Consider the following 57,061-nt stretch of genomic DNA (forward strand, 5'->3'; position numbering starts at 1 on the left):
GATGTTTCGTACAGATACGACCGCCAATCGCGAAGTTCAAGTTAGAATCGTACGCGTACGATAAACTTTCTGTTAACCAAGAATTTGCCCCGGTCTGGCTGGGCTCCCGTCTGGCTGGGCCCCCGGTCTGGCTGGGCAAAGTGGCGAGAAAGTATGGAAAAGAAGGAGATGTCGTTCAGCCGTTGACCGGTGTTTCGGTCAGCGGGGGCACGTTCTGCGTGCTAAGCGCGGCCATTTGGAAATCGCACATCCGCTTCACGAAGGCATACGGGTCGCCGAAGGGATAGAAAGGGAAGGTGATCAGCAGCGAGATCGTGCCGTGGCCCACCGCCCACAGCATGGTGGCGATGGCGCGCGGGTCGCCCTGCAGCTTGCCAGCGGCGACACAGGCTTCGACCCTGGTGATCAGCGCCTTCATCGCCGGGTTGGCCTCGTGCATCTCTTGAAAACTCCGGCCTTCCGGGGGCCTGGTCTTTTCGGTCATGAAGACAGTGCGATATTCATTGGGATTGCCGAGCCCGAACGCGGCGTATTCGGTCATCACCGCCCGCAAGGCTTCGATCGGATCATCTGACGAGTGCTCCTCGATGCGGCGGGCCAGCGTCTCGAAGGCGTCTTCGGCCAATGCGAAAAGGATGTCCTGCTTGTCGGCGAAATAGGAATAGACCGACATCGGCGCGTAGCCGACCCGCTTGGCCAGTTTGCGGATCGTCAGGCCTTCATAGCCTTCTTCCTGGACAAGCTTATGAGCGGCCTCGACCAGCTCGGAGCGCAGTTCGGCCTTCTGTTTTTCGCGGCGTTTCTGGACGCTCGGCGGCAAATCCGTGCCTTTCGGTGGTGTCTGGGTTGGTTGGTGTCTGGCTAAATTATATACGCTGTACGGAAACGGACAAGGGCACGGGAAGTTCCCAAGCGGAACGGGGTCAGATCGCGCCGACGCCGCCGTCGACGGCCAGCGCATGACCGGTCATGAAGGAGTTGGCCGGGTCGGCGGCGAACAGGATGGCGGTGACGACTTCTTCCACTTCGGCAACCCGCTTCATCGGCACGCCTCGCGTCAGTTCAGCCAGCGCCTCGGCCTCCGGCGCGCCGGAGACGCGCACGAAGCTGTCCACCATCGCCGTTCGGGTGTGGGCCGGGCAGATGGCGTTGATGCGCAGGCCCTTGCTGGCATATTCGACCGCCGCCGAGCGAGTCAGGCCAACGACGCCGTGCTTGGCGGCGGCATAGACCGACAGCTTCGGCGCGCCGGACAGGCCGGCGGCCGAAGCGATGTTGACGATGGCGCCGCCTTTGCCGGATGTCTTGAACTGCCGCTCCATCTGCGGGATTTGGTGCTTCATGGCATAGAAGACGCCGAGCAGGTCGATCTCCAGCACACGGCGCGCCTCGTCGGAGGGGACCTGCGGCAGACGCACAAAGCTCTGGACAATGCCAGCATTGTTGACGGCGATATCCAGCCTGCCGAATTTTTCGATCGCCAGCCCGACCAGATCCTCGGACAGTTTCTCGTCGGCTACGTTGCCGGCCAGGATCGCCGTTTCGGACGGCAACATGCCGGCAAGGTCGGCGAGCGCCTTTTCGTCGATGTCCGACAGCACCAGCCGCGCGCCTTCGGAGGCGAAGCCTTTCGCAGCACTGCTGCCGAGGCCGCCGGCGGCTCCGGTGATCAGCACTGTTGCTCCATCAAAGCGGCCCATCATGTCCCCCCATCATGCCTGTCTGTCGATCAGTCTGGCTGCGAGGTGCGAAAGCAGCTTCACCGCCTCGCCATAGGTTCTGGCCTTTTCGGGATTGGAGGCGTTGCCGTCCAGCGCGCGCTTGTAGACACCCTGGCAGATCGCCGCCAGGCGAAAGAAGGAGAAGGCGAGGAAGAACGTCCAGTTGCCGATGCCGGTGAGCCCGCGCCGCCGGCAATAGGCGGCGACATAGTCTTCCTCGGAAGGCAGGCCGAGCGCGGCACGGTCGACGCCGCCGAGGCCGCGAAAGCCCGAAGCATGCGGCAGCCGCCATTGCATGCACTGATAGGCGATGTCGGCAAAGGGGTGGCCTGAGGTCGACAACTCCCAGTCGAGCACCGCGATGACCCGTGGCCGGTCCGGTGCGAAGATCAGATTGTCCAGCCGGTAGTCGCCATGGACAAGCGATATCAGGCCGTCGTCCGCGGGCATGTGCATTTCCAGCCATGCGATCAGTTGGTCCATGTCGGCAATGCCGCCGGTTTCCGAAGCCCGGTACTGGCTGGTCCAGCGCGCCAGCTGCCGCTCGAAATAATTGCCCGGCCGGCCGAAATCCGAGAGGCCCACGGCGTCGACGTCGACATCGTGCAGGGCCGCGAGCGTGGCGTTCATGGCGTCGTAGATCGCGGCGCGCTCGCCATTGTCGCGGGCTTCTGGCAGCGCCGGATCCCAGAAAATGCGGCCGTCGAGGAAATCCATGACATAGAACATGCGGCCGATCGGCGACTCTTCCGCCGACAGATGCAGCATTTCGGGCACCGGCACGGCGGTGGCGGCAAGCGCTTTCATCACGCGGAATTCGCGGTCCACCTGATGCGCCGATTTCAGCAATTGCCCGGGCGGCTTGGCACGCAGCACGTAGCGGCCGCTGGCCGCCGTCAGGAGATAGGTCGGGTTCGACTGGCCGGATTTGAATTTTTCGATTGAAGCGAGCCCGGAAAAGCCCGGGATTTCCGCCTCGAGGTAAGGCGCGAGCGCTGCCTGGTCGAGCGCGTTCGGGTCGTTCATGCGGTCTCGGGCTGGCGTTCGATCAGCGTCAGCGTCAGCCAGCGGGCGGTCAGCGCCGGTTTCTTCGAACCCTCGATCTCGATCGTCACGTCGTGCGCCGTCTGCACCCAGCCCGACGGCCTGACCTTGACGTCGGCCAGCACGAAACGGGTGCGGATGCGCGCACCGGTCTTCACCGGCGCCAGGAAGCGCAGCGAATCGAAGCCGTGGTTGACGCCCATCTTGCCGTTTTCCAGCGGCGGCATGGTCTCGAAGGTCATTGCCGACAGCAGCGACAGCGACAGGAAGCCATGCGCGATGGTGCCGCCGAACGGCGTCTCGCGCTTGGCCCGCTCGGGGTCGCAGTGAATGAACTGGTGGTCGTCGGTGGCGTCGGCGAACTGGTCGATCATGCGCTGCGTCACCACCCGCCACGGCGAGACACCAACCTCCTTGCCGACACTGGCCAGAAGCACATCGAGACTGATCGGTTCCACGCTCATGTCCTCCAGTTCACCTCCGACTTCTACGGCCGGAAAATGTCATTCTTGAATAAGGTCAGTCCTTGAACAAGGTCAAACCATGCTGCACCGACTGCCCGCCGTCGATCGGCAGGATGGCGCCGGTGACATAGCTGCCCGCACGGCTGCACAAATAGAGCGTTGCGCCGGCAATGTCATCCGCTGCGCCGATGCGGCCGATCGGAACATGGCTGCCGACATGCCTGGCCTGCTCATCCGTGCCGGTGGCAAAGGCCGTCATCCGGCTTTGGAAGGGGCCGGGGGCAAAAGCGTTGACGGTGATGCGGCGAGCGGCGAATTCGAGCGCGAGCGTGCGTGTCAGATGATGCACCGCAGCCTTGGACGCGGTGTAGGAATAGGCGTCGTCGGCCAGCGGCTGCGTGCCCATCACCGAACCCAGATTGATCACGCGGGCCGGATCGGCGTCGCTGGCGGCCGCCTCGAGCAGCGGCAGTAATTCGCGCGTCAGGTGGAAGACAGCGGTGACATTGACACCGAACACCTTGGCCCATGCCGAATAGGGAAAGCTCTCGAGCGGCGCACCCCAGGAAACACCGGCATTGTTGATCAAAATATCGAGTCTATCGGTCCGCGCCTTGACCTCGGCGACGAGCGCGGCGATGCCAGCCTCGCTGGAGACGTCGCCGGCAAAGCCCTCGGCGCGGCCTGGCGCGCCCAGCCCGTTCACTTCGGCGGCGACCTTGATGCAGTCCTCGCCCTTGCGCGACGAGATCATTACGCTGGCGCCGGCCCTGACCAGGGCGGTTGCCGCCATGCGGCCGATGCCGGTCGCGGCGCCCGTAACCAGCGCGGTCTTCCCGGCCACCGAAAACAGCTCGTCCAGATAGGCCATTCCAATCCTCCGCGCCTCGCCTGGGCAAAGAGTTCGCGTTGACAAGGCTATCCGAAGTACAGTCATCCTTGCCACTGACAAAATGCCAGGCCTGCATGAAGGGTTAGCGACCGATGACGGAGATGAATCTCGGCATGACCGAGCGGCTGAAGCCGATCCACGCGCGTGTCGCATCCATGGTGCGCGACGAAATCATGCCGCTCGACAAGGAGTTTTTGGGTGAGGTGGGCAAGGAAGGCGACCGCTGGGTCTATACGGCGCGCCAGAGCGAGATCCTCGAAGGGCTGAAGAAGTCGGCACGGGAGCGTGGCCTGTGGAACTTCTGGCTGACCGGCTCGGAACGCGGTTACGGCCTCTCAACCGTCGAATACGCTTATCTCGCCGAGGAAATGGGCAAGGCACATCTTGGCGCCGAGACCTTCAACTGCTCCGCGCCCGACACCGGCAATATGGAGGTGCTGGAGCGCTATGGCTCGGCCGACCACAAGAAAACATGGCTCGAACCGCTTCTGGATGGGAAAATCCGCTCGGCCTATCTGATGACCGAGCCGGATGTCGCGTCATCCGACGCCACCAACATTGCGATGCGCTGCGAGCGGCAAGGCGACTGCTATGTCCTCAACGGCGAAAAATGGTGGGCGTCGGGCGCCGGCGACCCGCGCTGCGCCATCTACATCGTCATGGTGCGGACGGGGGGCGACGCAGAACCGCAGCACCGCCGCCATTCGATGATCCTGGTCCCTGCCGACACCAAGGGAGTGACCAAGGTGCGGGCCATGCAGGTCTATGGCGACGATGACGCGCCGCATGGCCACATGCACCTTCGCTTCGACAATGTCCGGGTCCCGGCCTCGAACATGATCCTCGGCGAGGGCAGGGGATTCGAGATCGCGCAAGGGCGGCTCGGGCCCGGCCGCATCCATCACTGCATGCGCGCCATAGGCCAGGCCGAGATGGCGCTGGAACTGCTGTGCCAGCGTTCGGTGCGCCGCGAGGCCTTCGGCCAACCCCTGGCCAAACTCGGGGCCAATTTCGACATCATCGCCGAATGCCGCATGGAGATCGAGATGGCGCGGCTGCTCTGCCTCAAGGCGGCGTGGATGATCGACCAGGGCGACGCGCGTGCCGCTGCCCCCTGGATCAGCCAGATCAAGGTCATCGCACCACGCGTCGCCCTCAAGGTCACCGACGAGGCGGTGCAGATGTTCGGCGCGCAAGGCATCAGCCAGGACACGCCGCTGGCGCGCTCGTGGACACATCTGAGGACATTGCGCCTTGCCGACGGGCCTGACGCCGTGCATCGCCGGCAGGTGGCGCGGACGGAGCTGAGGAAATACACGCAGGAGAAGGTCTGAGCGGCAGCCCGGTCCGCCGCGCTTTGGACCTTCTGTCAACAACCACGGAGTGTCACCGATGACCATTCCCTCCGAAATGAAGGCGTTGCTCCTGGTCGGCGACGGCTACACCAAGACGCCGAGCGGCAGTGCGCTCGAGGCGATGGAGCCCTATCTCGAGCCGGGCAGCATCGCGGTGCCGGTGCCCGGACCGAGCCAGGTGCTGATCAAGGTCAGCCTGGCGTCGATCAACCCGTCCGATGTCGCCTTCATCAAGGGCCAGTACGGCCAGCCGCGCGCCAAGGGCCGGCCGGCCGGCTTCGAGGGTGTCGGCACCGTCGTCGCCAGCGGTGACGAGCCCTATCCCCAAAGCCTCGTCGGCAAGCGCGTCGCCTTCGCCACTGGCCTCAGCAACTGGGGGTCGTGGGCCGAATTCGCCGTCGCCGAGGCGGCGGCCTGCATTCCGCTGCTCGACACGGTGCGCGACGAGGATGGCGCGGCGATGATCGTCAATCCGCTCACCGCGATCGCCATGTTCGACATCGTCAAGCAGGAAGGCGAAAAGGCGTTCGTGATGACCGCCGGCGCCAGCCAGCTCTGCAAGCTGATCATCGGCCTGGCCAGGGAGGAAGGGTTCCGGCCAATCGTCACGGTACGCCGCGACGACCAGATCGCGCTGCTGAAAGAGATCGGCGCTGCCCATGTGCTCAATGAGAAGGCGCCGGATTTCGACGCTACGCTGCGTGAGGTGATGAAGGCCGAACAGCCGCGCATCTTCCTCGATGCGGTCACCGGACCGCTGGCCACGGCCATCTTCAATGCGATGCCGAAGCGTGCGCGCTGGATCATCTATGGCCGACTCGATCCTGAAGCCACGGTAATCCGCGAGCCCGGCCAACTGATCTTCCAGCACAAACATATCGAAGGTTTCTGGCTGAGCGAATGGATGCGTCAATCCAAGGAGCGGCGGGGTCCGGCGATCGTGGAAGCGCAGCAGCGTTTTTCCGACGGGCGCTGGGCAACCGACGTGACGGCCGTCGTGCCGTTCGCCGAGGCGATGACGCGGGTACCGGCCGAACTGGCCAAGCCCAACGGCAAGGTGTTCATCCGGCCTTGATGCCGTTCGAAGGGTATCAGAGCCCTGAATACGAGGCTTTCAAGAGGCCCCTTGAAGGTCAGGGTGCCCCGGCATTTCACCACTCGCGGTGGCCCGCCGGGCTACGGCCGCGTCTTTCAGCCCCCTATGCCACGCCGCTTTGTCCGTGATATGCCGCCGCCATCGAATGCCGGGACAGTGCTGGACCGAGCCTGTCCCGGGTGTTGTGGGGTGTCTTTGATGACGATGTCCAAGCCGGTTTTCGACCGTTTGGGACTTGGCCTGTGGATCGGGGCGTTCCTGATCGTTCTTGCCTTGGTTCTGTGGTCTCCCCACACGCGGACGGTCTGGCAAGCCTATATAGACGGCAGTGAGGCGCTGCTGGCCCGCCGGCCGCTCTACAATCTCCAATCCGAGATGGGCTATCTCTACGCGCCGGCTTTTGCCACGCTTTATGTTCCATTGGTAAAGCTCGGTCCGCATCTCGGCGGCCTGCTGTGGCATATTATCGGCTTCGCGGTGCTGACCTTCGCCGCGATGCGGCAGGTGCGCAAGCTCGGCGGCGGGGAATTGCCGTGGCTGCTTTCCTTCGGGCTGTTCCTTGCCCTGCCGATGGCGCTGGGGGCGATCCGCAACGGTCAGGCGACGATCCTTCTGACCGGCGCCTGCTGGCTTCTCACCCTGTCGGCACTCGAAGGTCGGCGCGCCGAAACCTTCTTCTGGGCTTCGGTCGCCATCATCGCCAAGCCGACCGCGGTCATCATGTTGCTGTTGGTGGGTGCCCTGCGTTTCCGGCTGATACCGGTGCTGGTGCTGGCGGTGCTGTTCGTGCTCGCTTTGCCCTACGCCTTTGCTCCCGCCAGCTATCTCAACGACCAGTATCGTGTTTTTGCAGAAATGCTGACCTCGATGGCCGTCGACAATGCCAACCATTTCGTTCCCACCGATTTCACGGCGCCGTTTACCAAAATGGGGCTGCCTCTCCCGGAATTCGGTGCCACGATCGTGCGCATCGTCATGGCCCTGTTCACGCTTTGCGCGGTCGTCTGGTTCGACCGCAAGCTCGAACGCGGAACGGCCGGTCTCGCCATCTTCCTGACGGCGACGTTCTACATGTGCGTCTTCAACCCGCGCGTCGAGCCCAACACCTATGCCATGATCGCGGTGCCCGCCGGTCTCGCTGTTGCCTTGTTGTGGCGCGAGGAGCGAGGTGGCGTGCTGGCTTCGGTGCTGTCCTTGATGCTGTTCCTGACCGGATTGACGGGGGTCGAGCGCCATATCCAGGATTTGACATACCCCTGGTTCAGGCCGGTCGCGGTCACCGTCATCGCCGGTTCCCTGATCTGGTGGTTCTGGGCGAAAGCAGGCGACAAGGGGGCGCGAGACACGACGATGCGAGACAAGGTGATGAATGAAAGGCCCGTCGCAAATGGCTGAGTCGCGGCCCGTTCTCGATATCGTCGCGCCGTTCTTCAACGAGGCGCCATCGGCATCGGCCTTTGCCGCACTGCTCGACAAGCTCGAAGCCGAAGTGTCGCGGCGTTTCGGCATGGCCCTCCACAAGATCCTGGTCGACGATGGCAGCCGCGACGATGGCGCCGAGCGCTTCTCGCGGGCGCTCTCGGGGTCCTGGGAGATCGTGCGGCTTAGCCGCAATTTCGGCAAGGAGGTCGCGGTGCTCGCCGGCCTCGACCAGTCGCGCGGCGACATGGCGCTGGTCATGGACGCCGATCTCCAGCATTCGATGGACACCAGCCTGAAGATGATCGCCGAACTGGTGGAAAATCCAGATATCGATGTCGTCTACGCGCAGAACGACCGCCGCGAGGCCAGCTGGCGGCGCAGCCAGCTGGCGCGGCTTTTCTACAGCCTGATCAACTCGAGCCAGCGTTTCGACATTCCCGAGAATGCTGGCGATTTTCGCGTCATGCGCGGTGCCGTGGTGCGCGCGCTGACCAGCCTGCGCGACAAGCGGCGCTTCAACAAGGGTCTGTTCGCCTGGGCCGGTTTCCGCCAGAAAGCCATACAATATTCGCCGGAGAACCGCGCCACGGGCACGTCGAAATGGAGCCGGCTCAACCTGATCGCCTTCTCGCTGGAAGGTTTTACTTCCTTTTCCGTCATCCCATTGCGCATCATCAGCCTAAGCGGAATGCTGGCGGCGTTGGCGGGCCTCGCTTACGGAGCCAAAGTGTTCTTCGAGGTGATGTTCTACGGCATCGCCGTCCCCGGGTATCCCAGCCTCATGGTCGCCGTCGTCCTGCTCGGTGGCCTCAACCTCACCTTGCTCGGCCTGATCGGCGAATATGTCTGGGTCACGCTCTCGGAAAGCAAGGACCGCCCGGTCTATATCGTGCGTGATGTCGTGCGCGGCGATGTTTTGGACCGGCCGCCAGGCGCACCCGGCGCATGACGCGACGCATCCGCCTGATCGCCGACGACTACGGCCTGGCGCCTGGGGTCTCCGCAGCGATTCTCGAGCTGCTCGACCGTGGCCGCTTGACCGGCACCGGCTGCATGACCGGCTTTCCGGAATGGCCGGATGCGGCGGCGCGCATAAAGCCGCTGTGCGGCCGCGCGGCGGTCGGGCTGCACCTGACCCTCACCGACCAGCCGGCCGTCACCGGCCGGTCTAGCCTGGCGCCGGGAGGCCGACTGCCACCGCTGCGTTCACTGGCGCTGCCGGTCCTGCGCGGCGGCATTGACGCGCGAGACGTCCATGCCGAGCTCGACGCGCAATACAACCGCTTCGTCGAGGCGCTTGGCCGCCAGCCTGACTTCATCGACGGACACCAGCACGTGCATTTCCTGCCCATCGTGCGCACGTGGCTGCGGGGGCATTTCTCCGACGCTGGCGGCAAGCCGGCGCTGCGCGGTGCGCCGGCGCTAGGCCATGCCGCCGTGGCGCCGAAAGTCGCGGCAATCGCAGCCTTGGCCACTGGCTTCAACCGGTCGATGGCGCGCGCCGGCTTCAGCATTTTCAAGCCGCTCGCCGGCATCTATGACTGGCGGCAACCCGAACGGTTCGCGCCGGCTCTACAGGCAGCCGTCGAGGCGCTGCCTGAACGAGGCCTGTTCATGTGCCATCCCGGCCATGTCGACGAGACGCTGCGGGCGCGCGACCCGATGCAAGGCGTGCGGGAAGTGGAATTCACCGTCCTGGCCTCGGACGCGTTCGGCGCCAGCCTCGCCCGCGCCGGTGTCGAGATCATGGACGGCAAGGGATGAGCGGCGCCGAACAGCCCCGCCGCTCGACCCGCAGCAAGATCGTTCGCTTTGCCATTGTCGGGTTGGCGAACACGGCTATCGACCTGGCCGGCTTTTTCCTGTTGCTCAAGCTGCATTTGCCGCCATTGCCGGCCAACGTCATCTCATGGTCGATCGCCGTCGTCTTCTCTTTCGTGGCGAATGGTTTCTGGTCGTTCGAGCGCAACCAGGCCATCCGTCTGCATGATGCCTTCCTGCGTTTCGTCTCGCTCGGAGCGCTGATTTCGCTCGGTGTCTCCAGCCTGTCGATCGAACTCTTCGCCGGCATTGCCGGTGTGTGGCCGGCAAAGATCGGCGGTGTCATTGTGGCGGCGGTGCTGAATTTCCTCGCCGCGCGCTGGTCGATCGAGGGCCGGCTGCTGAAGTAGCAGCGCACTCTTCCTTTGCAAAATTGGGCGCAAAACAGCCATTCCGCGTCCCGACCTTACCCTATTCCGCGGGCTCCATATTTGTGTAGGCGGCTTCCTCGAGTTCGCGCTTGAGGCGCGTCTCCTCATGGGTCTTGGGGGTGACGAAGCGGCCAAGCAGGAGATAGGCGACCGGCGTCAGGAACAGTGTCGAGATGGTGGCCAGCCCCAGCCCGCCGACGATCACCCAGCCGAGCGCCACGCGTGCCTCGGCACCCGCGCCCGCCGCGAGCACCAGCGGCAGGCCGCCGAGGATGGTGCAGATCATCGTCATCATCACCGGCCGCAGCCGGATCGTCGAGGCCTGCTCGATCGCCTCGCGGACACCAAGCCCACGGTCGCGCAGCTGGTTCGCGAACTCGACGATCAGGATGCCGTTCTTGGCCATGACGCCAACCAGGAGCACCAGGCCGATCTGGCTGTAGGCGTTGAGGCTGGTGCCTGACAGCAACTGCGCGAAGATGGCGCAGGCCAGCCCGAGCGGCACCGTTGCCATGATGATGACGGCGCTGACGAAGCTTTCGAACTGGGCGGCCAGCACCAGAAGGATGATGACCAGCGCGAAGCCGAAGATGGTGACCATGGCGCTGTTGGTTTCACCCAGCGTCGCGGCCTCGGCCAGCGGCAGGATGCGGCTGCCCCGCGGCAGCAGCGGCGTGGCGATTGCCTCGGCTTGGCTCAGCGCATCGCCAAGCGCGAAATCGCCGGAAAGGTTGGAGGTGATGGCCACCGATGGCTGCTGCTGCTCGCGCGACAGCGATGGCGGCACCGCGCGCTCGGTAAGAGTGGCGATGGTCAACATCGGCACGAAGCGGCCGTCGCCTGTCTTCAGGAAGACATTTTCTAGATCGGTCGGATCGTTGATCGGATTGGTGGTCGAGACCAGCTTCACGCCATAGCTGCGGTCGGCGATGTAGACGTCGACGACATCATTGCCGTCGAGCATTGCCTGCATGGTGTTGGCGAGGCCGGTAATGTCGATGCCAAGGTCCGAGGCGCGCTCGCGGTCGATGGCGACGGCCAGTTGCGGCTGCGTCGGGTCGATCGACAGGCGCGGCGTCTGAAAGCGCGGGTCTTTCTGCATCTCGGCGATGATCTTGACCGCCGCCTCGCCGAGCGCCTTGCGATTGTTGCCGACCAGCGCGAATTGCAGGCCGTTGCCGGCGCCGCGAATGCCGAGGCTGTTGGGCTGTACCGGGAAGATGCGCACGCTCGGCACCTGCCTGGTCAGTTGGCTGATCTCGGCCATGATCTCCTGCTGGCTGCGGCTGCGCTCGTTCCAGGGCGCCAGCGTCATCACCATGAAGCCGGAATTGTAAGAGCCGTTCTGCCCGGCATTCTCGAAAGTCGAGCGGATTTCGCCGGAATCGCGCATCGGCTGGATCAGCTTCTCGATCTTCTGCATCTGCTGCGTCGTGTAATCGAGGCTGACGCCTTGCGGGGCATTGATGCGCAACAGCACGGCCGCGCGGTCCTCGGTCGGCGTCAGTTCCTGGCGGATGGTGCCGAACAGGGTGAAGGCGGTACCGGCAAACAGTACCGCGACCAGAACCACGATCCACGGCGCATCGAGGCAAGCGTGCAGGGTCCGCTTGTAAGCTGCATTCAATGCGCCGCCGATACGCGCGCCGATGCCGCGGCCGCCCTCGTGGTGGAGCGAGGCGCCGGTCAGCATGCGCGAGGCGAGCATCGGGCAAAGCGTGAGCGCCACCACGCACGACAGAAGCACCGACATCGCAAGCACGAAGCCGAATTCGCGGAACAGGCCGCCGGTCTGTCCGGGCAGGAAGGAGATCGGCACGAAGACGGCGACCAGCGTCAGCGTCGTGGCGACGACGGCGAAGAACACTTCCTGGGCGCCGAGCACGGCGGCCGCGCGCGGCCCCATGCCTTCATTGCGCCGCCGCACGATGTTTTCCAGGACCACGATGGCATCGTCCACCACCAGTCCGGTCGCCAGCACCATGGCGAGCAGCGTCAGGATGTTGACGGAGAAGCCGGCCAGATAGATGGCGGCGATGGTGCCGATCATGGCGACTGGCATCGACAGGCCCGGGATCAACGTGGCGCGCCAGTCGAGCAGGAACATGTAGATGACGATCAGCACCATCGTTACCGACAGGCCGAGGGCGATCTCGACCTCGTGGACCGCGCCCTTGACGAAGACGGCATCGTCGCTGGTGATCTTGATCGCCATACCCTTGGGCAGGTTCTCCTGCAGCTTGGCGACGGCGGCCTGGACACCGGTCGAAATATCCAGCGTGTTCGATTCCGCCTGGCGGATGATGCCGATGCCGATGCCGGTCTTGCCATCGGAGCGCAGCGTGGTCTGGCCGACATCGGGCCCGAGCGTGACGGTGGCGACGTCGCGGATGCGGGTCGTGCCGCCGATGACGATGTTTTCGAATTCCTCGGGCGTGGTCACGTCGGCCGTGGTGCGCACGATCAGGTCCTGGTTGGTCGTGGTGATCGAACCGGCCGGGGAATCGAAGGCGACGGAAGCCAGGGCTTTCCTGAGATCGGCAACCGTGAAGCCGAGGCTGGCGAGCTTGTTCTGGTCGACGTCGATGCGGAATATCTTGTCGCGGTCGCCGTAGACCTGAACGTCGGCGACGCCGGGCACGGCGGCCAGTTCGTCCTCGATTTGGTCCTGGACCACGACGGTCATGTCCTGGATCGACATGTTGTCGGAGGTCACCGCCAGCCGCATCACCGCGTCGGAATTGGCGTCGGCCTTGACGATGCGCGGGGGATCGGCGGTGTCCGGGATCTGGTTGGCGACGCGGCCGACTGCATCGCGCACGTCGGAGGCGGCGACATTGAGGTCGACGCCGTCGTTGAATTCGATGGTGACGCGGCTTGAGCCGAAGGAAGAGGAAGACGAGATCGACTTGACGCCGGAGACGCGGGCGACGGCGCCCTCGATCGTGTCGGTCAACTCGCGGTCGACGGTTTCGGCGGCGGCGCCCTCGAAGGTGGTCGAGACCGTCACCACGGCACGGTCGACGTCGGGCAATTCGCGGATCTCGACGCCGTAGAAGGCCGCGAGGCCGGCTACCGCGATAAGGACGTTGAGCACGAAGGCCATGACCGGCCTTCGGATGAACAGGGCGGTGAAGCCGGTATCGCTGGCGGCGTTGACGGGTGCGGTCATGAGCCTTCGGCGGTGTTGGCTGCGCGCTGGTCCTGGCCGGCGATGCGGACTTCGCCGCCCTCGCTGACGCTCTGCGTGCCTTCGGTCACGACCATGTCGCCGCTGTCGATCTCGGCGTCGATAAGCACGGTCTCGGTGTTGCGCTGGATGATGCGCACCGGCACGCGTCTGGCCTTACCCCCCTCGACCTGCCAGACATAGGCACCGTCCGAGCCCCACAGGATCGCCAGCGGGCTGACGGCCGGATAGGTCTCGCCGTGGAATTTCATGGTGATGGAGAACGACATGCCGGCGCGCAGCGAATCCGCGGGATTGGCGATCTTGGCCTTGACCAGCAGCGTGCGGCTCTTCTCGTCGATGTGATTGTCGATGGCCGATACCGTACCGGTATAGGCGTTGCTGGGGTTGGCGATCGGTGTCGCCGTCAGTTGCGCGCCGACCTTGACGGCGGCTGCGAAACGCTCGGGCACCTGGAAATCGACGAGGATCGACGAGCGGTCGTCGAGCGTGGCGATCGCCGACTGGTTGGTGACATAGTTGCCGGCCGAGATCGGCAGGATGCCGACGGTGCCTGATATCGGTGCCAGGACAGACCGACGTTGCAATGCGAGCTCCGCATCCTGAAGCGCCAGCTTGGCGCCTGCCAGAACCACCTCGGCGTCGGCAACGGCGACCGGCGTCGCGGCATTGGAAGCACGCAGCGATTTCACGCGATCGAGCTTGGATTGCGCGTCCTGCAAGGCGAGCTTGGCCCGGTCCTGAGAGATGATCTCGGTCTCGGAATCGAGCGTGGCGATGATCCGTCCCTTGTCGACATGACTGCCGGACTCGACCAGCAGTTCGGCAAGGCGGCCGGAGCTGTAGGGATTGACGGTCACCGAGGCGTTGGCGCGGCCGGTGCCTATCGCCCGCAGGCGGTCGTTGATAACAGCCGAGGCGGCCGGCGATGCGACGATGGTGGCGATCTGGACGCCGCGGCGCCCCGACTGCCGGGAGCCAGCCGCCGTTTCTTTCGCCGTCGCGCCATGGGTCCAGTCCATGCCCCAGTGCGCCAGCACTTCGGGAGCGCCGGGGTAGAAGCGCGCCCACGCGGCCGCGGCGACGACCACGACGACAAACCCAAGGACAATCTGTTTCCAGCGCGACATCGACACTCCAGCGGCAAACAATCGTCTGCCGGTTCCAGGTGAAAGCGGATGCAGCGACGACAAGGGCTGGGGGGCAAAACCGGCCACCCCCACTCCCGATATCATCGGTTTATGGCAATTATCACGCAATCGTGCACATTAAATCTCGGTAACGTGATGTCCGCGCGCTTGATCAGGGGCGGATGCGCTTGCCCGGAGCCCGCTTAACGCAGCCCTTCCATTTCCCGAATACGCCGAGCGCCGTCGGCCTCGAGCTGCCTCGTAACGGCGCCGATCAGCGTTTCGGCGACGACGAAAAGTGCCGCCGAGGAATCCCATGCGGACGGCACCGCGGTCCGTCCGGCGATGACATGGCGGGCAAACCTGGCAATCGGCGACAGCCACTGGTCGGTGAACAGCACGATCTGGACGCCGCGCTGATGCGCCTTCTCGGCGAAGCGGACGAGGCTGTCCTGGTAGCGCCTGATGTCGAAGATCACCAGCACGTCGCGCTTGCTCATGTCGATCAGCCGGTCGCGCCACATGCTCTCCTGTCCGGCGAGGTGGAAGACATCGGGCTGGATGACGGCGAGGTGGGCGGCCATGTAACGCGCCAGCGGGTCGGTGAAGCGGCCGCCGATGAGGAATGTCTTGCCACGCCGTTCGGCGAGCCGGGCGGCGATGTCGGCAAGCTGCTTGTCGGAGAGGTGGCGGAAGGTCTCGCGCATATTGTCGAGCGTCGCCTCCAGCATCGGTGAGGCCGTGCCGCCGCCGGGCGAGGGCGGGTTGAGCGTGCGGATCGCCGGCGACTGCAGTTGCGCCGCCAGTTCGTCCTGCAGGCTCGACTGGAATTCCGGATAGTTCTGGAATCCGAGCCGGGCCACGAAGCGCAGGATGGTCGGCGAGGAGACGCCGGCGGCGGTCGAGAATTCGGCGACCGTCTTCAGGCCGATCATCGGATAGCTGGCAATCAGCGTCTGCGCCGCGCGCCGTTCGCCGGCCGGCATCGTGCCGATGCGGTCGGCGATCAGTTCGGCAATGCTGGAAATCATCTTTTCCCCCACCCGTTGGCTTGGCCTTAGAGATCGCATTTGACAAAGCCGGACAAACTGTATGAAATCATCCATAGGGACGCAATGAGGCAAAATACGTAACATACGATACAGCGCTCCCCGGGGACGGCAGGACTATGGAGACAGCGCGGCCCGCCAGCCATGCATCGTCCGATTCCGTGAGGGTGACGAACCCGCGCGGAGCGAGTCCCTTCGTGCTTACCTGCGACCACGCTTCCAATTTCCTGCCCGCCGAATTCGGCACGCTCGGCCTTGCCGTCGAGGACCTGTCCCGCCACATCGCCTGGGATCCCGGCGCGCTGCCGGTGGCGATGCGTATGGCGCAGGCGCTCGATGCGACGCTGGTCGAGACCCGCATCTCGCGTCTGGTCGTCGACTGCAACCGGCCGCTCGACGCGCCGGACCTGGTGCCGCCGGTCAGCGAGACGACGGCCATACCGGGAAATACCGGCCTGACGGAAAAGCAGCGCGCGGCGCGGGTCGCCCTGTCGTGGCAGCCATTTCACGGCGCGATAGAGCACATCATCGAGGAACGGCTGGCGCGTGGTCAGGAGACGCGGCTGGTTTCCGTCCATTCCTTCACGCCGGTCTACAAGGGCTACGACCGGCCGTGGCATATCGGCATCATCCATGACGACGACCGCCGGCTGGCGTCGCCGCTGATAGCGGCGCTCAAGCGGCTTGCCGGCATCACCGTCGGCGTCAACGAACCCTATTCGCCTGCCGATCGCGTCTATTTCACGCTGGAACGGCATGCGCGCTCGCGCGGGCTCCCTTGCGCGATGATCGAAATCCGCAACGATGAAATCTCCGGCGAGACCGGGCAGCGGAAATGGGCGGATCTGCTCACAGGCATTTTTTCAGATCTGGAACCACAGGAGGCCAGGGGTTCTAGATCAATCGCAGTCGGAAAGTCAGTTCAATCGGCCAGCTAAGAATAGGGGAACTCTGACATGACAACACCTGATCACTCCGACAAGTCGGAGGACACAAAAATCCTCCACAACATGGGCTACGCCCAGGAATTGGCTCGCCGCATGAGCGGCTTCTCCAACTTCGCCATTTCCTTCTCGATCATCTGCATTCTGGCGGGCGGCATTACGTCTTTCCCGCTGGCCATGGCCACCGGCAGCGGTTTCGAGGCGACCATCGGCTGGGTAATCGGCGGCGTCTTTGCGCTCGTGGTCGCGGCTTCGCTCGGCCAGATTGGGTCAGCTTATCCGACAGCCGGCGGCCTCTATCACTGGTCGTCGATCCTCGGCGGACGCGGCTGGGGCTGGGCCACGGCCTGGATCAACCTGCTCGGCCTGATCTTCGTTGTCGCTTCGGTGAATGTCGGCGTCTACCTGCTGTTTCAGGGGCTGGTCGCGGGTCCGATCTTTGGTTGGGACACATCGGCATGGGGTTTCTGGCAGCAGACCGCGGCAGTCGTCTTGATTACCGTCACCCAGGGTCTCTTCAATCATCTCGGCATCAAGACGACGACGATGTTGACCGACTTTTCCGGCTACCTCATCCTCGTTGTCGCGGTCGTGCTGACGTTGACCTTCCTGATCTGGGGGGCGCATGGCTTCGATCTTGCGCGGTTGACGACTTTCGTCAACACGACCGGCGATGCCGGCGGTGGCTATGTCCCGACGGCCCGCACCGCACTTGTGGCCTTCCTCATCGGCCTTCTCTACCCGCTTTATACCATCACGGGCTTCGACGCCTCGGCTCATACCGCCGAGGAAACGCACAATGCCCGCGTCGCTGTGCCGAGAGGCATGATCCACTCGGTCCTGTGGTCTCTCGTCTTCGGCTTCGTCATGGCAGTCTCCTTTGTCCTTGCCAGCCCCGATCTCGTGGCGACGGCCAAGGACGGCGGCAATGCCTGGTTCAACCTGTTCAACAACCTGCCGGCGCCAACCTGGCTAAAGGCTTTGCTCGGCGTTGCCATCGTGCTGTCGAATTATCTGTGCGCGCTGGCCGGACTCACTTCGACCTCACGCATGATCTTTGCCTTTTCGCGTGACGGAGGTTTGCCGGGGTCATCTTTGTGGAAGCAGGTTTCGCCAACCTGGCGCACGCCCGTCCCGGCCATCTGGCTCGGCGTCGTGCTGTCGATTGCCGCCACGCTTTATTCGCCGGCTTTCGCGGCGCTCGCTGCTGGTTGCGCTCTCTTCCTTTACGTCTCTTACGCCATGCCGATCGCAGCCGGACTTCTCGCGGAAGGAAAGAGCTGGACCGAATTCGGGCCATTCCGGCTCGGCATCTGGTCAAAGCCATTCGCCATCATCACCGTGCTTGGTGTTCTGGTGTTGATGTATGCCGGCATCCAGCCGCCCTTCGACATCCTGATCAACTATGCCATCGGCTTGATCGTTCTGCTCGTCGTTTTGTGGTTCGCCGTTGAAAACCGCCGCTTCCAGGGACCGCCTATCGGCGAGGCGGCAATCGCTAAGCGCAGGGCGACCATCGCGGCGGCAGAAAAGGCCGTCGGCGAATCCGCCTGAACAGCAATCAAACCGTGGCGGGTTCGCTCGCCACGGTTTCATTCTCCTTCAATATTACATGCCCGAAACGACCAAGTACTGGAGTGCCAAAGGAATGGCTGGAAATTTCTCGTTCGATCAGTTGAAGAAAGCGGTCTCCGGCGGCGAGATCGACACGGTTCTGGCCTGCATCGTCGACATGCAGGGGCGGTTGGCGGGAAAGCGTTTCCTGGCGCAGTACTTCGTCGATTCCGCCCATGACGAAACGCATGGCTGCAACTATCTGCTCGCCGCCGACATCGATATGGAGCCGGTGCCCGGCTACAAGGCGGCAAGCTGGTCGAAGGGCTATGGCGATTTCGTCATGAAGCCGGACCTCGCCACGCTGCGGCGCATTCCATGGCTGGAAAAGACCGCGCTGGTGATCTGCGACGTGCTCGATCACCACACCCATGACGACCTGCCGCATTCGCCGCGCGCCATCCTGAAAAAGCAGGTCAAGCGGCTGACCGAACGCGGCTATATCGGCTACTTCGCTTCCGAGCTCGAATTCTACCTGTTCAACGAGACCTACGATTCCGCCCGCAAGAAGCACTGGCAGGGTCTTGATACCGCTTCGCCCTATATCGGCGACTATCAGATCGGCATCACCACCAAGGAAGAAGGCGTCATGCGCCGGCTTCGCAACGAAATGGAAGCGGCCGGCATTCCGATCGAGAACTCCAAGGGTGAGTGGGGTCCGGGCCAGGAAGAGATCAATGTGCGCTATGCCGAGGCGCTCGACATGGCCGACCGCCACGTCATCCTCAAGAACGGCGCCAAGGAGATTGCCGAGTCCGAGGGCAAGGCGATCTCCTTCATGTCGAAATACAATTACGGGCTCGCCGGCAACTCCAGCCACATCCACAATTCGCTGTGGAGCGCCGACGGCAAGATGCCTTTGTTCTTCGACAAGAAGGCTGACTGGACGTTGTCGGCGCTCGGCCAGCAATGGGCGGCGGGACAGCTGAAATACGCCAAGGAGTTCACCTGGTTCCTGGCGCCCTACATCAACTCCTACAAGCGCTTCCAGGCCGGTACCTTCGCGCCGACCAAGATCATGTGGAGCGAGGACAACCGCACCGCCGGCTTCCGCCTGTGCGGCGAGGGCACCAAGGGCATCCGCATGGAATGCCGCATCGGTGGCGCTGACCTGAACCCCTATCTTGCCTTCGCAGCGCTGATCGCCGCCGGCCTTGCCGGTATCGACGAGAAGCTCGAACTGCAGAAGCCGTTCGTCGGCGACGCCTACCAAGCCTCACGCCTGCCGGAGATCCCGAAGACACTGCGTGACGCCACCGAGACGCTGGCCAAGTCGAAGATGCTGAAAGAGGCGCTCGGCGAGGATGTGCTCGAGCATTATGTCCACACCGCCAAGTGGGAGCAGTTCGAATACGACCGCCGCATTACGGATTGGGAACTGCACAGGGGGTTCGAGCGATATTAAGGTAGCCTGCGAACGTTGACGCCGCCCCTCACCCCCCTCTCCCCGTTAAGAACGGGGAGAGGGGACGCCAGCGCTGGAGCGTTTCCCTTCTCCCTGTAACTATACGGGGAGAAGGTGCGGGCAGGCGGATGAGGGGCAGCGCCGAGCCAAGCGATTTTTCGATTGTTGCAGAAGTGCGAGGACTTACAAAATGACCGAAACGGTCAAAATCATATCCCCTATCGACGGCTCGATCTATGCCGAGCGGCCGATCGCGACCGATCAGGCGGTCAATGCCGCGGTCGAGCGCGCCAGGGCAGCGCAAGAGAAATGGGCGCTGGTACCGATCGTCGAGCGCGGCAAGTACATGCTGGCGATGCTCGAAGCGCTGGTCGCGATATCAGACGAGATCGTGCCTGAGATTGCCTGGCAGATGGGGCGGCCGGTGCGCTATGGCGGCGAGTTCGGCGGCGTCAAGGAACGCACCAATTACATGGTCGAGATCGCGGAGGCGGCGCTCAAATCCGTGCCGGCTTCCAATCCGAAGGATGGCTTCCGCCGTTATGTGAAGAAGGATCCGCTCGGCGTGGTCATGGTGATCGCGCCGTGGAACTATCCTTATCTGACCGCCGTCAACACCATCGTGCCGGCGCTGATGGCCGGCAACGCCGTCATCCTCAAGCATGCGGCGCAGACGCTGCTGGTCGGCGAACGCTTCCAACAGGCCTTCGACAAGGCCGGCCTGCCCAAGGGCGTATTCCAGAATGTCGTGCTCAACCATGCCCAGACCGAGAAACTGCTCGGCTCGGGCAAGATCGACCATGTCAACTTCACCGGCTCGGTCGGCGGCGGCCGCGCCATCGAAAAGGCGGCGGCCGGCACCTTCATGACGCTCGGCCTCGAGCTTGGCGGCAAGGATCCGGCCTATGTACTGCCCGATGCCAAGATGGACCATGCGGTCGCCAATCTGGTCGACGGCGCCTTCTACAATTCCGGCCAGTGCTGCTGCGGCATCGAACGCGTCTATGTGCACGAGAAAGTCTATGACGAGTTCGTCGAAGGCTTCATCGCCGAGACGAAGAACTATGTCGTGGGCAATCCGCTGGAACAGGCGACGACGATGGGGCCGATGGCGCAGGCGCGTTTTGCCGACCTGATCCGCGAGCAGAAGGCCGAGGCGCTGCGCAAGGGCGCCAAGGCGCACATCAACATGAAGGTGGCTAACGACAAAGCCGGCTCGCCCTATCTGGCACCGGAAGTGCTGACGGAAGTCGACCATCAGATGAGCGTCATGCGCGAGGAAAGTTTTGGGCCGATCGTCGGCATCATGAAAGTACGCAACGACGAGGAGGCGATCGCGCTGATGAATGACAGCCCCTACGGCCTGACCGCCTCGATCTGGACGCGCGACACCGAGCACGCCATCGCCATCGGCGACCGTGTAGAGACCGGCACCGTGTTCATGAACCGCTGCGACTATCTCGATCCGGCGCTGGTCTGGACCGGCGTCAAGGACACCGGCAAGGGCGTTGCCCTTTCGGCGCTCGGCTACGACAATCTCACTCGCCCGAAATCCTTCCACCTGCGCGAAGCCATCTGATTTTCGAAAGACAAAAAATGTCCAAGCTGATCTCCAAATGGAACTATCCCACCACCGTCCGCTTCGGCGCTGGACGCATCAAGGAATTGCCCGAGGTCCTGGCGGCCACCGGCATCAAGCGGCCGCTCTTCGTCACCGATCCGGGTCTGGCCAAGCTGCCGGTCGTCGCTTCGACGCTGAAGATCCTCGACGACGCCAAGGTGCCCTACGGCGTCTTCTCGGAGGTGAGGCCGAACCCGGTCGAGTCCAACCTCACCGCCGGCATTGCGGTGTTCAAGAAGGGCAAGCATGACGGCGTCATCGCCTTCGGCGGCGGCTCGGCGCTCGACCTCGGCAAATTGATCGCCTTCCAGGCAGGCCAGACGCGGCCGGTGTGGGATTTCGAGGATGTCGGCGACTGGTGGACGCGCGCCAATTCCGACGCCATCGCCCCGATCATCGCCGTGCCGACCACGGCCGGCACCGGGTCGGAAGTCGGCCGTGCCGGCGTCATCACCAATGAGGAGACGCACACCAAGAAGGTCATCTTCCATCCGAAGCTGCTGCCGGCGATCGTGATCGCCGATCCGGAGCTGTCGGTTGGCATGCCGGGCTTCATCACCGCCGGCACCGGTATGGATGCGCTCGCCCACTGCCTCGAGGCCTATTGCGCGCCGGGCTACCATCCGATGGCCGACGGCATCGCGGTGGAAGGCATTCGCCTGGTATTCGAGAACCTGCCGAAGGCCTATGCCAACGGCAAGGACCTCGTCGCGCGCGCCCATATGATGAGCGCGGCCGCCATGGGTGCCACCGCTTTCCAGAAGGGACTGGGCGCCATCCACTCGCTGTCACACCCGGTCGGCGCGCTCTACGACACCCATCACGGCATGACCAATGCGGTGTTCATGCCTTATGTGCTCGCCTTCAATCGCGACTCGATCGAGGAGCGTATTGCCCGGCTCGCCGCCTATTGCGGCATCAAGGGCGGCTTTGACGGCTTTGCAAAGGCGATCATCAAGCTGCGCAAGGAGTTGAAGGTGCCGCATGCGCTGCCCGGCCTGATCAAGGGGCTCGACATGGACAAGAAGCGCAAGGCGCTGATCGCCGACATGGCGGTGGTCGATCCGACGGCTGGCGGTAACCCGGTGAAGCTGACCAAGAAGGCGGCGCTGACCTTGCTGGAAAACGCGATCGCGGGCACGATCTGAGACGTTTTCCGCACGGGAAATTGATCTGAAAAGGGGCTACGAAAACAAGGGGGAGGATGACGGGCAAGGCAGAAACTAGTTAGCCGGAAAAAGAATCGCGAGGCGATTGCTACATCAGGTTAAAAAGAGTTTACTTTTTCGTACTGCGAGCAGCCGCTTTCATAAAGCTTTCATCTGGCTGTCACATGAAAACGATACCGCATCGCAGGCGTCCAACGGCGTCAGTTCAACGGAGAGAACACATGTTCAAATTCACGGGGAAGGTGCTTTCCCTTTCGGCCGCGACGCTTTTTGCGTCGACGGTGATTTCGTCCTCGGCTTCGATGGACGATCTCGTCAAGGCCGCGAAGGCAGAAGGCCAGCTCACGACCATCGCCCTGCCGCATGACTGGTGCGGCTACGGCGACGTCATCGCCGGCTTCAAGGCGAAGTATCCGGAGATTACCATCAACGAACTCAACCCCGATGCCGGCTCCGGCGACGAGGTCGAGGCGATCAAGGCGAACAAGGACAATAAGGGCCCGCAGGCGCCTGACGTCATCGACGTCGGCCTGTCCTTCGGTCCGTCCGCCAAGAAGGACGGTCTGATCCAGGCCTACAAGGTATCGACCTGGGACTCGATCCCCGACAGCGCCAAGGATGCCGACGGCTTCTGGACGGGCGACTACTACGGCGTGCTCTCCTTCCAGGTGAACAAGGACCTGGTGAAGACGTCGCCGACGGACTGGGCAGACCTGCTGAAGCCGGAATTCGCAAACTCGGTCGCTCTTGCCGGTGATCCGCGCGCTTCGAACCAGGCCATCCAGGCGGTGTATGCCGCTGGCTTGTCGACGGGTGCGGCGGCTGGTGAAGCTGCCGGCACCGCTGGCCTCGACTTCTTCAAGAAGCTCAACGCCGCCGGCAATTTCGTCCCGGTCATCGGCAAGGCCGCGACGCTGGCCCAAGGCCAGACCCCGATCCTCGTCACCTGGGACTACAACGCGCTCGCCGGCCGCGACACGCTGAAGGGCAACCCGCCCGTCGACGTTGTCGTGCCGAAGACAGGTGTCGTCGCCGGTGTCTACGTACAGGCGATCAGCGCCTACGCGCCGCATCCGAATGCGGCCAAGCTCTGGCTGGAATACCTGTATTCCGACGAAGGCCAGATCGCCTGGTTGAAGGGCTATTGCCACCCGATCCGTTTCAATGATCTCGCCAAGAACGGCAAGATCCCGGCGGACGTGCTGGCCAAGCTGCCGCCGGCTGAGTCCTATGCGGCCGCGGTGTTCCCGACGCTCGACGAGCAGGGTAAGGCCAAGGAAGCCATCACCAAGAACTGGGACGCCGTTGTCGGCGCCAACGTCAAGTAACAGTTGAGATCCACCGGGCGGCTTCACGGCCGCCCGGTTCTTTCTCTCGAAGACGGTAGCCGGCGCATGACCGATATCTCTATGTCCGACCACGCTGTTACCGGCAAGACCGCGCCTCCCGCCGAGGCGCGCAGCATGAGATTGCCGACGCAATGGCTCGGCGTTGCGCCCTTCTTCATCTTCGCCATCATGTTCCTGATCTTGCCCACGCTCTACCTGATGCTGGGCGCATTCCAGAACGATGCTGGTGAATTCACAATCGAAAACATAGTTGCACTGGCGCAGCCATCGATCGTTGCCGCCTACTGGATTTCGATCAAGGTCAGCCTTGCTTCATCGCTGATTGGCGCCTTTGCGGGTTTGGCGATTGCCATTGCCATCGTGCGTGGCGGCCTGCCGGACTGGATACGCTCGGCGACGCTGACGTTTTCCGGTGTCGCCTCGAACTTTGCCGGCGTGCCGCTGGCCTTCGCCTTCCTTGCCACACTCGGCCGGCTCGGCCTTGCGACAGTTATTCTGAACACGCTGTTCGGTCTCAACATCTACGCGCATGGCTTCAACATCCTGTCGTTCTGGGGACTGACGCTGACCTATGTCTACTTCCAGATTCCGCTGATGGTGGTCATCATCGTGCCGGCCATAGACGGGCTGAAGAAGGAATGGGGCGAGGCCGCCGCAACGCTGGGTGCGACCATGTCCCAGTATTGGCGCATGGTGGTCATTCCGGTGATCTGGCCGAGCTTCCTCGGCACCGTGATCCTGTTGTTCGCCAATGCCTTCGGCGCCATCGCCACCGCCTATGCGCTGACCGGTTCGTCGCTCAACATCGTGCCGATCCTGCTCTATGCCCAGATCCGTGGCGACGTGCTGCACAATGCCCATCTCGGCTATGCCATCGCCTTCGGCATGATCCTGATCACCGGTCTTGCCAATGTCTTCTACATCTGGTTCCGCACCCGTTCCGAGAGGTGGCTCAAATGAAGGCTGGCAGGTTCTGGGCCTGGGTCGTCTTCGCGCTGGGCGCTGCCTATTTCTTCATTCCGCTGATCGCGACGGTGGAGTTCTCCATGCGCATGCGGCGCGGCGTCTATTCCTTTGACGCCTACAAGGTCGTGCTGGGTGACGAACGCTTCCAGGCGACCTTCGGCTATTCGGTGCTTGCCGCCGTCTTCACCATCATTCTCGGGGTGCTCATCGTGGTGCCGGCCGCCTACTGGATCCGGCTGCGCCTACCGCAGCTGCGCCCCATCGTCGAGTTCATCACGCTGTTGCCGCTGGTTATCCCCGCCATCGTCATCGTTTTCGGCTACATCAGAATGTACGGCTCGAATTCGCCGCTGCCGTTCCTGGCGAGCGACACGGGCACCAATGCCTTGCTGGTCATCGGCTATGCCACGCTGGCGCTGCCCTATATGTATCGCGCGGTGGACACCGGGCTTCGCACCATCGACGTGCGCACGCTGACGGAAGCGGCGCAGATTCTCGGCGCTGGTTGGGGGACGATCATCACCCGGGTTATCCTGCCCAATGTGCTGATCGCGGTGTTGTCGGGTGCATTCCTGACCTTTGCGATCGTTATCGGCGAGTTCACCATGGCAAGCCTGCTCAACCGGCCGGCCTTCGGCCCTTATCTGCAGAACATCGGCGCCAACCGAGCCTATGAACCGGCAGCCCTTGCCATCATCGCCTTCGCCATCACCTGGGGCTGCATGTCGCTGATCCAGATATTGTCCCGCTTCGCGCCGAGATCGGCGAACCGTCCGAACTGATCGAAAGAACAACACCATGGCCGACCCGTTCCTCTCCATCCAGCACGTTCGGAAATCCTTCGGCGCCACCACCGTGGTTGAGGATTTCAATCTCGACGTCGAACGTGGTGAATTTGTCTCTTTCCTCGGACCATCCGGCTGCGGCAAGACAACGGTGCTGCGCATGGTCGCGGGTTTCGAGGAGCCGAGCGCCGGCAAGATCGTCGTTGGCGGCAAGGATATTACGAGGCTGAAGCCCAATCAGCGCAATGTCGGCATGGTGTTCCAGGCCTATGCGCTGTTTCCGAACCTGACCGTGGCGCAGAACATAGGCTTCGGATTGAAGGTCGCTGGCATGCCCAGGGCGGACATCGACGCCCGCGTTGCCGAGATGCTGGGTATTATCAAGCTGCCGCAGATGGCGGACCGCTATCCCTACCAGCTCTCCGGTGGCCAGCAGCAGCGTATCGCGCTGGCGCGTGCGATCGCGCCGAAACCGAAGCTGCTGCTGCTCGACGAGCCGCTGTCGGCGCTGGATGCCAAGGTCCGTGTCTCGCTGCGTGAGGAAATCCGTTCGATCCAGAAGAAGCTCGGCATCACCACCATCTTCGTCACCCACGACCAGGAGGAGGCGCTGTCGATCTCCGACCGCATCGCCGTCATGTATGGCGGCAAGGCGGAGCAGGTTGGTACGCCGTTCGAGATCTACAACCGCCCGGCGACCAAGTTCGTCGCCAATTTCGTCGGCACACTGAATGTGCTGGAAGGCACGGTCACCGACGCAGCGGCGGGCACGGTGCGGGTCAATTCCGAACAGGTCTCGCTGAAGGGCAAGCTCAACGGATCCAAGTCGGGCGATACGCTGTCGCTGGCGCTGCGTCCCGAGGCGATTTCGCTTGGCCGTCAGCCCGGTCGTGATTCCAGCCTGTCCGGCGAGATCTCCGAAGTGCATTTCCTCGGCTCGGTGATCCGCGTTCGCGTCGGCATCGGCGGCAACACGGTGTCGCTCGATACCTTCAACAGCCCGGCGACGCCGCCACCGGCCGTCGGCGAGAAGGCCGAGATCTCGTTCTCGTCAGACGATATGCTGGTGCTGCATTAACCAGACGGCGGTTGATCAAGCCGGCGCGATGAACAGCTGCGATATGGCCCGAAAGACAGGTAGTGCTTCCATTCGTGCCGCATGAGCGTCCAGCGCCGGGAAGTCCGCCAGCGAAATGAGCCCCGGATCCGCCTCGCCGATGAAGCGCAACACGGAGGCAACCATGATGCCGGCATGGCCGATGCGCTCACCCAGCCAGTAAGGTGTCGACCGTTTGGCACGGTCGGCCTCCAGCACGGCAAGCAAGGTCTCGATCTGCGTGCGGCAGCGCCCAGCCTAAAGGTCGGAGACCTTCTCGTGCAGCCGCTCCTCGTAGAAGAGGCTGACCGTCTTGTCGCCGAGCCCGGTGGCAAGGGCTGACACCTTCAGCGCCTGGTGGCGCAGCGGCTCCTCTGTCGGAAACATCCTCTTCTCGGCCGGGACGAGACTATCAAGATAGTCGAGCATCAAATGGATCTCGATCAGCACCTGGCCATTGTCCAGAACCAAGCTCGGCACCCTGGTCAGCGGGTTATAGGGCCGAATCCTGTCGGCATCGCCGAAGGCCGACCACGGACGGTGCTCGAGGATATGCCATACAGGGTCAGCGCGATACCGACGCGGCGCACGAGGGGCGAGTCATACTGGCCGATGAAGATCGTGCGGCTGTTGTACGGCGGGAGGCGGATCGAGGCGTAGAGGGCTTGAGTTTGATGGCCAATTCACCGCATCCTGCGGGCATATTCGCGCCGGCAATCCTGTCTCACTGAAGTAACAGCCCATGGCCCTTTTCGAACTCACACTTGTCCTGCTTTTGACCGCCGTTGCGTTGACGGCGCTGTCGCGGCGGCTGGAGATTCCCTATCCGTCGCTGCTGGCCCTGGCCGGGGTCGCGATTGCCTTCGTGCCCGGCGCGCCGATGATCGAGATCGATCCGGAACTGGCGCTTGCGCTGTTCATCGCGCCGGTGCTTCTCGATGCCGCCTATGACACCTCGCTGCGCGACCTCAAGCGCTACCGGCTGTCGCTGCTGCTGCTGGCGCTTGGCGCCGTTGTCTTCACCACTGTCGTCGTTGCCTTCGTCGGCTGGAAGATGGCCGGCTTGCCGCTCGCCGCGGCGGTCGCGCTCGGCGCCATCGTCGCACCGCCGGATGCGGTGGCGGCGAGCGCCGTGCTCGGGCAATTCAAGGTGCCGCACCGCATCACCGCCATCCTGCAGGGCGAGAGCCTGCTCAACGATGCCACGGCACTGCTGATTTACCGGTTGGCGGTTTCGGCAGCACTCGGCTCGATCATGCTGAGCAATGCCGTTCCGACGATTTTGCTCTCGACCATAGGCAGCCTGGTCGCGGGTTATGTGCTTGGCCGGTTCTCGCTGTTGACGCTCACCCGGATCGAGGACGCGGCGAGCAGCACCGTGGTGCAGTTCGCCGGGACGTTCGGCGTGTGGATCCTGGCCGACAGGCTCGGCCTTTCCGCCATCATCACCATAGTCGTCTACGCCATCACGCTTGCGCGCAGGGCGCCACGCCGCATGCCGGCGAGACGCCGCGTGAGCACCTATTCGGTCTGGGAGTCGGCGGTGTTCGTGCTCAACGTGCTGGCGTTCGTGCTGATGGGCCTGCAGGCCCGATCGATCGTCGGCCGGCTGTCCGGCGGCGGGCAAGGCGAGGCCTTTCTCTTCGCCGCGACGGTGCTGGTGGTGGTGATTGTGGCACGCCTGGTCTGGGTGGCGAGTTATGTTGCGATCATCCGTTGGTTTGCCCGCTTCGGCGGCGAAGACAGAATGCGGGAGGCGCCGACGTTTCGCGGCGCCGTGCTCGTCGGCTGGTGCGGCATGCGCGGCCTGGTGACGCTGGTGGTGGCCATTGCCCTGCCGGCCAATTTTCCCGGCCGCGATCCGATCGTGCTTGCCGCCTTCGCCGTGGTTCTGGGCACGCTGGTGCTGCAAGGCATGACCTTGAAGCCTCTGCTGCGCATCCTCAACTTCGACCCGGACAGAACGATCGACAACGAGGTGGCGCAGGCGCGCGTTGCCGTCATGCAGGCAGCGCTTGACGTGTTGAGCCGCAAGACGTCCGCCGCCGCGGCTGTCGTGCGCGAACAATATGAGGCTCAGCGTGTGATTGCTCAAAATCCGGAGGACGCGCAGGCGGCAACCGAATACGACCGGCTGCGCCTCTATGCCATCAACCGCCAGCGCGACACGCTCGAGGAATTACGCCGCAACGGCACGATCGGCGACGAAGCCTATCACCGGCTGGAGGAGGAGATCGATTGGGCGGAACTGGCGGCGTCGCCGGCAGGCCGGTTCCAGCCGCTGACGACAGACTAGGAGATCCTGCGTTTCGACGGCTTTGCTGGCCCAAACTCCGCCCGGCTTCCTGCACATTGCAAGCGATTGACCGAACCTTTACTGCCAAAATCGAAACTGAGCCGATTAATCAATGAAGCTGGTCAGCTACAACATCCAGTACGGGTTCGGCGGCGACGGCCGCTACGATCTTGAGCGCGCGGCGCGGATCGTCCACGGCGCCGACATCATTGCGTTGCAGGAGGTGGAGCGGCACTGGCGGCGCAGCAATTTCGACGACCAGCCGGAACTGCTGTCGCGTCTCCTGCCCGACTACTACTGGGTCTACGGCCCGGCCTTCGACATGGATGCCAGCGAGCGGCATCAGGGTCGCCTGGTCAACCGGCGCCGGCAGTTCGGCACCATGGTGCTGTCGAAGCTGCCCATCGTCTGGTCGCGGCTGCATGCGCTGCCGATGCGCCGCACCTTGCGGCCGCTCAACACCCGCAATGCCGCACTCGAATGCATGATCCGCACGCCAGCCGGCCCGCTCAGGGTACTGTCCTTGCATCTCGCCCACATCGCGGCTGAAGAGCGGCTGGAGCAGATCGACTATCTCATGGCCGAACATCGCCGAGCGCCTTCCGACGGCGGGCCGTGGAGCGGTATCGACGACGAGCCCATGCGCAACTGGACCAGCGGCGAAGCCGAACCTGAGAATCCGCTGGCGGCGATCTGGATGGGCGATTTCAACATGGAGCCGGGCAGCGCCGAATACCGCCGCATCGTCGGCGGCACGCCCTACCATCGCGGCGCGGCCTATCTCGACGGGTTCGTCGATGCCGCTGCCGTGGCGATCGAACCGGTAGCCGATTTCCACACGCATGAGAAGATCATCGACGGCAGGCTGGCAAAGCGCCGGCTCGACCATTGTTTCGTCGGCGGCATGTTGGCCGGACGGGTGCGCTCGGTTGTCTCGGACATGGGCGAGGTGGCATCCGATCACTTCCCGGTGCGGATCGACATCGATCTCGAAACGCCCTTCGGCTCGGGAGGTCGATAAGGCCGAAATGACGCTTTTCGTCTTCTTCGCGGTGCTTGCCGCGGCCGCCATGCATGCGATCTGGAACGCGCTGGTCAAGGTGCATCTAGACCGCTTCCTGTCGATCACGCTGATGACGCTCGGCATGGGCGCCGCCGCACTCGTGACGCTGCCCTTCGTCGAGGTGCCGAAGGCGGAAGTGTGGCCCTACATCGTCGCTTCCGTCATTTTCCATATGGGTTATCGCACCTTCCTGATCGGCGCCTACCAGGCCGGCGACTTCGCCCAGACCTATCCGCTCGCGCGTGGCACGGCACCTTTGCTGGCGGCGATCGGCGGCATGTTCGTCGTCGCCGAAGTGCCGGCGCCGCTTGCCATTGTCGGCATCCTGCTGTTGTCGGCGGGCACGCTGGTGATGTCGTTTCGCGGCGGCGCGCATCTGGAGAAGCTCAATCTGCGCGCCGTCGGCTTTGCGCTGGGCACCTCGATCTTCATCGCCAGCTACACGCTGTCCGACGGCAGCGGTGCGCGGCTGGCGGCGACAGCGCAGAGTTATGCGGCCTGGCTGTTCATCTGCGACGCGTTTGGCGCGCTGGTGCTGTGCCTCGTCTTCCGCGGTCCCAAGGCGCTTCCGGTGCTGGCGCGCGACTGGAAGACCGGACTGTTCACCGGCGTGCTCAGCGGTGCTGCGTACTGGATCGTGATGTGGGCGATGACCAAGGCGCCGATCGCCTCCGTGGCGTCGTTGCGCGAAACCTCGATCCTGTTCGCCATGCTGATCTCGGTCTACGCGCTCGGCGAGAAGATGACGGGCTGGCGCGGTGCCGCCGCGCTTAGCATCGTCGCCGGGGTCATTGCGCTTCGGCTCGGTTAAGGCATGGTCCCGAAAAGTTGCAGACTTTTCGGACAAAGATCATGCTCAAAAAGGACTTTTCAGCCGAGCACCGTCATCACCTGGCCGCGCCGCTCCGGGCTGAAGCGGATGACGACGATGATGCAGACGGCGACCACGCCGGCAAAAAGCGCCAGCGCGTAGCCGTAGCTGCCGCCAACGCTTTCCGCGATTCCCGCCTGGTACGGACCGCCATAGGACGCCGCGAGATTACCGGCCTGGTAGATGAAGCCGGGCAAGGTCGCTCGCACCGCCCCTGGCGACAATTCGTTCAGGTGCACGGGGATGACGCCCCAGGCGCCCTGGACCGCGATCTGCATGACGAAGGCGCCAATGGCGAGCATGAAGGGCGTGGTGCTGTAGGCCCACAGAGGGATCGCCGGCAAGGCGATCAGGCAGGCAAGCGTGATGGCGTTGACGCGGCCGATCTTCTCGGACAGCGAACCGAAGGCCAGGCCGCCGACAATGGCGCCGAGATTGGCGACGATGGTGATCCAGCTCACGGTGTGCGGGTCGAAGCCATGCTGCTTCTTCAGGAATGTCGGGTAGAGGTCCTGCGTGCCATGGCTGAAGAAATTGAAGAACATCATCAGCACGACAGCATAGAGCGCGACGCCCCAGTGCTTCTGCAGCGTTTCCAGAACCCCTGGTCTCACCGATTTCCGCGCTTCGACGAAGGCCGGTGATTCCGGCACGTGCGAGCGGATGAAGAGCACGATCAGCGCCGGCACGAAAGAGAGCAGGAACATGGCGCGCCAGCCCACCGTATAGCCGCCGATCGTCTGCTGGTAGAGCAGGCCATAGACCACCGCCGCCAAGAGGTAGCCGGCCGGATAGCCGCATTGCAGGATGCCCGAAACCATGCCGCGCGCGCTCGGCGGGATGGATTCCATGGCGAGCGAGGAGCCGAGCCCCCATTCGCCGCCCATGGCGATGCCGAACAGAGCCCGCAGCGCCAGGAAAATGCCGAGATTGGGCGAGAAGGCGGCAAGCGCGCCGATCACCGAGTAGCTGACGATGTTGAGCATGAGGATGGGCTTGCGCCCATATTTGTCGGCGAGCATGCCAAAGAAGAACGCGCCGATGAAGCGCGTCGCCAAGGTCAGAAACAATGCCTTCGAGACTGCCGGGACATCCGTGTGGAATTCACTCGCAATATCGGTGAGCAGGAATGTCAGGAGAAAGAAATCAAAAGCGTCGAGCGTCCAGCCCAGGAATGAGGCCAGAACGGTTTTCTTCTGCTCGGCAGTGAGATTCAAGGCGTCCTCCTTTGCACCCCCAAAGGAACGATATGTCGCCCTGTTCGCAAAAGAGAACAGCGATCAGCCGGCTTTCGAAGAGCCGGCGGTCACTTTTTCGTAAGATCGAGATCGAAGACCATCAATCCATCGGTGCCGCCTTCGAGTGCGGCGACCAGCCGGGCGCCGGCGCGCTGGTGGGCTTCATGCACCAGATAAGCATCGCGGGCGGCTGCATCGCGGAAATCGATGGTGAAACCATGGCTGTAGCCGCGCGCAAAAGGCTCAGGGCTGACATTGGCGCTGAACCGGACGGTGTCCATGCCGTCCACCACTTGCCGGAGTGCTTCCAGCTCCGCATGGATCGCCGCGCGCTCGCCGTCGGGGACATCGTCGCGAAACCTGACGAAAACGCAGTGCCTGATCATTTTTTCCCCCTTAAGCAGCCCGGTTTCCGGAGAACACAGCCGGCGGCAGCGGTTCGCGACCGAGGACCAGGTCGGCGCCCTTTTCGCCGACCATGATGGTCGGTGCATTGGTGTTGGAGGACGGCACGCGCGGCATCACCGAGGCATCGCAGACGCGCAACCCCTCGATGCCGCGCAGCCGCAGGTCCGGCGTCACCACGGCCATCTCGTCATGGCCCATGCGGCAGGTGCCGACCGGGTGATGGTCGGTCTTGGAGGTGCGGCAGGCATAGTCGAACAGCTCGTCATCGCTGGCGAGCGACGGGCCAGGCAGCACTTCGCGCAGCACGTAAGGGGCAAGCGCCTTCTGCCGCATGATCTCGCGCGCCAGCCGCAGGCCCTTGATCGACATGGCGCGGTCATAGGGATCGGACCAGTAGTTCGGGTCGATCAGCGGATGATCGGCCGGGTCGGCGCTTTTCAGCCGCACCGTGCCGCGCGAGCGCGGCCGCAGGAAGGCCGAGTTCAAGGTGACGCCGGGATTGTTCAGCTTCTCGACGCCGGCCTCGATGCCGGAGCCGAGGCCCAGGTGAAACTGGATGTCGGGCGAGGCGGCGGTCGGATCGGCGTACCAGAAGCCACCTGTCTCGAACAGGCTGGAGGCGACCGGCCCTTTCTTCAACAGCAGATATTGCAGACCTGCCCAGGCCGTGCGGTGCAGCTTGGCGTAGTTGTCGTAAGTGTGATCGCCGGTGCATTCGGCGATGACGAACAGATCGAGATGGTCCTGCATGTTGGAGCCGACGCCCGGCAGGTCATGAACCGGCGTGACGCCGACAGATTTCAGGTGGTCGGCGGGGCCGATGCCCGACTGCATCAAGAGTTTCGGCGAGCCGATGGCGCCGGACGAGACGATCACTTCGCGTTCGGCGCGCAGGATCTTCTTCTCGCCACCGGGGCGGTCGACGACCTCCACCCCGACGGCGCGGCCCCTCTCGACGACGATACGGGTCACCAGCGCGTCGGTCCGGACGGTGAGGTTGTTGCGGGCGCGGATCGGCTTCAGATAGGCGACGGAAGCGGAGGACCGGCGGGCATCCTTCTGCGTCAGTTGATAGTAGCCAACGCCTTCCTGGGCAGCGCCGTTGAAGTCCGGGTTGAAGGGGATGCCCATCTCCTGGCCGGCGCGGAAATAGGCTTCGCAGATCGGCAGCGGCGAAATCGGGTTCGACACGCCGAGCGGACCCTGGTCGCCGTGGAAATCGTTGGCGAATCGCTGGTTGTTTTCGGCGCGCTTGAAATAGGGCAGCACGTCGCGGTAACCCCAACCGGTCAGCCCCTCTTCCTTCTCCCAGGCATCATAGTCGCGGGCATTGCCGCGCGTGTAGATCTGGGCGTTGATGGAGGAGCCGCCGCCGACGACCTTGGCCTGCGTGTACCAAAAGACACGGTCCTTCATGTTCTTCTGCGGCACTGTCGACCAACCCCAGGAGGCAATGCCCTTGGTCATCTTGGCGAAGCCCGCCGGCATGTGGATATAGGGATGCCAGTCCTTGCCGCCGGCTTCGAGCAGCAGCACCGAATTGGAAGGATCCTCGCTCAGCCGATTGGCCAGAACACACCCGGCCGGGCCGGCGCCCACGATGATGTAGTCGGTCATAGTCTCATCCATTCATAGCCGGGGCACGGAGAGGGCGCCGTCGACATTGATGATCGAGCCGGTCGAAAAGCCGAGCCTGCCGGCTGCAAGCGTCGCCACCACGGCGCCGATGTCGGATGCTTCGCCCCAGCGTTTGGCCGGCACCAGGCCGCTGTCGATCAAAGCATCGTATTTGCCTGATACACCCGCCGTCATGTCGGTGCGGATGATGCCCGGTCGCAGCTCGAACACGCCGATGTCTTCGGGAGCAAGCCGCAGCGCCAGGTTCTTTACCCACATGGAAAGCCCGGCCTTGGAGACGCAGTAGTCGGGACGTTCCGGCGAGGCCATCTCGGCGCTGACCGAGGTGATGGTGATGATCGATTTCGGGTGGTCGCCGGGTGTGGCCAGCATCGCCTTGGCGACAGCTTGGCTGAGGAACACCGTGCCGCGTAGGTTGATGCCGAGCGTGCGATCGAAGTTCTCGGGTTTCAATTCCAGGAGATCGCCGCGCACTACGGCGCCGACGCCGGCATTGTTGACGAGACAGTCGATGCGCCCGAAGGCGCGCATGGCGGCATCGACCAACACAGCGTGATCGTTGAGGTTGGCGATATCGCATTTGATGTAGGCGAACTTTGCGCCACGCCCGGCGATGTCGGCAGCAAGCCTATCCGGCGCTTGTTCAGCGAGATCGGCGACCAGGATGTCGAAGTCCGAATCGGCCAGCGCCTCGGCGCAGGCCAGCCCGATGCCGCGCGTGCCGCCGGTGACGATCGCCGCCGGCCGGGTCATGCCACGAGGTCCGACTTGCGGATATGGTCGGCCACGCGCAGCGCCTGAGCCGCGATCGACAGCGCCGGGTTCACGGCAGCCGAGTTGGGCAGGAAACTGGCGTCGACGACGAACAGGTTTCGGTGGTCGAACGACCGGCAGAAGGGGTCGAGCGGCGCGGTTGCCGGATCGTCGCCCATCTTGACCGTGCCGCACTGGTGCGAGGGAGTGCGTTTGTCGAAGGGGCGCGACAGCACGATGGGATAGCCGCAGGCGCGGAAGTGTTCGCGCATCACCTTGGTCAGCCCGTCGAGCGACTGCATGTTGGAGCGGCGCCACTGCATGACGATGTCCTTGCCGTCGACCATGATACGGCTTTCGGGATCGGGCAGGTCCTCGCACATCAGGTACCAGTCGACGGCGTGGCCGGCCATGTAGTCGAGCGCGAATTTCGGTATGGACTTCACATTGGCCTTGAGCATGTTGCCGTCGATCTTGCCGAGCAGCTGAACATTGCCGAGCGGTTTGCCGCCCTTGCCGTCGGTGAGATAGTAGTCGTTTAGCATCAGCGTCTTCTGATAGACGGCGTCGTTCCTGCGGCGCGGGTCGATGGCCAGCATGGCGCTGGAATTGTGGTTCATGAAATTGCGGCCGACCTGGTCGGAACGGTTGGCGAGTCCTTTGCCATCTGGTGAAGGCGAGCGCAGCAGGATGACGGCGGAATTGACCGCACCCGCCGACAGGATGACCAGTTTTGGTGATAGTTTCTTCAGCCCGCCATTCTGCCGGTAGTGGATGGCGGCGATGCTTTTGCCATCGGGCGCCGCTTCGAGGTATTCGACATGGCAGCCGGTCTCGAGCCGGATGTTCTCGTCCTTGAGCGCCGCCGCCAGCGGTGCCGTCTGGGCGTCCATCTTGCCCTGGCCGGTATTCGGAAACGCGTCCCAGCCGGTCCTGCCCTCCTTCAGCCAGGTGTCGATGTCGACGCCGAGCGGGAGCGAGGCCGGATGCAGGCCGAGGCCCCTGAGCTCGGCGCGGGCACGCGCAATCGGCGCCTCGTCGGGCACTGGCTTGAAGGCATAGGGAATCGAGTGGAACGGTTCGGTCGGGTCCTCGCCCAGCGCGCCGCGCACGCGAAACAGCTGCTCGGCCTTCGAATACCAGGGCTCGAACTCGTCATAGGAAAACGGCCAGGCCGGCGAGATGCCGCCAAAGTGCTCCATGGCGGAGAAATCTTCCTTGCGGTAGCGGATCAGCACCGCGCCGAAGAATTTCGAATTGCCGCCGACATAGTAGTAATTGCCCGGGTTGAAGGCCGCACCGCCGGCCTCGCGCCACATCTCCTTCGGCCGATAGTGACCGTCGAGGAAAATCGCGCGCGTGTCGCGGGCATGTGGCGTTGCCGGCAAGGGCTCGCCGCGCTCCAGCATCAGGATCGAGGCGCCGCTGCCGGCCAGACCGGAAGCGATCGTGGCGCCGCCGATGCCGGAGCCGATGATGACGATGTCCGGATTTGTCATGACCTAAATCGCGTCCCGACGCGCTTCAGGTTTTTGTAGGGATGCATGTCGTTGCCTCAAAACCGGATCCACTTTTGGGCGACATGCATCAGCGTATGCGGTTTTCGGTCGCCGGATCGAAGAACACCGCCTTGGTCAGGTTGAAGGCGAGCGGCGTGTTGGTGCCCGGCTGGATGTTGGCGTCGGCGCGCAATCGCGCCACAACGCCCTTGCCGCCGAGATTGGTGACGGCGAACGTGTCTGAGCCGGCCGGCTCTACCACTTCTATATGCAGGTCGGCGGTGGCAATATTGGAGGCATTGCGCTCGGCGCCTTCCGGATCGGTCAGCGCTTCCGGCCGCACGCCGAAGATGATCGGCTTGCCCTGGAATGCCGAGAGACCCGCCGGCGCGTTGGCCATCGGCAGCGTGATCGGTTCGCGCGCCTCGCGCTGCAGCACGACGGACAGTGCATTGCCCGAGGTGGCGATGGTCGCCGGGATCAGGTTCATGGCCGGCGAACCCATGAAGTCGGCAACGAACAGGTTGGTCGGGTTGTTGTAGATTTCGGCCGGCGTGCCGAACTGCTGCACCTCGCCGTCGCGCATGACGGCGATCTTGGTCGCCAGCGTCATCGCCTCGATCTGGTCGTGGGTGACGTAGACGATGGTCGTGCCGGTCGTGGCGTGCAGGCGCTTGATCTCGATGCGCATGTCGACGCGCAGCTTGGCGTCGAGGTTGGACAAAGGCTCGTCGAACAGGAACAGTTTGGGGTCGCGCACCAGCGCCCGGCCCATGGCGACGCGCTGGCGCTGGCCGCCGGAAAGCTGGCTCGGCTTGCGCTGCAGCAAGTGGCCGATCTGCAGGACCTTGGCCACCTTGTCGATCGCCTTCTGGCGTTCGTCCGCCGGCACGCCGCGCATCTCCATGCCGAAGGAGATGTTCCCGGCCACCGTCATGTTGGGGTAGAGCGCGTAGCTCTGGAACACCATGGCGATATCGCGCTTGGACGGGTGAAGATCGTTGATGGCGCGCCCGTCGACGCGGATTTCGCCCTCCGTGATCTGCTCCAGCCCGGCGATGGTGTTGAGCAGCGTGGACTTGCCGCAGCCGGACGGGCCAACCAGCACCAGGAAGCCGCCCTTTTCGAGCTCGACATCGATGCCTTTCAGGATATCAACATTCCCGAAGCGCTTCTTCAGCCCATCAATTTCCAGAAAAGCCATGGTCGTTCCTTCGATAAAGAGGTCAGCCTTTGACCGCGCCCGCCATCAGCCCGCGCACGAAATAGCGCCCGGCGACGACATAGACGATCAGGGTGGGCAGCGCCGCGATCATCGCGGCCGCCATGTTGACGTTGTATTCGACGACGCCGGTCGAAGTGTTGACGACGTTGTTGAGCGCCACGGTCATCGGCATGGCGTCGCCGGTGCCGGCATAGGCCGAGGCGAACAGGAAGTCGTTCCAGATGTTGGTGAACTGGTAGATGACGGTGACGACGAAGATCGGCATCGAGTTCGGCAGCATGATGCGGCGGAAGATCTGGAAGAAGGAGGCGCCGTCGACTTGTGCTGCCTTGATCAGCTCGTTCGGGAAGGCTTCGTAATAGTTGCGGAAGAACAAGGTGGTGAAGCCGATGCCGTAGACGACGTGGACGAAGACCAGATTGACCGTCGGATTGCCGAGGCCGAAGCTGGTGCCGACCGAGTTCTGCAGCGAGACGCCGAAACGGCCGAGGCTGCCGAGGATGGTCGCCATCGGCAGCAGCACCGACTGGAACGGGATGAAGCAGGCGAACAGCATCAGGCCGAACACCAGCGTCGCGCCGCGAAAACGCCATTTGGTCAGCACGTAGCCATTGAGCGCGCCGAGCATGGTCGAGATCAGCACGGCCGGAACCACCATCTTGATGGAGTTCCAGAAATAGCCCTTGATGCCGGCGCAGGTGAGGCCGACGCAGGTCTCGCCCCAGGCCTTCAGCCACGGGTCGAAGGTCGGCGCCTTGGGCAGTGCCAGCATGTTGCCGTTCTGGATCTCGTCCATGGTCTTGAACGAGGTGACCAGCATGACGAACAGCGGCATCAGGTAGAACAGGGCGAACAGCGCCAAAAGCCCGTAGATGACGATGCGGTTGATGGTCTTGGTGCTGAGGCCGCCGGAGTTTTGCCGGGACGCGGTTTGGCGGGCAGGGGTGGCGATAGCGCTCATCGCGGCTTCTCCCTGAGTTCCGAATAGAGATAGGGCACGATGATGGCGACGATGGTCATCAGCATGATCACGGCACTGGCCGAGCCGACGGCCATCTCGTTGCGCTTGAAGGTGTATTCATACATGAAGTTGGACGGAAGCCAGGCCGAGCCGCCTGGTCCACCGCTGGTCAGCGCCACCACCAGATCGTACGACTTGATGGCGAGGTGGGCGAGCACGATGAAGGCCGACAAGAAGATCGGCCGCAGCAGCGGAATGACGATGCGGCGATAGAGCTGGAAGGTGGTGGCGCCGTCGATCTGCGCCGCCTTCATGATCTCGCCGTCAATGCCGCGCAGGCCGGCCAGGAACATCGCCATGATGAAGCCCGAAGCCTGCCAGACGCCGGCGATGACCACCGTGTAGATGACGAAATCCTTGTTCTTGATCCAGTCGAAATGGAAGCTCGTCCAGCCCCATTGATGCAGGGTCTGTTCGAGGCCGAGGCCGGGATCGAGGAACCATTTCCAGGCGACGCCGGTGACGATGAAGGACAGCGCCATCGGGTAGAGATAAATTGGTCTGAGCACGCCTTCGCCGCGGATCTTCTGATCAAGCAGGATGGCCAGGAACAGGCCGAGCGCCAGGCAGATCAGGATGTAGAGAAAGCCGAAAATGCCCATATTGGTGATCGACGTGTACCAGCTCGACGGCGGGTCGGTGTCGAAGGTCCAGCCCCACAGCCGCTGATAGGCGCGCGACCCGGTTATGACATAGGACGGAAAGGTCTTGGAATTGGTGAAGGACAGATAGATCGTCCACAGGATGAAGCCGTAGACGAAGACGATGGTGATGGCGAAGCTCGGCGCCAGCACGATCTTCGGCAAGGCGTCCTGCAAGCGCGCACGCACGGTGGGGCGCGACCGCTCCGGCGTCAGCTTGATCTGGGTTGTTGCTACCGTGCTCATGAGCTCCTCCCGCTTCGGGTCGTCCGTGCTCTGCCGTCAGGCGGCGAGGCGGCCCATGCATACGGGTCCTTGGTCGGCATGATGTTCAGGCCGGCCAATCGTTGAAATAGAACCTCCCCCGCCGAAGCGGGGAAGGTGTCTTCAGGTGGCGCTTACTTGGCGTCGTCGATCGCCTTGACCAGTTCGGTCACGGCTTCGTCCGAGGTCTTGATCTGGCCATGGACGAACTTCGAAACGACGTCCTTGTAGGCATTGGCGACCGCCGGGGGCGCGCCATAGCCCTGGGCGAGCGAGCCGAACAGCGTGCCGCCTTCGTTGGCTGCCTTCAAATCGGCGATGCCCTTCTTGCCGCAAGCGTCGAAGTCGGTGTCGGGAACGTCGGTACGGGCCGGAACCGAACCCTTGACGACGTTGAAGGCCGACTGGAAGCTCTTCGACAGGGTGGCGGTGGCCAGTGCGACCTGGGCGGCCTTGCGGTCTTCCGGAACGTTGAACATGCCGAACATGTCGGAGTTGTAGATCACGGAGCCGTCGGTTCCCGGGAAGCGATAGCACAGGAAGTCCGTGCCCGGGGTCTTCTTGGCGGCGTGGAACTCACCCTTGGCCCAGTCGCCCATGACCTGAACCAGGGCATCGCCCTTGATGACCATGGCCGTGGCAAGGTTCCAGTCGCGGCCCGAGAAGTTCGGGTCGACATAGGTGACGAGCTTGGCGAGGTTGTCGAACGACTTCTTCATCGTGTCCGACTTGAGCGAAGCGTCGTCGAGGTCGTTGAAGGCCTTCTTGTAGAACTCAGGTCCGCCGGTCGACAGCACGACCGAGTCGAACATGGTGGCTTCCTGCCAGTTCTGGCCGCCGAGAGCGAGCGGGATCACGCCTGCTGCCTTGGCCTTGTCGAGCAGGGCAACGAAGTCGTCGAAGGTCTTCGGCTCGGTGCCGCCGATCTTGTCCATGACGGCCTTGTTGATCCACAGCCAGTTGACCGAGTGGACGTTGACCGGAGCCGCGACCCACTTGCCGTCATAGACCGAGAATTTCTGCAGGGCGGCCGGAACCGACTTGTCCCAGCCTTCCTTCTTCGCCGTCTCGGTCAGGTCGCCCATGACGCCAGCAGCCGCATAGTCGAGCACGGTGTAGCCAAGCATCTGCGACGCGGTCGGGTAATTGCCGGCCGCGACCATCGCCTTCAGCGCGGTCATGGCAGCGTCGCCGCCACCGCCGGCCACCGGCACGTCCTTCCAGGCATAGCCTTCCTTGGCCAGATCGCCCTTGAGGACGTTGAGAGCAGCCGCTTCGCCGCCCGACGTCCACCAATGCAGCATCTGCACTTCCTTGACGTCCGCAGCATGCGCTGAGAACGCAAAGCTCGTCGCGAGAGCCGTTCCGATAAGCAGTTTGCGCAACATGTACTTCCTCCCTTGTTGCATTACACGACCGGTGGCAGGCCACCGGGTTCTTCCCAACTCAGCCAACCCACCAACCGGTGCGCTGGCCGCGATGAAACTGGATTGTCTTTTCCTCGGTATAATCCTCGACGGCGCGTTTGCCGAGTTCGCGTCCGAGACCGGACTGCTTGTAGCCTCCGAAAGGCAGCTCGGGATAACCTTCCATGAATGTGTTCACCCAAACCGTCCCCGAACGCACCCCGCGCGCCACCGACATGCAAGTGTCGATGCTGGCGCTCCACACACCCGCTGACAGACCATAGGGCGTGTTGTTGGCGATGTGCAACGCCTTTTCAATCGTTTCAAAAGTGAGCACGGAGAGCACCGGTCCGAACACTTCCTCGCGTGCGATGGCCATATCCTCGGTGACGCCGCGGATGATGGTTGGATCGAGGTATTGGCCGGCATTGGAGGCCAATTGCTTGCCGCCGCTGTAGACATTGCTGCCGCCGCTCGCGGCTGCCGTAACGTAACCGGTCACCTTGGCCAGATGGTCGGACGAGATCATCGCGCCGACCTTGGTGCTGTCGTGGAGTGGATCGCCGACTTGCACCTTGGCGGTAAGCGCCTTGACGGCGCTGAGAAAATCGTCCGCGATCGCTTCATGCACTATCAGCCGGCTGCCGGCATTGCAGCATTCGCCCGCATTGAAGAAGCCGCCGAACACCGCCGCGTCGGCGGCCGCTTCGAGGTCGGCATCGGGGAAGACGATCTGGCCGTTCTTGCCGCCGAGTTCCATCGAGACCTTCTTCAGCGACTGCGCGGCGGACGCCATGGTCATCTTGCCGACGCGGGTCGAGCCGGTGAACGACACCATCTCGACCAGGGGGTGGCTGACCATCGGCGCGCCGACATCAGCGCCCAGGCCCGCGAGGATGTTGACGACGCCGGCCGGCAGGCCGGCCTGCATCAGGATGTCGCCAAGGACAAAGGTCGAGGCCGAGGTCATTTCGCTCGGCTTGACCACAGCCGTGCAGCCAGCGGCGAGGGCGAAAGGCAGTTTCTGGCTGACGATGAGGAACGGGAAATTCCACGGCGTGATGATCGAAACGACGCCGATCGGTTCGCGCACGACCACGCCCAGCATGGCATCGCCGAGATTGGCATAGCTCTCGCCATGCAGTGTGCGGGCAAGCGAGGCGGCATAGCGCCAGATGTCGACGGCGCCGCCGATCTCGCCGCGCGCCTGGGCGATCGGCTTGCCGGATTCCAGGGCGTCGAGCCGGGCGATCTGTTCCAGTTGCGCCTCGATCAGGTCGGCCGCCTTGAAAAGGATGGCGGCGCGTTCGGAGGCCTTCATGCGTGGCCATGGGCCGGTCTCGAACGCCTTGTGCGCGGCCTGCACGGCCGCTTCCACTTCGGCCCCGCCGGCCTGCGCATAGCGCGAAACGGTAAAGCCATGGCCGGGGCTGTTGCGCTCCAGCGTCCGGCCGTCGCGGGCATCGACATGCTTGCCGTCGATCAGCAGCCGATAGGTTTTCGGCGCGGCTGATGCCTCGGCGGGCATGGAAATGTTGAGAGGAGCGTTCATCAGGATTGTTTTCTCTAGGTTCTTGAAAATGCCGGCTTCTGCCTGGTCTTGAAGGCGTCGACGCCAGCCTTGAGATCGCCGGTCAAGGCGATGAAGCCGCTGGCGAGCGCTTCCGTTGCCGCCGCACTTTCCTCGCCTTCGGCAACCGCGATCATCAGCTTGGCGGCTTCCGTCGCCAGCGGGCCGCGTTCTGCGATCTTTTCGGCCCAGGCCGTGGCGTCGACCAAGCCGTTACCTGTTTCCGCCACCCGGTCCACCACGCCAAGGGCCAGCGCTTCGGGAGCGAGAAGTATTTCACCGCCCAGCGCCATGCGGCGCACCGTTTGCGCACCGAAGCGACGCACCGCGCGCTGCGTGCCGGACCAGCCGGGGACGACGCCGATCGAAGTTTCGGGGAAACCGAGCTTGATGTGTGTTTCCGCGACCCGGAAATCGCAGGCGACCGCCAGTTCCAGCCCGCCGCCCAGCGCATGGCCGGACAGCACGGCTATGGTCGGTTGCCTGAGCCGCGCCAGCCGGTCGAAGACACGATGGCCATAGCGTACCCATTGCACCTGGAAATCGGCGGCGCTCATCGCGCCCCAGGCCTCGACATCGCCGCCGGCGCAAAAGCCCTTGCCTTCGCCGCGCAGCAGCACGACGCGCAGGCCTTCGGCCATCTCCGCCTCATCAAGCGCGGTCTCCAGCGCGCGCAGCATCGGAATGTCGAGCGCGTTGAATTTCTCTGGCCGGCGCAAGGAGACGGTGCCGATGGCGCCCTCCTTTTCGAAGGTGACGAGGCGCTCAGCCATGCGCGCCTCCGACCGAGGCGCCGCCATTGAGCGACAGGCCAATCGGCTGGTCCCGATAGAGCGCCGCCGGCGTCACCTTGAGGTCGTTGGCGACGCCGAGGGGAATCTCGGACTGCGCAAGCACATCGCGCTCGAGGTCGATGCCGGGCGCCAGTTCCGTCACCATCAAACCGTCTGGCGTCAGCTTCATCACGCAGCGCTCGGTGACATAAGTGATGTCCTGCCCTTGCGCGACCGCACGCTTGCCGGAGAACGAGATGTGCTCGACCTCGTTGACTACCTTCTTGACCTTGCCCTCCTGGTCGATGCGGATGCCACCCTCGGCCAGCGAGAGTTTTGCGCCGGCATTGAAGAAGCCCGAGAAGACGATCTTCTTCGCCCGCGACGTGATGTCGACGAAGCCGCCGGCGCCGGCGGTGACATGCGGCCGCGCCGACAGTTTCGAGACGTTGACCGAGCCGTGGCGGTCGATCTGCAGGAACGACAGCAGCGAGGCGTCGAAGCCGCCAGCCTGGAAATAGATGAACTGGTGCGGCGAGGGCATAATCGCTTCGGCATTGGAGGCGCAGCCGAACTTGAAGTCGAGCAGCGGCACGCCGCCGACCGCGCCCTGTTCGATCACCCAGGTGACCTTGCCGTGCTGGCCTTCTTCCAGAAGGATGCGCGGCACATTGGCCGAGATGCCGAAGCCGATGTTGACGGCCATGCCGTCGCGCAACTCCATGGCGACGCGGCGCGCGATCACCTTCTGGACGTTCATCTCGGCGTTGCGGAAGGTCGACAGCGGCCGGAAGATCTCGCCCGAAATCGCCGGGTCGTAAGGCGTCAGCGTCGTCTGCAACTGGTCAGGCGCCACCACGATGTGGTCGACCAGCACGCCCGGCACGCGCACGTCATGCGGCTTCAGCGTGCCGTTCTCGACGACGCGCTTGACCTGCGCGATGACGATGCCGCCATTGTTGCGGGCGGCGAGCGCCTGTTCGAGGCCGCCGAGATAGGCGCCTTCATGTTCATAAGTGAGGTTGCCGCGCTCGTCTGATGTGGTGGCGCGGATAATCGACACCTGCGGCACGATCGAGCGGAAATAGAGCCATTCCTCGCCATCGAATTGCTGCACCGAGACGATGGGCTCGTTTGCGGCGTCGTTCATGGCGCAGCCCTGATGACGCGGATCGGCAAACGTATCGAGGCCGACCTTGGTCAGCACGCCCGGCCGCTTGGCGGCGGCCTCGCGGTGCATGTCGAAGAGGATGCCGGACGGCACGTTGTAGGCGGCGACCGAATTGTCGCCGATCATCTTCCAGATTTGCGGCGGCTCGGACGAGGAGGGGCCGGATGGATAGGAGCCGCACAGCGTGCGCTTCAACAGGCCTGGCTTGGCGAGATGATCGATGCCCTTGATGCCATACATGTCGCCGGCGGCGATGGGGTGCAGCGTGGTGATATTCTTCGGATGGCCTTCGCTGTCGAAGCGTTCGCCGATGGCGGCCAGCACGGCGTCCGGACAGCCAAGCCCACTCGACGACGACACGGATACGGTCATGCCGTCCTTGATCAGGCTGGCTGCCTGCGTTGCGGAAACGACCTTGCTCACTTCATGCTCCCGAGTTTCGGGTCGATCTTGACGGCTTTGCCGGAGTTGGCCGATTGAAGCACTGCCTCGGCCGAGGCCAGCGACCAGACGCCGTCCTCGCCGGTGGCGGCAGGTTGGCCCCCGCTGTTGATCGCGGCATGGAATTGGCGCACGGACCGGACGTAGAGATCCTCGTGGTCGAAGCTCAATTGCTCTTCGCCCTCGGCAGTACGCAACAGCACCGAGCCGCCCGGCCTCTGGGTCATCACGTCGCTGGCGATCAACGAGCCTTGCGAACCATGCACCTCGAAGCCGGTACCGGCGAATTTGGTGGTGAAACCTTCATGCGACTGGGCAATGAGGCCCGAGTTGAAGCGCCAGATGCACATGGCGCCGTCTTCCAGGCTGCCGCCGGCCATGCCGGCGGCTTGTGTGAAGGCCGAGACCTCGACCGGATCGTCACCAAGTACGAAGCGCAGCGTGTCGGCATCGTGCACGGTTATGTCCAGTACAACACCGCCGCCTGCTTCCGGCTTGGTGATGCGCCAGCCCTGCAGATTCTCCGGCAGATAGACGGAATGGAAGACGCGCGCCGCGATCGGCCTGCCGATGCGGCCGGCCGCGACGGCCTCACGCATGGCGCGATGGGCGCCGGCGTTGCGCAGATGATGGTTGGTGCCGAGCACGATGCCCGCGTCCCTGGCGGCCGCGACCATCCTACGGGCGTCGGCACTGGTCAGCGCCAGCGGCTTCTCGCACAGCACATGCTTTCCCGCTTCGATGGCGGCAAGCGCCTGTTCGAGATGCAATTCGTTGGTGGTCGAGATGTAGACGGCGTCGACATCCTCACCAAGGAGTTCATCAAGCGTCGAGACCGCAAGCGGAATGTTGTTTTCCACGGCATACGCCTGGGCCCGCTCCGGGCTGGAACTCATCACCGCGGCGATCTTGCCATCGGCCTGCGCACGAATGGCGTTGATCATGAATTGCCTGGCGATCGTGCTGGCGCCGATCAGCCCCCATTTGACACTCACGCGGCGCCTCCCGTTCCCGCGGGCCTGTTTCGCGTGCGGCGGTCCGGACCGCAGCTTTCCCTGACCACGAGGTTGACCGCGCCGATATGGTCTTCGGCGCGCGTCGTGCGCGACTGGATCATCTTCAGCATGACATGGGCGGCGCGCTCGCCGAGGCCGGCCGTGTCGACCGCGACGCTGGTCAGCGCCGGCATGTAGTGCTCGGCCTCGACCACGTCGTCGAAGCCGACCACGGCGAAATCCGCACCCGGTTCAAGCCTGCGCTTGCGCAACGCCAGCATCACGCCGAAAGCGACGGCATCGTTGAAGCAAAGCGCCGCGGTCGGTGGTTCGGCCATCGCAAGAGCGGCTTCAAGGCAAGCGAGGCCGCCTCTGCGGCTGGTTTCGCCTTCGATCACGAGCACATCGCGGGCGGCGATGCCCTGCGTCTCGCAGGCTTCGCGAAAGCCACCGAGCCTCTCTTGGTAGACCACGAGATCCGAAGAGCCGCCGAAGAAGGCGAGCCGTCGATGCCCTTTGCCGATGAGATGGGCAGCGGCAAGATAGGCGCCGCGATGATTGTCCGGCGCGATCACCGGGACGCGGCTTTCAGGCAGGCGCCGCATGGCAAAGACGACCGGCACGCCTGCCATCTCCAGCCGGCGGAAAGCGCTTGGCATCGTGCCGCGCGCCGGCGAGACGATGAGGCCGGCGACGCCTTGCTCCATCAGCGATTTCAGCACCTCTTCCTGGCGCACCGGATTTTCCGCCGTATTGGCGATGAAAGGCACGATACCGGCCGACTGGAAGACGCGCTCCATGCCGACCGCCAGTTCGGCGAAGAACGGATTGGTGAGATCGTTGATGACCATGCCGATGACGTTGGAATGGGCCTTGCGCAGATTGGCGGCGCCGCGGTTGTAGACATAGCCGACATCCTCGATCGCCTTGCGCACCTTGACCGCGGTCTCAGGCCGGATCAGCCCGCTGCCCTGGAGCACGAGCGATACCGTCGATTTGGACACGCCAGCCTCGCGGGCGATGTCGAAGATCGTCGCCTTGGCCCGGCTGGCCATCCAGATATCTCCTCCCGGCTTTCTCGCAAATCTATTGGAACGTTCTAATCCTTGCGCCATGGATGAGTCAATCGGGATTTTTCCTCGATAGGGAGATGCGATCGTAGGTGGTCCAATGACATGCCATCAAAGGCTTCCTGTGCTGCATCGCAGCATTCGTCGGCGGGCGACTTCGGATCTTAAAGGTTCTTGATTTATTGGAACGTTCCATTTATAGGCGCTGGAAAGGGAGCGATCGATGGACATTGCCTTGCCTGATGAGGGTGGCCGCATCACCCGTTACATGGTCGTCGGACAACCGGTGCGACCTGACATCGGCGCGCGGTTTTCACGCATCGCCTATGCCGCCGCGCATGTCGTTGCCGATCCCTTCGAAATGACCGATCCATGGTCGCGGCCGGTGGTCGACTGGGACAGGACGATGGCATTCCGCCATCATTTGTGGCGGCTCGGTTTCCGCATCGCCGAGGCGATGGACACGTCGCAGCGCGGCATGGGTTTCGACTGGACAAGCGCCCGGGAGTTGATCCGCAGGTCGATCGCCGAATCCCGCACCGTCGCCGGCGCCGACCTTGCCTCTGGCGCGGGAACCGACCATCTGGCGCCGGCGTCGGCCAGGACGCTGGACGATGTGATCGCCGCCTATGAGGAGCAGTTCGCTTTCATCGAAGGAGAGGGCGGCAAGGCGATCATGATGGCCAGCCGCGCGCTGGCGGCGGTGGCGAAGGGTCCGGACGACTACGCCGCCGTCTATGACCGGATTCTGGGTCAGGCCTCCGGCAAGGTCATCCTGCACTGGCTGGGTGACATGTTTGACCCGGCCTTGAACGGCTATTGGGGCAGTCACGATTTCGAGACCGCGCTCGATACGGTGGTCGCGATCATCGAACGTCACGCGAACAAGGTCGAAGGCATAAAGATATCGCTGCTGGATGCGGACAAGGAGGTCGCGCTCCGCAACAGGCTGCCGGACGGTGTCGTCATGTTCACTGGTGACGACTTCAATTATCCCGAACTGATCGCCGGAGACAGCCGTGGGCATTCGCACGCGTTGCTTGGCATTTTCGACGCCATCGCGCCGGTCGCCAACGCCGCCCTAGCGAAGCTCGCCGCGGGCGATCAGGCCGGCTATGACGCGCTGATGGCGCCGACGGTGCCGCTGTCGCGAAAGATCTTCGAGGCGCCGACCGAATATTACAAGGCCGGCATCGTCTTCATGGCCTGGCTGAACGGCCACCAGGACCATTTCACCATGGTTGGCGGTATGCAGTCGGCGCGCGGCATCCGCCACTACGCCGATATCTTCCGGCTCGCCGACCAGGCGGGATTGCTGGCCGACCCGGAACTGGCCATATCCCGGATGAAGAGCCTGTGTGCTGTCGCCGGCGTCTGATCCAAACGAAAAATGGCCAGAAGATTCCCCAGCGCGGGGAATTTGCGGTATTGCTTTCGGTCTGGGAGGATCAGAGGACCAGCGGGCAATGGCAGACAAAGTGGCGCTCATCACCGGGGTAACCGGTCAGGATGGGGCTTATCTGGCGCGACTGCTCTTGCAGAAGGGTTATGTTGTCCATGGCATCAAACGCCGTTCATCCTCGTTCAACACCGAGCGCATCGACGATATTTATGTCGATCCGCATGAAGGCGGTGTCAGGTTGTTCCTGCACTATGGCGATCTTACGGACGCCACCAATCTGATCCGGCTGGTGCAGGAGACACAGCCGGACGAGATCTACAATCTCGGCGCCCAGAGCCACGTCCAGGTGAGTTTCGAGACACCTGAATACACGGCCAATGCCGATGCACTGGGAACGCTCAGGCTGCTTGAGGCGATCCGTATCCTGCGCCTAGAACAAAAGGTGCATTTCTACCAGGCCTCGACCTCGGAACTCTACGGCAATCCCTTCGAGGTCCCACAGCATGAGACGACGCCATTCCGTCCCCGGTCGCCTTACGCAGCCGCCAAGCTTTATGCTTATTGGACGACGGTCAACTATCGCGAGGCCTACGGCATTTTCGCATCCAATGGCATCCTGTTCAATCATGAGAGCCCGGTTCGCGGCGAGACCTTCGTGACGCGCAAGATCACGCGGGCGGTTGCTTCCATTCATCGCGGCAAGCAGGACGCGCTCTACCTCGGCAATATCGACGCCAAGCGCGACTGGGGCCATGCGCGCGATTATGTCGAAGGCATGTGGCGTATACTTCAGCATCATGAATCGGATGATTTCGTGCTGGCAACAGGCGAGGCACATTCGGTGCGCGAATTTGTCGAACTGGCCTTTGCCCAGACCGGACGGACCGTTCATTGGCAAGGGCAAGGTGTCGACGAAATCGGCGCCGACGCCAGCTCGGGAGCCGTTCTGGTGCGGATCGATCCGCGCTATTTTAGGCCGACCGACGTTGATCTGCTTGTCGGGGATGCCTCCAAGGCGAAAGCCAAGCTCGGCTGGTCGCATACAACCGGTTTCAAGGAACTGGTGGCCGAGATGGTGCGGGCCGATCTGGAAGATATCGACGCCGATGGCAGGCCTGGCGGCGGTTCGTGAGAGGCTGAGCCGTGGACCAACCCTTCGACCTCAGAGGCAAGCGGGTTTTCGTGGCCGGGCATCGCGGCATGGTGGGGTCCGCCGTGGTGCGCCGGCTGGCGAGCGAGAATTGCGAGATCCTGACCGCCCCACGCGCTGAGCTCGACCTCCTGGATCAGGCCGGTGTGCGCCGCTGGATGACCGACCGTCGGCCGGATGCCGTGGTGATCGCCGCGGCCAAGGTCGGCGGTATCTTGGCGAATGATCGGTTTCCGGCCGATTTCCTGTATGACAATGTCACTGTCCAGACCAATCTCATCGAGGCCGCCTTCCGCACCGAAGTGGGCAAACTGCTGTTCCTCGGCTCCTCCTGCATCTATCCAAAACTGGCGCCTCAGCCGATTCCCGAGGACGCCTTGCTGACTGGTCCGCTCGAACCCACGAATGAATGGTATGCGATCGCCAAGATCGCCGGGCTGAAACTTTGCCAGGCCTACCGGCGTCAATACGGCGTCGACTACATCTCGGCGATGCCAACCAACCTCTTTGGTCCAGGTGACAATTTCCACCTTGAATCCAGTCACGTCATACCCGCACTTATGCGCAAGGCGCACGAAGCAAAGCAGGCCGGTGACAAGACCTTGCAAGTCTGGGGATCGGGCAGGCCGATGCGCGAGTTTCTGTATGTCGACGATGCCGCCGATGCCCTTGTCTTCCTCCTGAAAACCTACAGCGATGATTGTCATGTCAATGTCGGCTCGGGCCAGGACATCACCATTGCCGAGCTGGCCAGGACCGTCGCCTCTGTCGTTGGCGCGGACGCGGAGATTACGTTCGATGCGGCCAAACCGGATGGCACACCGCGCAAGTTGCTGGATGTTTCGCGGCTGTTTGGCATGGGATGGCGCCCCCGGCATTCGCTGCGTAGTGGGTTGGACGAAACCTATGCCTGGTTCCTTCGGCATATCGAAGGCGGTCAGGTCCGGCTGACAGCGCCTGAAAGTTGACGCCGCTTGAGCGATTTCTCCATGAAGACATTGGCGGCAACCAGGACAGATGGCCTTGGCGGGCGCCTGCTGGCCATGGTCAATGCAAAATGTCTGGCCGACAAAATGGGGTGCCGTTTCGGCTTCACCTGGAACCGGCGATCCATCGACATGCAATTCCATAGTGTCGATCCCGTCGACAAGGTTTTTGCCGGCGATTTTATCGAAAAACACTGGCTGGGCGAAAAGATCGACACGGCCCGGTTCTCCGTCCTCGATGGTATCCGGTTTACCCGGTCCAGCCTGATGGCAGATGCCCGTCGGAACGGATACGAGGGCTGGATCTGCGATAATTTCCGCATCCTGAAGTCGTACCGGCAGGACTGGTTCAAGGCGATGCTGCCCGCCAACAGGTCGGCCCGATCGAGACATCGGACGTTTGGCACGTTTGGCTTTTCCGAACCGGTGCGAGCAACGATTGCCGCCGCCGGCAGGCCCCAGTTTTCCCGGCCCATGGCCGCGTTGCATCTGCGCAGCGGCGACATTGTCCACGGGCACTACCGCTCGGAGCTGGAATTTTGCGACAAGGTCATTCCCGCACCGCTGGCCAAGGCGATCGTGATGAAACTGGCGTCGAAAGGCCTGGCGACGCTGATGATCGGCCAGGACCGGGCGACGCTCGACTATCTGAAATCGGAGACCGGAGCCTTCGTCGCCGACGATTTCGGCGCCGGTCAGTTTGAAGACGAGACACTCAAGGCGTTTTTCGAAATGGCATTGATGGCTCGGTGCCGGCAAATCCACGCGGGAAGCAGTGTGTTCGCGACGATCGCCTCGGTGATGGGCGGCATCCAGGTTATCAGGCCGAAAGCCGTGTTCGGCGAACGCGGAACGGCGACAGCCATCCTGGACGAATTGAAAGCGCGGCAGTCCGATTACCATCCGCTGGAGGCGGCCTTCGGTTACCAGGCGGCTTTCGTGCTGACGGAAAACAGCATTGCCCCGGCGCGAGCGAGGGGAATTCTCGAAAAGGCCGCCGCGCTCGATCCGCAAAACCCCGCCTATGCGCTGAAGCTGGCGGCAGGCTATTTTCGTGAACGCAATTATCGAGACGGCGAGGCCGTTCTGAAAGCGTTCATGCTCAAGGAAATCGATGCCCGCGTTGAGGGTTTCATGCGGATTCTGCAGGTTCTGACGCACTCTTCGTCACACCGCCAGATGATGGCCGGTGACTTCGAACTCTACTTTGCCGCTGGCAAGGCGGGCCATCCCTACGCCGCGGCATGCTCGGCCCATATCCTTCGCACGGCTCCGGGCAGAATCGAGGACGCCCTGGCAATGGCTACGCTATCGCTCGAAGCGGAACCCACCAACCGCCTGTTCCGGGACGTCGAACTGGCGGTTCGGACAGCCGCGGCGGCAGATGACAGCGCGCTCTTGCGCGGCTAGAGCAATTCCAGGAAAAGCGTGAGCGGTTTCCTTTCGGAATTGCGTAAAAACAAAGAGATAGTGAGTTTCGCCGTTTCCGTGAGACGGCGAAATGCACTAGCCGCCGGTCGGCGCTTCGAACTGCGCAATGAACTGGAACAGACATATGCATGGTTTCTCCGCCACATTGAAGAAGGCGATGTCCGGGAAAAAGGCGATGTCCGGCTCGGGGCCGCTTGACGACAAATCGATGCTGATCGTCGTCAACCGGGAAGACGGGTTGGGTGGCCGTCTGCTGGCGATGGCCAACGCAAAGTCCCTTGCAGACCGGCTCGGCTATCGTTTTGGCTTTACCTGGAACAGCAGGGATATCGTCGACCAGGAATCCCATACCGTCGATGTGGTCGGGAAGATATTCTCCGCCGACTTCATCGAGAAGCATTGGCAGGGCGAGACAATCAAGGCTGCCGACTTCGGCGTCCTTGGCGGGACGGCCTTCGCGCCGTCGGACCTGGAGGCGGTTGCAAGACGGGGAAAGCTGCGCGGCTGGATCTGCGACGACTTCGACGTCCTAGATTTCTTTCGTGACGAGGGTGTCCCGCCGGCTCGATCCGAAGCGCTGCGGGCCTTCGGGTTCGCGCCGGCCGTGCGGCAGGCGCTGGATGCCGCCGGCAAATGCCGCTTTCCCGGCCCGATGGCCGCCTTGCACCTTCGCAGTGGCGACATCGTCTACGGCCATCACCGCAGAAGACTGGTGTTCGCCGACAAGGTCATCCCGTCGACCCTGGCCAAGGCGATCGTGTCGGAACTCTCGTCGAAAGGCCTGACGACGCTGCTTGTCGGCCAGGATCGAGCGACGGTCGATTATATCAGCGCACAAACCGGAGCGCTGCGGACCGATGACTTCGGCGCGGCGGACTTCAAGGGCGAGGAGGCCCTCAGCGCATTCTTCGAGATGGCGCTGATGGCAAGGTGCCAGCAGATTCACGCCGGCAACAGCATCTACGCGGCGGTCGCGTCCGTCATGGGTGAGGTCCCGTGCGTGGGCACCGGCGCGCTGTTCAGCAAGCCGCGCGCGGCGGAAATCATCGTGGAGGAATTGCAGGCGCATCGAGCCGACTACCATCCTCTCGAAGCCGCCTTCGGCTACCAGTGGTCGTTTCTGTCGCTGGAAGACGAGATCAGTCCGGCGCGGGCAAGGGCGTTGCTGGAAAAAGCCCAAGCACTGGACCCGGAAAACGATGCCTATGACCTGAAGATGGCAGCGGCTCATTTTCGCGAGGGCAATTATCCGGCCGGCGATGCCATCCTGAAATCCCTGATGACAAGCCAGTCCCGGGTTCGCACCAAGATTCCCTTGCCGATGATGGATATCCTGGTCGATCGGGTCGGCGATCAGCTTACAATGGTGAGGGATTTCGAGGTGTTCTTCGCGGCGGCACGGGCCGGCCATCCCTACGCCATGGCATGCTCGGCCTACATCCTTCTTGAAGTTTTGGGAGACAGGAAGGCGGCGGTCGAGATGGCTGGGAGGCTGGTGACGATGGAGCCGGCAAACCGAATCTTCAGGAGAATCAAACGGCGTGTGCGGTTGGGCAAGAAACCGAAATCCGGCCTTGCGAGAATAAAATGGCGGCTTGGCCGGCTGATGACGTCCTGGCTGTAGCGCTCTTGATTGAGCAGGCCCCGGGCTCTGTGGCTGAAAATCAGATTGTCTGGGTTCGAATGGTGGGCGTGACAGGGATTGAACCTGTGACCCCTGCAATGTCAATGCAGTGCTCTCCCGCTGAGCTACACGCCCATCCGAAGCCGCGCATACACCATTTTTGGTCCGGCGCGTCAATAGCAGGAAAAAAGGAAAAAGGCGTCGTCTCGCCGCAGCGGCGATGCCTTAGCGGAAGGGCGGCTCAGGCCGCCTGCAGCATCTTCTCGACCTCGTTGACGAGATCGCGCAGGTGGAAGGGCTTCGACAGCACCTTGGCGTCTTTCGGCGCCTTGGAATCCGGGTTTAGCGCCACGGCGGCGAAACCGGTGATGAACATGACCTTGAGGTCGGGATCGATCTCGGTGGCGCGCCGTGCCAGTTCGATGCCGTCCATCTCCGGCATGACGATGTCGGTCAACAGCAGCGAGAACGGTTCCTCGCGCAGCCGCTCATAGGCGCTGGCGCCATTGTCGAAATCGCTGACCTGGTAGCCGGCGCGTTCCAGCGCCTTGACGAGGAACCGACGCATATCGTCGTCGTCTTCCGCCAGAAGAATGCGTGCCATGATATCCCGTCCGAATCACCCGCTCGAGACTGCCGTCGGGCAGGCCCGTTAACCATCCTGTATATGAGGAGGTGACGGTAAACATCAAGTGAACGCGCGGAAGCATTATCCGCATTCGACAGGGCGGCCGGCGCGGCGAAATGCTGGACATGCGGCCAGCAAGGTGGCACTTTCATATCATGATGCATCGGTGTTTTCGGGTTCGTGCAAATTGAAGACGGCAGCCGAGGATTTTTCGGTCGTTCAACCCTTCGAAATCCGATCGGGCGCCGAACAGCGCGTCCCCTTCCTCTTCAACTCACCGCATAGCGGCCGCTACTATCCCGAGCGTTTCCTTGCCATGGCAAGGCTCGACCGCAACGCCATCCGCCGCTCGGAGGATTGCTATGTCGATGAGCTGTTCGGCGGCGCCGTGGCGCTCGGCGCGCCGATGCTGGCGGCGAATTTCCCGCGCGCCTATCTCGACGTCAACCGCGAGCCGTGGGAACTCGACCCGCGCATGTTCGCCGAGCCGGTGCCGTCCTTCTGCAACATCCGCTCGGCGCGGGTGGCGGGCGGACTTGGCACCGTGCCGAAGCTGGTGGGCGAGGGGCTCGACATATATTCCGGCCGCTTGCCGCTGGCCGAGGCCGTTGCCCGCATCGAGGCCGTCTACAAGCCCTATCACGAAACGCTGAAACGGCTTTTGACCAGAACCCATGCGCGCTTCGGCTTTGCCGTGCTGATCGACTGCCATTCGATGCCGGCGAGCATCCGCGTCGGCGACAACGGCCTGCGGCCGGACTTCATCATCGGCGACCGCTTCGGCATCTCGGCGACCGCGGCCCTGACCGAAACCGCGATCGGCCTGCTGAGTGCGATGGGTTACACCGTCGCACACAACAAGCCCTATGCCGGCGGCTTCATCACCGAACATTATGGCCGCCCGGCGCGTCATCTGCATGCGTTGCAGATCGAGGTCAATCGCGGGCTCTACATGAACGAGCGGACGTTCGAAAAGGCCGCCGGCTTCGATGCGCTGGCCGACGATCTGACGCGATTTTCAGCGGATCTGATGGCGATGCCGGACCATCACTTCATCGACCTGCCGCTGGCCGCAGAGTGAAATCGGGCCTTTGTTTTCATGCATGTCGTTGCCCCAAGATCGCTGAGCATTTTCGGGCGATATGCATCGGAAATCGGGGCGTAAAAAAAGACCGCATCGTTTGCACGATACGGTCGAAGTCTAGGGAGGAAACGCCCAAGGAGGGCATGGACAGGAAAACCTGTCCGAGGTCGAGCCTATTGTGCGGTGCACAAATGTCAAGCGATGTTCAGGCTTTTTTAATTCAGAGTGATGTGGAAATCGCGTTTCGATGACGTCGATGTGACATTAGGGCAACAGCCGTCCCGGCGAATAAATCGATAAACAGGCTTGTTTTGGCCGGAAAGTGTCGGCAGAGCCCGGTTGGACACTCGGCAGTGCGGGAGAATCAGTTGGACATCAGCATCGATTTCATGCGTCGCATCGCGCGGGCGGCGGCGGCGGAAACCTTGCCGCGCTTCCGCGCCCAAGGTGCGGTGGCCAACAAGGAAAAGGGCAGCTTCGACCCGGTTACGGAAGCCGACCGCGAGGCGGAACGCGCCATCCGGGCGCTGATATCGGCTGAGTATCCCGACCATGGCATTCTCGGCGAGGAGCACGGCAGCGAGAACATCGCCAGCCGGCATGTCTGGGTGATCGACCCGATCGATGGTACGCGCGCCTTCATCTCCGGCCTGCCGGTGTGGGGGACGCTGGTCGGGCTGACCGTCGATGGCGACGCGGTCGCCGGCATGATGGCACAGCCCTTCACCGGCGAACTGTTCTACGCCAACGCCTCGGGCTCGCACTATGAAGGGCCGGGCGGACCGCGCAAACTTTCGACCCGCAAGACGACAAGGCTCGACGAGGCGACGCTGTTCACCACGACGCCGGCGCTGTTCAAGGGCGAGGCGCGCATGCGCTACGACGCGTTCGAGAAGCAGGTGCAACTCGCCCGCTACGGCGCCGATTGCTACGCCTTCGCGATGATCGCCTCAGGAAGTGTCGACATCGTCGCCGATCCCGGCCTGAAGCCCTACGACATCGTGGCGCTGATCCCGATCATCGAGAAGGCGGGCGGCGTCGTCACCACCTTCGATGGCGGTCCGGCGGAAAAGGGCGGTGATGTGCTGGCGGCGGCAACGCCGGAGCTTCACGCCGCCGCCATGGCCGCCCTGCGCGGCTGATATCTCCGCGCTTTCCTTGCAGCAGTTGCTTTAGCGCACTCTGATCGAGCGTTGGAATTCCGCGGGCGTGCGTCCGTAGACCTGCCTGAACGCCGAACTGAAATGGCTGTGGCTGGAGAAGCCGAGATCGATGCCCAGCGTGGTCAGATTGTCGTAGCGGCCAAGCAGGTCGAGCGCGCGCGCCAGCCGCAGGCGCAGATGATAGCGATAGAGCGGCATGGCTTCGACCTGCTGGAAGACCTGCGTCAGATAGACCGGCGAAACGCCGACCTCGGCGGCGATCTCGGCCAGCGTCCAGCGCCGCGACAGGTCCGACGACAAGACGAGCTTGGCGCGGTCGACCAGTTTCTGCCGTCCGGGGCTGGCGCCCGCGACATGCGAGGTGCGGTCGCCGAGCGAGCGTCGCACCAGCGTCTCGGCCTCCAGCGTTTCGGCGACATTGCGGCTCAGGCTGTGGCGCAGCAGTGCCACCAGCGCCTGCGCGCGCGGATCGATGCGCCGACGCTGGCGACGAAACCCCAGGACGTCGCCGGAGCGCAACTGCTCTTTCGGCGCCAGTTCGCGCAATTGGCCTTCCTCGATGACGAGGTCGAGGCAGGCATCGCCGCCCTCGACGGGATGGCTGACCTGGTAAGGCTCGGCCTCATTGAAGAACAGCAGCTGATTGGCTTCCGCCACGGCGTCATTGCGGCCGACGTGGCGCACGAAGACGCCGCGATAGGGAAACACGAGATGCGTGGCCGCCGTGCATTCCTCTTCGCTCCTGT

50 protein-coding genes, 1 tRNA gene and 1 pseudogene (1 of these 52 only partly in view) are annotated in these 57,061 nt (G+C 63.2%); 26 read left to right on the top strand and 26 right to left on the bottom strand.

What is annotated here, in order from left to right; translation table 11 throughout:
- Positions 1 to 175 precede the first annotated feature (175 nt).
- From A3AU_RS0133270 to A3AU_RS0133290, 5 genes are all read right to left on the bottom strand, one after another.
- Positions 176 to 820, bottom strand: coding sequence for a TetR/AcrR family transcriptional regulator (locus A3AU_RS0133270; protein WP_027056698.1), 645 nt, complete (start codon positions 818 to 820; stop codon positions 176 to 178).
- Positions 821 to 923: 103 nt separating this feature from the next.
- Positions 924 to 1,700: an SDR family NAD(P)-dependent oxidoreductase gene (locus A3AU_RS0133275; RefSeq protein WP_027056699.1), complete on the bottom strand. Its 777-nt coding sequence runs from the start codon at positions 1,698 to 1,700 to the stop codon at positions 924 to 926.
- Positions 1,701 to 1,712: 12 nt separating this feature from the next.
- Complete coding sequence (locus tag A3AU_RS0133280) at positions 1,713 to 2,747, bottom strand: phosphotransferase (protein WP_027056700.1); 1,035 nt, start codon at positions 2,745 to 2,747, stop codon at positions 1,713 to 1,715.
- A complete protein-coding gene (locus A3AU_RS0133285; protein WP_019861112.1) occupies positions 2,744 to 3,229 on the bottom strand; it encodes a MaoC family dehydratase in 486 nt (161 codons plus the stop codon). The genes A3AU_RS0133280 and A3AU_RS0133285 overlap by 4 nt, the downstream gene beginning before the upstream one ends.
- Positions 3,230 to 3,284: 55 nt before the next feature.
- Complete coding sequence (locus A3AU_RS0133290) at positions 3,285 to 4,100, bottom strand: SDR family oxidoreductase (RefSeq protein ID WP_027056701.1); 816 nt, start codon at positions 4,098 to 4,100, stop codon at positions 3,285 to 3,287.
- 113 nt (positions 4,101 to 4,213) lie between these two features.
- On the opposite strand from A3AU_RS0133290, the gene A3AU_RS0133295 reads away from it, so the two are divergent.
- The 6 genes from A3AU_RS0133295 (at position 4,214) to A3AU_RS0133320 (ending at position 10,165) form a co-directional block, all read left to right on the top strand.
- Positions 4,214 to 5,455: an acyl-CoA dehydrogenase family protein gene (locus A3AU_RS0133295; protein ID WP_027056702.1), complete on the top strand. Its 1,242-nt coding sequence runs from the start codon at positions 4,214 to 4,216 to the stop codon at positions 5,453 to 5,455.
- Between the two features lie 58 nt (positions 5,456 to 5,513).
- Positions 5,514 to 6,551, top strand: coding sequence for a zinc-binding dehydrogenase (locus A3AU_RS0133300; protein WP_027056703.1), 1,038 nt, complete (start codon positions 5,514 to 5,516; stop codon positions 6,549 to 6,551).
- Between the two features lie 219 nt (positions 6,552 to 6,770).
- Complete coding sequence (locus tag A3AU_RS0133305; RefSeq protein WP_032918616.1) at positions 6,771 to 7,967, top strand: glycosyltransferase family 87 protein; 1,197 nt, start codon at positions 6,771 to 6,773, stop codon at positions 7,965 to 7,967.
- Positions 7,960 to 8,943 carry a glycosyltransferase family 2 protein gene (locus tag A3AU_RS0133310; protein ID WP_032918617.1) on the top strand — a complete coding sequence of 328 codons (984 nt, stop codon included), beginning with the start codon at positions 7,960 to 7,962 and terminating at the stop codon, positions 8,941 to 8,943. The genes A3AU_RS0133305 and A3AU_RS0133310 overlap by 8 nt, the downstream gene beginning before the upstream one ends.
- Positions 8,940 to 9,758 carry a ChbG/HpnK family deacetylase gene (locus tag A3AU_RS0133315; RefSeq protein ID WP_027056706.1) on the top strand — a complete coding sequence of 273 codons (819 nt, stop codon included), beginning with the start codon at positions 8,940 to 8,942 and terminating at the stop codon, positions 9,756 to 9,758. Before A3AU_RS0133310 ends, A3AU_RS0133315 begins: the two co-directional genes overlap by 4 nt.
- Positions 9,755 to 10,165: a GtrA family protein gene (locus tag A3AU_RS0133320; protein WP_027056707.1), complete on the top strand. Its 411-nt coding sequence runs from the start codon at positions 9,755 to 9,757 to the stop codon at positions 10,163 to 10,165. The genes A3AU_RS0133315 and A3AU_RS0133320 overlap by 4 nt, the downstream gene beginning before the upstream one ends.
- A gap of 61 nt (positions 10,166 to 10,226) precedes the next feature.
- Here the strand turns inward: A3AU_RS0133320 and A3AU_RS0133325 are convergent, their stop codons facing one another.
- From A3AU_RS0133325 to A3AU_RS0133335, 3 genes are all read right to left on the bottom strand, one after another.
- A complete protein-coding gene (locus A3AU_RS0133325) occupies positions 10,227 to 13,358 on the bottom strand; it encodes an efflux RND transporter permease subunit (RefSeq protein ID WP_027056708.1) in 3,132 nt (1,043 codons plus the stop codon).
- A complete protein-coding gene (locus tag A3AU_RS0133330) occupies positions 13,355 to 14,506 on the bottom strand; it encodes an efflux RND transporter periplasmic adaptor subunit (RefSeq protein ID WP_027056709.1) in 1,152 nt (383 codons plus the stop codon). The genes A3AU_RS0133325 and A3AU_RS0133330 overlap by 4 nt, the downstream gene beginning before the upstream one ends.
- A gap of 203 nt (positions 14,507 to 14,709) precedes the next feature.
- Positions 14,710 to 15,537: a MurR/RpiR family transcriptional regulator gene (locus A3AU_RS0133335; RefSeq protein WP_027056710.1), complete on the bottom strand. Its 828-nt coding sequence runs from the start codon at positions 15,535 to 15,537 to the stop codon at positions 14,710 to 14,712.
- A gap of 137 nt (positions 15,538 to 15,674) precedes the next feature.
- Here A3AU_RS0133335 and A3AU_RS0133340 point away from each other — a divergent pair, with 137 nt between their 5' ends.
- The 9 genes from A3AU_RS0133340 (at position 15,675) to A3AU_RS0133380 (ending at position 26,486) form a co-directional block, all read left to right on the top strand.
- Complete coding sequence (locus tag A3AU_RS0133340; RefSeq protein WP_027056711.1) at positions 15,675 to 16,493, top strand: N-formylglutamate amidohydrolase; 819 nt, start codon at positions 15,675 to 15,677, stop codon at positions 16,491 to 16,493.
- Between the two features lie 18 nt (positions 16,494 to 16,511).
- Positions 16,512 to 18,053, top strand: coding sequence for an amino acid permease (locus A3AU_RS0133345; protein ID WP_027056712.1), 1,542 nt, complete (start codon positions 16,512 to 16,514; stop codon positions 18,051 to 18,053).
- A gap of 94 nt (positions 18,054 to 18,147) precedes the next feature.
- Positions 18,148 to 19,518, top strand: a complete 1,371-nt coding sequence (locus A3AU_RS0133350; protein ID WP_027056713.1) for a glutamine synthetase family protein — start codon at positions 18,148 to 18,150, stop codon at positions 19,516 to 19,518.
- A 190-nt stretch (positions 19,519 to 19,708) separates the two neighbouring features.
- On the top strand, positions 19,709 to 21,097 hold the full coding sequence (locus A3AU_RS0133355; RefSeq protein WP_027056714.1) for an aldehyde dehydrogenase family protein: 1,389 nt from the start codon (positions 19,709 to 19,711) through the stop codon (positions 21,095 to 21,097).
- Between the two features lie 17 nt (positions 21,098 to 21,114).
- The gene (locus A3AU_RS0133360) at positions 21,115 to 22,287 is read left to right on the top strand and encodes an iron-containing alcohol dehydrogenase (RefSeq protein WP_027056715.1); all 1,173 of its coding nucleotides are present in this window, start codon (positions 21,115 to 21,117) and stop codon (positions 22,285 to 22,287) included.
- Between the two features lie 242 nt (positions 22,288 to 22,529).
- On the top strand, positions 22,530 to 23,636 hold the full coding sequence (locus tag A3AU_RS0133365; protein WP_027056716.1) for an ABC transporter substrate-binding protein: 1,107 nt from the start codon (positions 22,530 to 22,532) through the stop codon (positions 23,634 to 23,636).
- A 66-nt stretch (positions 23,637 to 23,702) separates the two neighbouring features.
- Positions 23,703 to 24,617: an ABC transporter permease gene (locus A3AU_RS0133370; protein WP_032918619.1), complete on the top strand. Its 915-nt coding sequence runs from the start codon at positions 23,703 to 23,705 to the stop codon at positions 24,615 to 24,617.
- On the top strand, positions 24,614 to 25,405 hold the full coding sequence (locus tag A3AU_RS0133375) for an ABC transporter permease (protein WP_027056718.1): 792 nt from the start codon (positions 24,614 to 24,616) through the stop codon (positions 25,403 to 25,405). Before A3AU_RS0133370 ends, A3AU_RS0133375 begins: the two co-directional genes overlap by 4 nt.
- Positions 25,406 to 25,421: 16 nt before the next feature.
- Complete coding sequence (locus tag A3AU_RS0133380; protein WP_027056719.1) at positions 25,422 to 26,486, top strand: ABC transporter ATP-binding protein; 1,065 nt, start codon at positions 25,422 to 25,424, stop codon at positions 26,484 to 26,486.
- 15 nt (positions 26,487 to 26,501) lie between these two features.
- Here A3AU_RS0133380 and A3AU_RS1000000137170 read toward each other — a convergent pair.
- Positions 26,502 to 27,124: pseudogene (locus A3AU_RS1000000137170) on the bottom strand (glutathione S-transferase family protein).
- 122 nt (positions 27,125 to 27,246) lie between these two features.
- On the opposite strand from A3AU_RS1000000137170, the gene A3AU_RS0133390 reads away from it, so the two are divergent.
- From A3AU_RS0133390 to A3AU_RS0133400, 3 genes are all read left to right on the top strand, one after another.
- Entirely contained in the window at positions 27,247 to 28,800 is a 1,554-nt protein-coding gene (locus tag A3AU_RS0133390) for a cation:proton antiporter (protein WP_027056720.1), read from the top strand.
- Between the two features lie 112 nt (positions 28,801 to 28,912).
- Positions 28,913 to 29,821, top strand: coding sequence for an endonuclease/exonuclease/phosphatase family protein (locus A3AU_RS0133395; protein WP_027056721.1), 909 nt, complete (start codon positions 28,913 to 28,915; stop codon positions 29,819 to 29,821).
- A gap of 7 nt (positions 29,822 to 29,828) precedes the next feature.
- Positions 29,829 to 30,674 carry an EamA family transporter gene (locus tag A3AU_RS0133400; protein ID WP_027056722.1) on the top strand — a complete coding sequence of 282 codons (846 nt, stop codon included), beginning with the start codon at positions 29,829 to 29,831 and terminating at the stop codon, positions 30,672 to 30,674.
- A 59-nt stretch (positions 30,675 to 30,733) separates the two neighbouring features.
- Here A3AU_RS0133400 and A3AU_RS0133405 read toward each other — a convergent pair whose 3' ends face one another.
- The 14 genes from A3AU_RS0133405 to A3AU_RS0133470 form a co-directional block, all read right to left on the bottom strand.
- Complete coding sequence (locus A3AU_RS0133405; RefSeq protein WP_027056723.1) at positions 30,734 to 31,951, bottom strand: MFS transporter; 1,218 nt, start codon at positions 31,949 to 31,951, stop codon at positions 30,734 to 30,736.
- An 89-nt stretch (positions 31,952 to 32,040) separates the two neighbouring features.
- Complete coding sequence (locus A3AU_RS0133410; RefSeq protein WP_027056724.1) at positions 32,041 to 32,358, bottom strand: Dabb family protein; 318 nt, start codon at positions 32,356 to 32,358, stop codon at positions 32,041 to 32,043.
- Positions 32,359 to 32,368: 10 nt separating this feature from the next.
- Positions 32,369 to 33,997, bottom strand: a complete 1,629-nt coding sequence (locus A3AU_RS0133415; RefSeq protein WP_027056725.1) for a GMC family oxidoreductase — start codon at positions 33,995 to 33,997, stop codon at positions 32,369 to 32,371.
- Between the two features lie 12 nt (positions 33,998 to 34,009).
- Positions 34,010 to 34,771, bottom strand: coding sequence for a 3-ketoacyl-ACP reductase (locus A3AU_RS0133420; protein WP_027056726.1), 762 nt, complete (start codon positions 34,769 to 34,771; stop codon positions 34,010 to 34,012).
- The gene (locus A3AU_RS0133425; protein ID WP_027056727.1) at positions 34,768 to 36,270 is read right to left on the bottom strand and encodes an FAD-dependent oxidoreductase; all 1,503 of its coding nucleotides are present in this window, start codon (positions 36,268 to 36,270) and stop codon (positions 34,768 to 34,770) included. The genes A3AU_RS0133420 and A3AU_RS0133425 overlap by 4 nt, the downstream gene beginning before the upstream one ends.
- 88 nt (positions 36,271 to 36,358) lie before the next feature.
- A complete protein-coding gene (locus tag A3AU_RS0133430; RefSeq protein ID WP_027056728.1) occupies positions 36,359 to 37,474 on the bottom strand; it encodes an ABC transporter ATP-binding protein in 1,116 nt (371 codons plus the stop codon).
- A gap of 22 nt (positions 37,475 to 37,496) precedes the next feature.
- Positions 37,497 to 38,456 (bottom strand): carbohydrate ABC transporter permease, encoded by a 960-nt coding sequence (locus A3AU_RS0133435; protein ID WP_027056729.1) that lies wholly within the window; start codon positions 38,454 to 38,456, stop codon positions 37,497 to 37,499.
- Positions 38,453 to 39,403: a carbohydrate ABC transporter permease gene (locus A3AU_RS0133440; protein ID WP_027056730.1), complete on the bottom strand. Its 951-nt coding sequence runs from the start codon at positions 39,401 to 39,403 to the stop codon at positions 38,453 to 38,455. The genes A3AU_RS0133435 and A3AU_RS0133440 overlap by 4 nt, the downstream gene beginning before the upstream one ends.
- A gap of 152 nt (positions 39,404 to 39,555) precedes the next feature.
- Positions 39,556 to 40,809 carry an ABC transporter substrate-binding protein gene (locus A3AU_RS0133445; RefSeq protein WP_032918622.1) on the bottom strand — a complete coding sequence of 418 codons (1,254 nt, stop codon included), beginning with the start codon at positions 40,807 to 40,809 and terminating at the stop codon, positions 39,556 to 39,558.
- A 58-nt stretch (positions 40,810 to 40,867) separates the two neighbouring features.
- On the bottom strand, positions 40,868 to 42,379 hold the full coding sequence (locus A3AU_RS0133450; RefSeq protein WP_032918624.1) for an aldehyde dehydrogenase family protein: 1,512 nt from the start codon (positions 42,377 to 42,379) through the stop codon (positions 40,868 to 40,870).
- A 14-nt stretch (positions 42,380 to 42,393) separates the two neighbouring features.
- The gene (locus A3AU_RS0133455; protein WP_027056733.1) at positions 42,394 to 43,170 is read right to left on the bottom strand and encodes an enoyl-CoA hydratase/isomerase family protein; all 777 of its coding nucleotides are present in this window, start codon (positions 43,168 to 43,170) and stop codon (positions 42,394 to 42,396) included.
- Positions 43,163 to 44,764, bottom strand: a complete 1,602-nt coding sequence (locus A3AU_RS0133460; RefSeq protein WP_027056734.1) for an acyl CoA:acetate/3-ketoacid CoA transferase — start codon at positions 44,762 to 44,764, stop codon at positions 43,163 to 43,165. Before A3AU_RS0133460 ends, A3AU_RS0133455 begins: the two co-directional genes overlap by 8 nt.
- Complete coding sequence (locus tag A3AU_RS0133465; protein ID WP_027056735.1) at positions 44,761 to 45,777, bottom strand: Gfo/Idh/MocA family protein; 1,017 nt, start codon at positions 45,775 to 45,777, stop codon at positions 44,761 to 44,763. Before A3AU_RS0133465 ends, A3AU_RS0133460 begins: the two co-directional genes overlap by 4 nt.
- Positions 45,774 to 46,832 (bottom strand): LacI family DNA-binding transcriptional regulator, encoded by a 1,059-nt coding sequence (locus A3AU_RS0133470; protein WP_027056736.1) that lies wholly within the window; start codon positions 46,830 to 46,832, stop codon positions 45,774 to 45,776. The genes A3AU_RS0133465 and A3AU_RS0133470 overlap by 4 nt, the downstream gene beginning before the upstream one ends.
- A gap of 238 nt (positions 46,833 to 47,070) precedes the next feature.
- Between A3AU_RS0133470 and A3AU_RS0133475 the strand changes: the two genes are divergently transcribed.
- The 6 genes from A3AU_RS0133475 to A3AU_RS0133500 all read left to right on the top strand — a co-directional run bounded on the left by A3AU_RS0133475 (position 47,071) and on the right by A3AU_RS0133500 (position 53,440).
- Positions 47,071 to 48,225: a dihydrodipicolinate synthase family protein gene (locus A3AU_RS0133475; RefSeq protein ID WP_027056737.1), complete on the top strand. Its 1,155-nt coding sequence runs from the start codon at positions 47,071 to 47,073 to the stop codon at positions 48,223 to 48,225.
- A gap of 88 nt (positions 48,226 to 48,313) precedes the next feature.
- Positions 48,314 to 49,381, top strand: a complete 1,068-nt coding sequence (gene gmd / locus A3AU_RS0133480; protein WP_027056738.1) for a GDP-mannose 4,6-dehydratase — start codon at positions 48,314 to 48,316, stop codon at positions 49,379 to 49,381.
- An 11-nt stretch (positions 49,382 to 49,392) separates the two neighbouring features.
- Positions 49,393 to 50,367: a GDP-L-fucose synthase gene (gene fcl / locus A3AU_RS0133485; protein ID WP_027056739.1), complete on the top strand. Its 975-nt coding sequence runs from the start codon at positions 49,393 to 49,395 to the stop codon at positions 50,365 to 50,367.
- Between the two features lie 21 nt (positions 50,368 to 50,388).
- Positions 50,389 to 51,795, top strand: coding sequence for an O-fucosyltransferase family protein (locus A3AU_RS01000000136715; RefSeq protein ID WP_051355543.1), 1,407 nt, complete (start codon positions 50,389 to 50,391; stop codon positions 51,793 to 51,795).
- Positions 51,796 to 51,813: 18 nt separating this feature from the next.
- Complete coding sequence (locus tag A3AU_RS1000000139430; protein WP_154674720.1) at positions 51,814 to 52,014, top strand: hypothetical protein; 201 nt, start codon at positions 51,814 to 51,816, stop codon at positions 52,012 to 52,014.
- Positions 51,974 to 53,440: a hypothetical protein gene (locus A3AU_RS0133500; protein WP_245235636.1), complete on the top strand. Its 1,467-nt coding sequence runs from the start codon at positions 51,974 to 51,976 to the stop codon at positions 53,438 to 53,440. Before A3AU_RS1000000139430 ends, A3AU_RS0133500 begins: the two co-directional genes overlap by 41 nt.
- Positions 53,441 to 53,500: 60 nt before the next feature.
- On the opposite strand, the gene A3AU_RS0133505 is transcribed toward A3AU_RS0133500, so the two are convergent.
- Positions 53,501 to 53,575, bottom strand: a tRNA-Val gene (locus tag A3AU_RS0133505).
- A gap of 106 nt (positions 53,576 to 53,681) precedes the next feature.
- The gene (gene cpdR / locus A3AU_RS0133510) at positions 53,682 to 54,044 is read right to left on the bottom strand and encodes a cell cycle two-component system response regulator CpdR (protein WP_006199474.1); all 363 of its coding nucleotides are present in this window, start codon (positions 54,042 to 54,044) and stop codon (positions 53,682 to 53,684) included.
- Positions 54,045 to 54,207: 163 nt separating this feature from the next.
- Here cpdR and A3AU_RS0133515 point away from each other — a divergent pair, with 163 nt between their 5' ends.
- Positions 54,208 to 55,149 (top strand): N-formylglutamate amidohydrolase, encoded by a 942-nt coding sequence (locus A3AU_RS0133515; RefSeq protein WP_027056741.1) that lies wholly within the window; start codon positions 54,208 to 54,210, stop codon positions 55,147 to 55,149.
- 371 nt (positions 55,150 to 55,520) lie between these two features.
- Entirely contained in the window at positions 55,521 to 56,294 is a 774-nt protein-coding gene (hisN, locus tag A3AU_RS0133520; protein ID WP_027056742.1) for a histidinol-phosphatase, read from the top strand.
- Between the two features lie 30 nt (positions 56,295 to 56,324).
- Here the strand turns inward: hisN and A3AU_RS0133525 are convergent, their stop codons facing one another.
- Positions 56,325 to 57,061: the 3' portion of a helix-turn-helix transcriptional regulator gene (locus A3AU_RS0133525; protein ID WP_027056743.1), read on the bottom strand. Its footprint extends 82 nt past the window's final position; 737 of the gene's 819 nt are visible here — the last part of the coding sequence; the start codon falls outside the window, past its right edge; the stop codon is at positions 56,325 to 56,327.

The organism is Mesorhizobium erdmanii USDA 3471, from assembly GCF_000472705.1.
Lineage (GTDB): Bacteria > Pseudomonadota > Alphaproteobacteria > Rhizobiales > Rhizobiaceae > Mesorhizobium > Mesorhizobium erdmanii.

Coding starts and splice junctions, on each gene's coding strand:
- A3AU_RS0133275 (WP_027056699.1), bottom strand. CDS start 1,700: ATGGGCCGCTTTGATGGAGCAACAGTGCTGATCACCGGAGCCGCCGGC.
- A3AU_RS0133280 (WP_027056700.1), bottom strand. CDS start 2,747: ATGAACGACCCGAACGCGCTCGACCAGGCAGCGCTCGCGCCTTACCTC.
- A3AU_RS0133285 (WP_019861112.1), bottom strand. CDS start 3,229: ATGAGCGTGGAACCGATCAGTCTCGATGTGCTTCTGGCCAGTGTCGGC.
- A3AU_RS0133290 (WP_027056701.1), bottom strand. CDS start 4,100: ATGGCCTATCTGGACGAGCTGTTTTCGGTGGCCGGGAAGACCGCGCTG.
- A3AU_RS0133295 (WP_027056702.1), top strand. CDS start 4,214: ATGACGGAGATGAATCTCGGCATGACCGAGCGGCTGAAGCCGATCCAC.
- A3AU_RS0133300 (WP_027056703.1), top strand. CDS start 5,514: ATGACCATTCCCTCCGAAATGAAGGCGTTGCTCCTGGTCGGCGACGGC.
- A3AU_RS0133305 (WP_032918616.1), top strand. CDS start 6,771: ATGACGATGTCCAAGCCGGTTTTCGACCGTTTGGGACTTGGCCTGTGG.
- A3AU_RS0133310 (WP_032918617.1), top strand. CDS start 7,960: ATGGCTGAGTCGCGGCCCGTTCTCGATATCGTCGCGCCGTTCTTCAAC.
- A3AU_RS0133315 (WP_027056706.1), top strand. CDS start 8,940: ATGACGCGACGCATCCGCCTGATCGCCGACGACTACGGCCTGGCGCCT.
- A3AU_RS0133320 (WP_027056707.1), top strand. CDS start 9,755: ATGAGCGGCGCCGAACAGCCCCGCCGCTCGACCCGCAGCAAGATCGTT.
- A3AU_RS0133325 (WP_027056708.1), bottom strand. CDS start 13,358: ATGACCGCACCCGTCAACGCCGCCAGCGATACCGGCTTCACCGCCCTG.
- A3AU_RS0133330 (WP_027056709.1), bottom strand. CDS start 14,506: ATGTCGCGCTGGAAACAGATTGTCCTTGGGTTTGTCGTCGTGGTCGTC.
- A3AU_RS0133335 (WP_027056710.1), bottom strand. CDS start 15,537: ATGATTTCCAGCATTGCCGAACTGATCGCCGACCGCATCGGCACGATG.
- A3AU_RS0133340 (WP_027056711.1), top strand. CDS start 15,675: ATGGAGACAGCGCGGCCCGCCAGCCATGCATCGTCCGATTCCGTGAGG.
- A3AU_RS0133345 (WP_027056712.1), top strand. CDS start 16,512: ATGACAACACCTGATCACTCCGACAAGTCGGAGGACACAAAAATCCTC.
- A3AU_RS0133350 (WP_027056713.1), top strand. CDS start 18,148: ATGGCTGGAAATTTCTCGTTCGATCAGTTGAAGAAAGCGGTCTCCGGC.
- A3AU_RS0133355 (WP_027056714.1), top strand. CDS start 19,709: ATGACCGAAACGGTCAAAATCATATCCCCTATCGACGGCTCGATCTAT.
- A3AU_RS0133360 (WP_027056715.1), top strand. CDS start 21,115: ATGTCCAAGCTGATCTCCAAATGGAACTATCCCACCACCGTCCGCTTC.
- A3AU_RS0133365 (WP_027056716.1), top strand. CDS start 22,530: ATGTTCAAATTCACGGGGAAGGTGCTTTCCCTTTCGGCCGCGACGCTT.
- A3AU_RS0133370 (WP_032918619.1), top strand. CDS start 23,703: ATGACCGATATCTCTATGTCCGACCACGCTGTTACCGGCAAGACCGCG.
- A3AU_RS0133375 (WP_027056718.1), top strand. CDS start 24,614: ATGAAGGCTGGCAGGTTCTGGGCCTGGGTCGTCTTCGCGCTGGGCGCT.
- A3AU_RS0133380 (WP_027056719.1), top strand. CDS start 25,422: ATGGCCGACCCGTTCCTCTCCATCCAGCACGTTCGGAAATCCTTCGGC.
- A3AU_RS0133390 (WP_027056720.1), top strand. CDS start 27,247: ATGGCCCTTTTCGAACTCACACTTGTCCTGCTTTTGACCGCCGTTGCG.
- A3AU_RS0133395 (WP_027056721.1), top strand. CDS start 28,913: ATGAAGCTGGTCAGCTACAACATCCAGTACGGGTTCGGCGGCGACGGC.
- A3AU_RS0133400 (WP_027056722.1), top strand. CDS start 29,829: ATGACGCTTTTCGTCTTCTTCGCGGTGCTTGCCGCGGCCGCCATGCAT.
- A3AU_RS0133410 (WP_027056724.1), bottom strand. CDS start 32,358: ATGATCAGGCACTGCGTTTTCGTCAGGTTTCGCGACGATGTCCCCGAC.
- A3AU_RS0133415 (WP_027056725.1), bottom strand. CDS start 33,997: ATGACCGACTACATCATCGTGGGCGCCGGCCCGGCCGGGTGTGTTCTG.
- A3AU_RS0133420 (WP_027056726.1), bottom strand. CDS start 34,771: ATGACCCGGCCGGCGGCGATCGTCACCGGCGGCACGCGCGGCATCGGG.
- A3AU_RS0133425 (WP_027056727.1), bottom strand. CDS start 36,270: ATGACAAATCCGGACATCGTCATCATCGGCTCCGGCATCGGCGGCGCC.
- A3AU_RS0133430 (WP_027056728.1), bottom strand. CDS start 37,474: ATGGCTTTTCTGGAAATTGATGGGCTGAAGAAGCGCTTCGGGAATGTT.
- A3AU_RS0133435 (WP_027056729.1), bottom strand. CDS start 38,456: ATGAGCGCTATCGCCACCCCTGCCCGCCAAACCGCGTCCCGGCAAAAC.
- A3AU_RS0133440 (WP_027056730.1), bottom strand. CDS start 39,403: ATGAGCACGGTAGCAACAACCCAGATCAAGCTGACGCCGGAGCGGTCG.
- A3AU_RS0133445 (WP_032918622.1), bottom strand. CDS start 40,809: ATGTTGCGCAAACTGCTTATCGGAACGGCTCTCGCGACGAGCTTTGCG.
- A3AU_RS0133450 (WP_032918624.1), bottom strand. CDS start 42,379: ATGAACGCTCCTCTCAACATTTCCATGCCCGCCGAGGCATCAGCCGCG.
- A3AU_RS0133455 (WP_027056733.1), bottom strand. CDS start 43,170: ATGGCTGAGCGCCTCGTCACCTTCGAAAAGGAGGGCGCCATCGGCACC.
- A3AU_RS0133470 (WP_027056736.1), bottom strand. CDS start 46,832: ATGGCCAGCCGGGCCAAGGCGACGATCTTCGACATCGCCCGCGAGGCT.
- A3AU_RS0133475 (WP_027056737.1), top strand. CDS start 47,071: ATGGACATTGCCTTGCCTGATGAGGGTGGCCGCATCACCCGTTACATG.
- gmd (WP_027056738.1), top strand. CDS start 48,314: ATGGCAGACAAAGTGGCGCTCATCACCGGGGTAACCGGTCAGGATGGG.
- A3AU_RS01000000136715 (WP_051355543.1), top strand. CDS start 50,389: ATGAAGACATTGGCGGCAACCAGGACAGATGGCCTTGGCGGGCGCCTG.
- A3AU_RS0133500 (WP_245235636.1), top strand. CDS start 51,974: ATGTCCGGGAAAAAGGCGATGTCCGGCTCGGGGCCGCTTGACGACAAA.
- cpdR (WP_006199474.1), bottom strand. CDS start 54,044: ATGGCACGCATTCTTCTGGCGGAAGACGACGACGATATGCGTCGGTTC.